This window comes from Rhodomicrobium lacus, assembly GCF_003992725.1.
Lineage (GTDB): Bacteria > Pseudomonadota > Alphaproteobacteria > Rhizobiales > Rhodomicrobiaceae > Rhodomicrobium > Rhodomicrobium lacus.
Genome location: NZ_RZNF01000002.1, coordinates 735,835 through 793,505, shown reverse-complemented (window position 1 = coordinate 793,505; position 57,671 = coordinate 735,835). Strand labels below are relative to the sequence as shown.

Annotated in this window: 48 protein-coding genes, 1 tRNA gene and 1 CRISPR repeat array (2 of these 50 only partly in view); of the genes, 17 read left to right on the top strand and 32 right to left on the bottom strand. The window is 64.0% G+C overall.

Going from position 1 to position 57,671, the window contains the following annotated elements; genetic code table 11:
• The 14 genes from EK416_RS04445 to EK416_RS04380 form a co-directional block, all read right to left on the bottom strand.
• Positions 1–669, bottom strand: the 5' end (the start) of a protein-coding gene (locus EK416_RS04445; RefSeq protein WP_164729854.1) for a hypothetical protein. 1,764 nt of this gene lie to the left of the window's left edge; 669 of the gene's 2,433 nt are visible here — the first part of the coding sequence; it begins with the start codon at positions 667–669; its stop codon lies off the left edge, out of view.
• 139 nt (positions 670–808) lie between these two features.
• Complete coding sequence (locus EK416_RS04440) at positions 809–2,125, bottom strand: lipopolysaccharide biosynthesis protein (RefSeq protein ID WP_127076261.1); 1,317 nt, start codon at positions 2,123–2,125, stop codon at positions 809–811.
• A gap of 13 nt (positions 2,126–2,138) precedes the next feature.
• Entirely contained in the window at positions 2,139–2,918 is a 780-nt protein-coding gene (locus EK416_RS04435) for a class I SAM-dependent methyltransferase (protein ID WP_127076260.1), read from the bottom strand.
• 42 nt (positions 2,919–2,960) lie between these two features.
• A complete protein-coding gene (locus EK416_RS04430; protein ID WP_127076259.1) occupies positions 2,961–3,605 on the bottom strand; it encodes a class I SAM-dependent methyltransferase in 645 nt (214 codons plus the stop codon).
• Positions 3,595–4,908: a glycosyltransferase gene (locus EK416_RS04425; protein WP_127076258.1), complete on the bottom strand. Its 1,314-nt coding sequence runs from the start codon at positions 4,906–4,908 to the stop codon at positions 3,595–3,597. Before EK416_RS04425 ends, EK416_RS04430 begins: the two co-directional genes overlap by 11 nt.
• An 8-nt stretch (positions 4,909–4,916) precedes the next feature.
• Entirely contained in the window at positions 4,917–6,827 is a 1,911-nt protein-coding gene (gene asnB / locus EK416_RS04420) for an asparagine synthase (glutamine-hydrolyzing) (protein WP_127076257.1), read from the bottom strand.
• An 8-nt stretch (positions 6,828–6,835) separates the two neighbouring features.
• Positions 6,836–7,606 (bottom strand): class I SAM-dependent methyltransferase, encoded by a 771-nt coding sequence (locus EK416_RS04415; RefSeq protein WP_164729853.1) that lies wholly within the window; start codon positions 7,604–7,606, stop codon positions 6,836–6,838.
• Between the two features lie 277 nt (positions 7,607–7,883).
• Positions 7,884–9,905, bottom strand: a complete 2,022-nt coding sequence (locus tag EK416_RS04410; RefSeq protein WP_127076255.1) for a glycosyltransferase — start codon at positions 9,903–9,905, stop codon at positions 7,884–7,886.
• Positions 9,906–10,082: 177 nt separating this feature from the next.
• Positions 10,083–10,646, bottom strand: a complete 564-nt coding sequence (locus EK416_RS04405) for a putative colanic acid biosynthesis acetyltransferase (protein WP_127076254.1) — start codon at positions 10,644–10,646, stop codon at positions 10,083–10,085.
• The gene (locus EK416_RS04400) at positions 10,643–12,214 is read right to left on the bottom strand and encodes a hypothetical protein (RefSeq protein ID WP_127076253.1); all 1,572 of its coding nucleotides are present in this window, start codon (positions 12,212–12,214) and stop codon (positions 10,643–10,645) included. The genes EK416_RS04405 and EK416_RS04400 overlap by 4 nt, the downstream gene beginning before the upstream one ends.
• 275 nt (positions 12,215–12,489) lie before the next feature.
• The gene (locus EK416_RS04395; protein ID WP_164729852.1) at positions 12,490–13,218 is read right to left on the bottom strand and encodes a class I SAM-dependent methyltransferase; all 729 of its coding nucleotides are present in this window, start codon (positions 13,216–13,218) and stop codon (positions 12,490–12,492) included.
• 68 nt (positions 13,219–13,286) lie between these two features.
• Positions 13,287–14,663 (bottom strand): NAD(P)/FAD-dependent oxidoreductase, encoded by a 1,377-nt coding sequence (locus EK416_RS04390; RefSeq protein WP_127076251.1) that lies wholly within the window; start codon positions 14,661–14,663, stop codon positions 13,287–13,289.
• Complete coding sequence (locus EK416_RS04385; RefSeq protein ID WP_127076250.1) at positions 14,660–15,781, bottom strand: DegT/DnrJ/EryC1/StrS family aminotransferase; 1,122 nt, start codon at positions 15,779–15,781, stop codon at positions 14,660–14,662. The genes EK416_RS04390 and EK416_RS04385 overlap by 4 nt, the downstream gene beginning before the upstream one ends.
• Positions 15,782–15,810: 29 nt before the next feature.
• A complete protein-coding gene (locus EK416_RS04380) occupies positions 15,811–16,686 on the bottom strand; it encodes a glycosyltransferase family 2 protein (RefSeq protein ID WP_127076249.1) in 876 nt (291 codons plus the stop codon).
• An 807-nt stretch (positions 16,687–17,493) separates the two neighbouring features.
• Between EK416_RS04380 and cas3 the strand changes: the two genes are divergently transcribed.
• The 9 genes from cas3 to cas2e all read left to right on the top strand — a co-directional run bounded on the left by cas3 (position 17,494) and on the right by cas2e (position 27,331).
• A complete protein-coding gene (gene cas3 / locus EK416_RS04375) occupies positions 17,494–20,196 on the top strand; it encodes a CRISPR-associated helicase Cas3' (protein ID WP_127076248.1) in 2,703 nt (900 codons plus the stop codon).
• Positions 20,197–20,651: 455 nt separating this feature from the next.
• The gene (locus EK416_RS04370; protein WP_127076247.1) at positions 20,652–20,963 is read left to right on the top strand and encodes a helix-turn-helix domain-containing protein; all 312 of its coding nucleotides are present in this window, start codon (positions 20,652–20,654) and stop codon (positions 20,961–20,963) included.
• 113 nt (positions 20,964–21,076) lie between these two features.
• Positions 21,077–22,732, top strand: coding sequence for a type I-E CRISPR-associated protein Cse1/CasA (gene casA, locus EK416_RS04365; RefSeq protein ID WP_127076246.1), 1,656 nt, complete (start codon positions 21,077–21,079; stop codon positions 22,730–22,732).
• Positions 22,729–23,358 (top strand): type I-E CRISPR-associated protein Cse2/CasB, encoded by a 630-nt coding sequence (casB, locus tag EK416_RS04360; RefSeq protein WP_127076245.1) that lies wholly within the window; start codon positions 22,729–22,731, stop codon positions 23,356–23,358. Before casA ends, casB begins: the two co-directional genes overlap by 4 nt.
• Before the next feature lie 27 nt (positions 23,359–23,385).
• A complete protein-coding gene (cas7e, locus tag EK416_RS04355; RefSeq protein ID WP_127076244.1) occupies positions 23,386–24,492 on the top strand; it encodes a type I-E CRISPR-associated protein Cas7/Cse4/CasC in 1,107 nt (368 codons plus the stop codon).
• Between the two features lie 4 nt (positions 24,493–24,496).
• Positions 24,497–25,264 carry a type I-E CRISPR-associated protein Cas5/CasD gene (gene cas5e, locus EK416_RS04350; RefSeq protein ID WP_164729851.1) on the top strand — a complete coding sequence of 256 codons (768 nt, stop codon included), beginning with the start codon at positions 24,497–24,499 and terminating at the stop codon, positions 25,262–25,264.
• The gene (cas6e, locus tag EK416_RS04345; protein WP_164729850.1) at positions 25,261–26,085 is read left to right on the top strand and encodes a type I-E CRISPR-associated protein Cas6/Cse3/CasE; all 825 of its coding nucleotides are present in this window, start codon (positions 25,261–25,263) and stop codon (positions 26,083–26,085) included. The genes cas5e and cas6e overlap by 4 nt, the downstream gene beginning before the upstream one ends.
• 3 nt (positions 26,086–26,088) lie before the next feature.
• Entirely contained in the window at positions 26,089–27,039 is a 951-nt protein-coding gene (gene cas1e, locus EK416_RS04340) for a type I-E CRISPR-associated endonuclease Cas1e (RefSeq protein ID WP_127076241.1), read from the top strand.
• Entirely contained in the window at positions 27,020–27,331 is a 312-nt protein-coding gene (gene cas2e, locus EK416_RS04335) for a type I-E CRISPR-associated endoribonuclease Cas2e (RefSeq protein ID WP_127076240.1), read from the top strand. The genes cas1e and cas2e overlap by 20 nt, the downstream gene beginning before the upstream one ends.
• Before the next feature lie 81 nt (positions 27,332–27,412).
• Positions 27,413–30,309: direct repeats of the CRISPR family, unit length 29 nt; unit sequence GTGTTCCCCGCCCACGCGGGGATGAACCG.
• 439 nt (positions 30,310–30,748) lie between these two features.
• On the opposite strand, the gene EK416_RS04330 is transcribed toward cas2e, so the two are convergent.
• From EK416_RS04330 to EK416_RS04315, 4 genes are all read right to left on the bottom strand, one after another.
• A tRNA-Ser gene (locus EK416_RS04330) sits at positions 30,749–30,838 on the bottom strand.
• Between the two features lie 536 nt (positions 30,839–31,374).
• The gene (locus EK416_RS04325; protein WP_245433929.1) at positions 31,375–32,214 is read right to left on the bottom strand and encodes an alpha/beta fold hydrolase; all 840 of its coding nucleotides are present in this window, start codon (positions 32,212–32,214) and stop codon (positions 31,375–31,377) included.
• Between the two features lie 317 nt (positions 32,215–32,531).
• Entirely contained in the window at positions 32,532–32,723 is a 192-nt protein-coding gene (locus tag EK416_RS04320) for a hypothetical protein (protein WP_127076238.1), read from the bottom strand.
• 111 nt (positions 32,724–32,834) lie between these two features.
• Positions 32,835–33,470, bottom strand: coding sequence for a DsbA family protein (locus EK416_RS04315; RefSeq protein ID WP_127076237.1), 636 nt, complete (start codon positions 33,468–33,470; stop codon positions 32,835–32,837).
• A gap of 192 nt (positions 33,471–33,662) precedes the next feature.
• On the opposite strand from EK416_RS04315, the gene EK416_RS04310 reads away from it, so the two are divergent.
• The 3 genes from EK416_RS04310 (at position 33,663) to EK416_RS04300 (ending at position 38,468) form a co-directional block, all read left to right on the top strand.
• Positions 33,663–35,768 carry a S9 family peptidase gene (locus EK416_RS04310; RefSeq protein ID WP_127076236.1) on the top strand — a complete coding sequence of 702 codons (2,106 nt, stop codon included), beginning with the start codon at positions 33,663–33,665 and terminating at the stop codon, positions 35,766–35,768.
• 137 nt (positions 35,769–35,905) lie between these two features.
• On the top strand, positions 35,906–37,240 hold the full coding sequence (locus EK416_RS04305; protein WP_127076235.1) for a formylglycine-generating enzyme family protein: 1,335 nt from the start codon (positions 35,906–35,908) through the stop codon (positions 37,238–37,240).
• Positions 37,241–37,454: 214 nt separating this feature from the next.
• Complete coding sequence (locus EK416_RS04300; protein WP_127076234.1) at positions 37,455–38,468, top strand: formylglycine-generating enzyme family protein; 1,014 nt, start codon at positions 37,455–37,457, stop codon at positions 38,466–38,468.
• A gap of 75 nt (positions 38,469–38,543) precedes the next feature.
• Here the strand turns inward: EK416_RS04300 and EK416_RS04295 are convergent, their stop codons facing one another.
• From EK416_RS04295 to EK416_RS04280, 4 genes are all read right to left on the bottom strand, one after another.
• Positions 38,544–39,059, bottom strand: a complete 516-nt coding sequence (locus EK416_RS04295) for a hypothetical protein (protein ID WP_127076233.1) — start codon at positions 39,057–39,059, stop codon at positions 38,544–38,546.
• Between the two features lie 46 nt (positions 39,060–39,105).
• Positions 39,106–41,526, bottom strand: a complete 2,421-nt coding sequence (gene pheT, locus EK416_RS04290) for a phenylalanine--tRNA ligase subunit beta (RefSeq protein WP_127076232.1) — start codon at positions 41,524–41,526, stop codon at positions 39,106–39,108.
• A 107-nt stretch (positions 41,527–41,633) separates the two neighbouring features.
• On the bottom strand, positions 41,634–43,280 hold the full coding sequence (locus EK416_RS04285; protein ID WP_127076231.1) for a Na/Pi cotransporter family protein: 1,647 nt from the start codon (positions 43,278–43,280) through the stop codon (positions 41,634–41,636).
• Positions 43,281–43,497: 217 nt separating this feature from the next.
• A complete protein-coding gene (locus EK416_RS04280) occupies positions 43,498–43,944 on the bottom strand; it encodes an iron-sulfur cluster assembly scaffold protein (RefSeq protein WP_127076230.1) in 447 nt (148 codons plus the stop codon).
• Between the two features lie 192 nt (positions 43,945–44,136).
• On the opposite strand from EK416_RS04280, the gene folE reads away from it, so the two are divergent.
• The 3 genes from folE (at position 44,137) to EK416_RS04265 (ending at position 46,372) form a co-directional block, all read left to right on the top strand.
• Positions 44,137–44,799: a GTP cyclohydrolase I FolE gene (gene folE / locus EK416_RS04275; protein WP_127076229.1), complete on the top strand. Its 663-nt coding sequence runs from the start codon at positions 44,137–44,139 to the stop codon at positions 44,797–44,799.
• A gap of 8 nt (positions 44,800–44,807) precedes the next feature.
• Positions 44,808–45,230 carry a phosphoribosyl-AMP cyclohydrolase gene (hisI, locus tag EK416_RS04270; RefSeq protein WP_127076228.1) on the top strand — a complete coding sequence of 141 codons (423 nt, stop codon included), beginning with the start codon at positions 44,808–44,810 and terminating at the stop codon, positions 45,228–45,230.
• Positions 45,231–45,421: 191 nt separating this feature from the next.
• Positions 45,422–46,372, top strand: coding sequence for a patatin-like phospholipase family protein (locus EK416_RS04265; RefSeq protein WP_127076227.1), 951 nt, complete (start codon positions 45,422–45,424; stop codon positions 46,370–46,372).
• An 83-nt stretch (positions 46,373–46,455) separates the two neighbouring features.
• Here the strand turns inward: EK416_RS04265 and EK416_RS04260 are convergent, their stop codons facing one another.
• From EK416_RS04260 to EK416_RS04240, 5 genes are all read right to left on the bottom strand, one after another.
• A complete protein-coding gene (locus EK416_RS04260; protein WP_127076226.1) occupies positions 46,456–46,887 on the bottom strand; it encodes a CBS domain-containing protein in 432 nt (143 codons plus the stop codon).
• A gap of 418 nt (positions 46,888–47,305) precedes the next feature.
• A complete protein-coding gene (locus EK416_RS04255) occupies positions 47,306–47,839 on the bottom strand; it encodes a gamma carbonic anhydrase family protein (RefSeq protein ID WP_127076225.1) in 534 nt (177 codons plus the stop codon).
• 11 nt (positions 47,840–47,850) lie between these two features.
• Complete coding sequence (locus tag EK416_RS04250) at positions 47,851–48,063, bottom strand: DUF3126 family protein (RefSeq protein WP_127076224.1); 213 nt, start codon at positions 48,061–48,063, stop codon at positions 47,851–47,853.
• Positions 48,060–48,926, bottom strand: coding sequence for a serine O-acetyltransferase (cysE, locus tag EK416_RS04245; protein ID WP_415189174.1), 867 nt, complete (start codon positions 48,924–48,926; stop codon positions 48,060–48,062). Before cysE ends, EK416_RS04250 begins: the two co-directional genes overlap by 4 nt.
• Positions 48,927–49,021: 95 nt before the next feature.
• A complete protein-coding gene (locus EK416_RS04240) occupies positions 49,022–49,774 on the bottom strand; it encodes an alpha/beta fold hydrolase (protein ID WP_127076222.1) in 753 nt (250 codons plus the stop codon).
• Positions 49,775–50,009: 235 nt separating this feature from the next.
• Here EK416_RS04240 and EK416_RS04235 point away from each other — a divergent pair, with 235 nt between their 5' ends.
• Positions 50,010–50,960, top strand: a complete 951-nt coding sequence (locus EK416_RS04235; RefSeq protein WP_127076221.1) for a cation diffusion facilitator family transporter — start codon at positions 50,010–50,012, stop codon at positions 50,958–50,960.
• 95 nt (positions 50,961–51,055) lie between these two features.
• Here EK416_RS04235 and yiaY read toward each other — a convergent pair whose 3' ends face one another.
• Positions 51,056–52,207 carry an L-threonine dehydrogenase gene (gene yiaY / locus EK416_RS04230; RefSeq protein ID WP_127076220.1) on the bottom strand — a complete coding sequence of 384 codons (1,152 nt, stop codon included), beginning with the start codon at positions 52,205–52,207 and terminating at the stop codon, positions 51,056–51,058.
• Positions 52,208–52,537: 330 nt separating this feature from the next.
• Between yiaY and EK416_RS04225 the strand changes: the two genes are divergently transcribed.
• On the top strand, positions 52,538–54,490 hold the full coding sequence (locus EK416_RS04225; RefSeq protein WP_245433928.1) for a sigma-54-dependent Fis family transcriptional regulator: 1,953 nt from the start codon (positions 52,538–52,540) through the stop codon (positions 54,488–54,490).
• A 38-nt stretch (positions 54,491–54,528) separates the two neighbouring features.
• On the opposite strand, the gene EK416_RS04220 is transcribed toward EK416_RS04225, so the two are convergent.
• From EK416_RS04220 to EK416_RS04205, 4 genes are all read right to left on the bottom strand, one after another.
• Positions 54,529–55,443, bottom strand: coding sequence for a hypothetical protein (locus EK416_RS04220; RefSeq protein WP_164729849.1), 915 nt, complete (start codon positions 55,441–55,443; stop codon positions 54,529–54,531).
• Positions 55,444–55,579: 136 nt separating this feature from the next.
• A complete protein-coding gene (locus EK416_RS04215; protein WP_127076217.1) occupies positions 55,580–56,659 on the bottom strand; it encodes a FecCD family ABC transporter permease in 1,080 nt (359 codons plus the stop codon).
• Positions 56,656–57,531 (bottom strand): heme/hemin ABC transporter substrate-binding protein, encoded by an 876-nt coding sequence (locus EK416_RS04210; protein WP_164729848.1) that lies wholly within the window; start codon positions 57,529–57,531, stop codon positions 56,656–56,658. The genes EK416_RS04215 and EK416_RS04210 overlap by 4 nt, the downstream gene beginning before the upstream one ends.
• 10 nt (positions 57,532–57,541) lie before the next feature.
• Positions 57,542–57,671, bottom strand: the 3' end of a protein-coding gene (locus EK416_RS04205) for a ChuX/HutX family heme-like substrate-binding protein (protein WP_127076215.1). Its footprint extends 827 nt past the window's final position; only the last 130 of its 957 coding nucleotides appear in the window; the start codon falls outside the window, past its right edge — the gene reads right to left on this strand; its stop codon occupies positions 57,542–57,544.

The window sequence follows — 57,671 nt, the reverse complement described above, 5'->3', positions numbered from 1 at the left end:
GCCATAGCTGCCGGCTATGCTGATCCCCATGCCCTCGGTGAAGTCGCAAAGGAGGGTGGTGCCCGATGGATGTTCGAGATAGGTCTGGCTGGGGTTGTTGCCGCGATAGTTCCAGTGCCCGAACAGCCGGCACTGGCTCGACGCCGTGCCGTAGTGCGCGTGCAGCGGCGCGGTGATACGGAAGCTCCGGTTCGGGAAATGGCAGGCGTCCGCCAGGCCGAAGTGACAATGCGCCGAGATGGCGTTCTGGATTGCGCGCGTGTCGTCCGTGCCGCCGAGAATCCGCAGCGCGCCCGCATCGAAGCGTCCGTCGCCGATGGCGCCCGCCATCCGTACGTCGAGGCGCGTGTCCGACCATTCCCAGAAGGCACCATCGGCGCTGCGGAACCATAGCGCGTGCGCGGGCGCTCTGGCCACGCGCCGGTACAGCGCCCCGCCCCCGTCGCCTGGAGCATGATAGCCGACGAGCCGCAAGAGAGTGCGATCAGCTGGTATGCGGGCGGAGCGGGCGGCGGCGATCGTTGCGCAAGAGAGGACGTCGCCGAGGTCTCGCTGCGCATCCGGCCCTGACACCTGCGCGCTTGCCGAAGGCGCGGCGGCGACCGCTGCGGAAGCCGCGAGCGCTGTTGTCAGCAGCGAGCGCCGGGCAAGGCTTGCGGGCTCGTTCATCGGCTCAATGCCGCTCTCGAACCGCCCGCTAGGCGCACTGCGCGGCCTCGTCATGACGCAACGCGTTAGTTCCGTTGGAACACCACATAAAAGGTTCGGGACGCCCTCTGGCCGATTTTGCCTTCCTCGGTATGGCCGATCAGCTCCGCAACCGGCGCAAGACGGCCAGGAGCCGCGAGTGCGACGGATGGCGCAGCGGGACGAGCGCCGAGGCCGGGCATTCGAGATGAAGCGCGGCCGCCAGCATCACCGCCGCGAGACCCGCGGCCTGAGCCGCGATCACCGCAAGCGCAAGTCCCGTCAAGCCGCCAAAACGCGCCCCCACGATCCCGGCGAGGACGAGCACGACGAGCGCCACGGCCTCGCCGGTCATCCCGCTGCGGGTGTTGCCGTCCGCCCGCAGCGCGCGGTCGATGACAAGGCGAAGGCCCTTCAGGGTGCCGGCGACGAGCAGCAGCATGGCTACCGGCACCACAGGCCCGAACTCTGATCCGAACACCAGCGGCAGCCAGACCGGCATCAGCACCGCCGCCGGACCATTCGAGAGTGCGAGCAGCAGCGCCCCGTCGTTGATGGTCGACTGAACCACGCGGAGCCGCTTCTCGGGCGTGGCAGCGGCAGCCATTTCGGACGTGACCGTGACGCCCAGGCTCTGGATGATGAAATTGGTTCCAAGCGTACTGATCGCCAGTGCCACGCTGTAGTAGCCGATCTCGCGAAGGTTGAGCAGCCCGAGCACGATCAGCTTGTCTGCCTCGTTGGCGGCATATACGAGCAGGTTGGCGACATGAAACGCCGCGCCCGTCGCCGCGATTTCGCGCATCCTCGCCCACGCGGCCCGGAAGGGATTGGACCAGGCTGTGACGAGGCCCGTCACGGCGCTCACAAAGGTTGATGCCAGCATGGCCGCCAGCACGGTGTCGACGGAGAAGCGGCCAAGCGCCCACAGTGCGATCAGCGACACCGTGTAGAGGACGGGCTGCACCAGCCGCAGGACGTTGAGCGCGTCGATCCGTCCGCGCCCCTGCAGCACCGCCTTGGCGTGCAGATCCAGGAACATCGCGGGGATGTAGGCGGTGGTGTAGGCGAGCACGAGCCTGAGGCTGTCGCGCTGATCGGCGAGCAGGAACGGCAGCAGCAGCAGGGTGATCGGGGTCACGAGCGAGATCGCCATCGACTGCAGGACGAGCCCCGAGGCAGCGAGCGTCTGCCCCTCCTCGGGTGTAGCGCCTTTGTCCCCGGCGGCAGCTCTCGCCACGTGCAGCGCGGTCGCCTCGTTCAGGCTGAGATACAGGCTCGCGGCGACAAAATAGGGCCAGAACATCAGCGCCAGCAGAAGCCCCCTCGCCTCGGGTCCGAGGAAGCGAGCGAACATCACGCTCGATGCCAGCGACAACGCGATCAGGAGGCCGGTCGCGCCATAAGAGCGGATCAGGACCGCATTGCCGATTGTCATGCGATGATGCCGTTCAGCGCTTTTCGCCGAGGAGATAGATGTCGGAGCAGAGCGACGGAAAGGTCCGCAGCATGCGGTCCGCAACGCCAGCGACTGGGCCGAGGCCGCGAAGCTGGTGGAGGCCGATCCAGTTCCCGCCGAAGACCTCGGCCTTGAGATCGAGATCCCGCGCGATCACTCGCAGGTCGGCCACCACGGGCTCGCGAACGTGACCGGCGAAGCTTTGTGTGTAGTACCAGTCGTCCATGGTCGAAAACACGTTGCGCCCCATGAGAACGCGCAGCCGCTTCGAGATGTTCGCGGCGTTCGGAACACCGATGAAGAGCATTCCACCATGCGGTAGCTTCTCGACGAGATGCTTGAACAGGGCCCGTGGGGAGTTTTGCCAATGCTCCATCGAATCGAATGACATGACGACGTCGACCTGCGGCAGGTTTGTCCGCCAGCCGAGCACGTCCTGATTGACGAACTCTACCCCGATCTTCCGTCCGGTCTCCACCGCGGCATCCCACTGCTCCTTGAAGCCTTGGTGCATGTAGTCGCCATCGGCCGCGAGCACGCGATATGCGTCGACATTGTAGGCCTTCATTCCAAGCCCGACGCAGATAGCCGAGCGCAATCCGTCGCCACCGCCGAGATCGACGACGGTTCCACCGCTTTTGTAGATGAGGCTGATCTCCTTCGCAAACTGCGGAATTCGATGCCCCTGCACCTTCTGCCACTCCGGTGGATACTTGGCCAAGACCTCCCGGGCGACCTTAACCGTCCTGGCATATTCGATACGTGGGCGCATCGGTTTGCCCTCCTGAAAAATGGATGGTGCCGCTGCAATCGCTCACGTTCGTCTGGCCCGCAGCCAGAAGGTGGTGCCCGCAAGCCAGTTGCCCGTGCTCCAGGGCAGGGGCGCCGTGAAGGGCACGAGCTTCTCGACCGCGAAGCCGTTTTGCCGGAATCTGTCGGCGTAGGCGAAAGGGCTGAACAGGCGCGCAGGGTTGCTGCGGCGGTCGGCAAAGCGCCGCCACACCGACAGCGGGCAGAAGTAGTTGGCATCCATGCTGAAGAAATGGCCGCCGGGCTTCAGCACCTTTGCGAACCTGGCGATGAACTCGTCGTGCATGGGCACGAGAAACATCATCGTGAGGCCCGCGAACACGATGTCGACCGGCTCCGGCACCTCGATGTCGCGGAAGTCGCCCGGCAGCGCCACGAAGCGCGGGTCGTCGATGCGCACGGCTTCGATGCGCTCTGGCACGATGTCGTTGGCGAAGTAGCGCTTGCAGCCGCGGTCGAGAAAATAGGCGCTGTATTGCGAGCAGCCCGCGCCGATCTCGAGAATGGTTTTGTCGGCTATGTCGTCGGGCGACATCACCTTCGACAGGTAGCGGGCGACAAGGACGTCATACGGCATTTGGCTGAAGGTGACATTGGCACGGTCGGCATAGCGGTCGAGAATGATCTGGCTATGGGCATCAACGTTCACTTGGCCCTCCTTCCGAGAGTTCTATGTAAAGATCCCGCATCTCGGCAGCTATCACCGTGAGATCGTAGCGCCCGGCGAGTGCGCGTGCCTGGGTGCGGAGCGAAGCGGGATCCCGCGCCAGCAGCTCCTCGGCCGCCCGCGCGAATGCTTCCGGCGTGTTATCCACCCAAAATCCGGCTCCCGAGGTCTCAAGCTCCTGCCACGGCGCGTTGCGGCTCGACACCACCGGCGTGCCCGCTTCCAGCGCCTCAAGGCAGCTCATGCCGAAGTTCTCGTTGTGGGTGGGAAACAGGAACAGGTCCGCGCCCTTGAGGAAGGCGATCTTATCGTCGCCCTTGATTTCACCGACGAAGATGACGCGAGCCGCAAGGCCGAGTTCGGAGACCAGCGCTTCCAGGTCATTTCGCGCGCCGTCGTCGCCGCCTGCGATCAGCAGGACGTCGCCCGGATGCCCCTTTCCCCCATCGCTCGGCCGCATGAGCGCGAAGGCGCGGATAGCGATGTCGAAGCACTTCTTGTTGTGCAGGCGCCCGAGACAGGCCAGCACGCGCGCGCCCGGCTCCAGCACCAGCCCTTCCGGCAGGAACCGGCGAGCATACTCGGCGCGGTCCGGGCGCGGTCGCGCGTCGTAGGCGCTGCAATCCATGCCGTTCGGGATCACGCGGACCCGCGCGCCGGGCGCAACCGCCAGCGTCTCGTCTCGCTCGGCCGCCGATGTCGCATGCCAGGCGACGCGCCGCCGGTCGCGCATGAGAGGCAGGAAAAGGAGCTTGAGCCAGAGCCGCTTGACCGAGGCCCGCTTCGCCGTCAACGCCCAGACCGAGAGCGAACCCCTGGGCGACATGAGCACCGGTTTGCGGGCGAGCCACGCCGCCGCCAGCGTCAGCGCGGCATAGGTCGAGTAGATGTCCTGCAGATGCACCACATCGGCAGCGCGAACGTGCTTCCAGATGTTGCGGGTAAAGGCCCAGGAGAAGCGTCCGATGATGGTGTCGTCGTAGTAGGATACCGAATAGTTCGGGGCGAACGGCACCGGCTGATCGGTCCGCACGGCGAGCCGGGTCGCGCCGTTGGCGTTGGTGGTGGCCACCGAAACCGCAAGCCCGAGCCTCGCCACCGCCTCCGACAGGTAATGGATCGAGAAGATCGGGCCGCCGTAGACGAAGGCCGGATAATAGGATGGAACCGACTGCAGCACGCGCAACGTGGCGGCGGCGCCGGTTCGCACGCGCCGTGCATCCCCTTCCCCTGAAGGGCCGGATCGCGCCTCCGTTCCGGGCAACTTCGCGGCCACCGTGCTCATGGTCTCGGTTACGGCTTCCAATGCTCTGTCCAGCGCCCCAGTGCGTGGAGCAGCCAAAGCCGGTTGACGCCTTGCGGGCTGCCCGCGAAGGCTGTGACGGCTCCGTCGAGCTGGACCGCGCGGAGCATTGGCAGGCGCTCGCGCAGCACCGTGATGCTGTCGGCGACGTCGCCCTTGGCCAGGAGGTCGCGCATCCAGTCGGCGATCGGCACGGCGAAGCCCTGCTTGGGCCGGTCGACGAGCGGGCGTGGCACGTGCCGGTAGAGGATGCTGCGCAGGATGTGCTTGTTGCCGAGCGGGCCATTGCGCGACCGCAGAGGCAACCGGAACGCGAATTCGACGATGCGGTGGTCGAGCAGCGGCTCGCGTCCCTCAAGGCCGACGGCCATCGTCGCGCGATCGACCTTGACCAGCACATCGTCGGGCAAGTATTCGCCGAGGTCCGTCGCCATCAGCCGTTCCATGGGCTTGCCGGGCCATTCGCCCGCTCCCGCGCGGGGATCGGCATAAGGTACGGCCATCATCGCGGCGATCTCGCGCGGCTGGAAGAACGAGCGGAACGGCCGGATGGCGTCGGACGGCGAAGCGGCCGCGAGATAGCCGCTCAGCTTGAGCACGCGGTCGTGCACGAGACCGTGCCCGAGCGCGGACTTGACACGGGCGCCGACAGGGCCGTTGCCCATCGGTACGCCTGCGACCATCTCGTCCATCATCCGCCCGGCGCTCCGGGCGAGCGCGGGAAGCCCTTCGAAGCGTTGCATGCGACTGCCGACCAGGGGATAGCCGCCATAGCCGCAGAACAGCTCGTCGCCGCCATCGGCGGACAGTGCAACCTTGACCCGTTCTCGCGCGAGCCTGGCGACGAGATAGGTCGGAATGCCGGAGTGGTCGCCGAACGGCTCGTCGTAGAAGGTCGGCCATTGATCGAGAATGGCTCCCGCCTCCCGCGACGAGATCCTCGCCATGTGATGTTCGAGGCCGAGCGCGTCGGCGACCTTGCGCGCGGCGGCGGACTCGTCGTGACGGTCGCTCTCGAAGCCGATGGTGAAGGCCTGCGGGGTGAAACCGCAGCGCTTGAGAACGCCGGCAACGAGGCTTGAATCGAGCCCTCCCGACAGGAACAGCGCGACCGGCACGTCGGCGACCATGCGGTAGCGGAAGGCGCTCTCGACCAGAGCTTCGAGTTCTTCTTCGAGCACGGCGTCGCTTTCGATCCGCTCGCCCTTGGCCAGCACATCGGCGAGCCGCCAGTATGGCCGTACCGTCGGCCCGTCCTCGCGGCCGAGGTTCAGCCAGTGGCCGGGCATGAGCTTGTGGACGCCTTGATAGATCGTACGCGGGGCGGCGATGTAGGCGTATTGCAGAAACTCCCCCACGGCGACCGCGTTGATTTCGGGTTGCCAATGCGGCAGGGCACGAAGGGCCTTAAGCTCCGAGCCGAAACAGAGCGTGCGCCCGTCCCAGCCCCAGTAAAGCGGTTTCACGCCGATGCGGTCGCGAAACAGCCGGAGACAGCCTTGCGGGCCGTCCCAGATCGCGAAGGCGAACATGCCGATGAAGCGGTCGACGCAGGCGGGGCCCCATTCGCGATAGGCGGCGAGGACGACCTCCGTGTCGCTGCTCGATGTGAAGGTGTGCCCCTTCGTGGCAAGCTCGGCGGCGATCTCGCGGTAATTGTAGATCTCGCCGTTGAACGTCACCACGATCTCGGCGTCGTGGCACGCCATCGGCTGGGCGCCGGCGCTCGACAGGTCGATGATGGAGAGACGCGTATGACCGAGCCCGACGCCGTGGCCATCGAACCAGGTGCCGCTGCCATCGGGACCGCGCCGCGCCAGCGCCTTGACTGCATCGCCCAGACCGCGGCGCTGGCGCTCGTCGTCGCCGCCACGCTGCCAATAGCCGACAATTCCGCACATGGCTCAGCTCACGCAGGACGGCAGACGAAAATGGTTTCGCCGCGTTGCAGGCCATATCTGAGGACGAGGCCCGGCGATCCGGTCCACTCCTCGATCTCGAAGCCGGCCGCCCTGACACGGTTCCGGACATCGCGGCCGTAGTAGCGAACATGGTCGAACTGCCCATAGTGCATCGTGCGGTCCTCCGGCGTGACGACCAATGGATTTTCGTAGGTTTTCGCCCACCCCTCGATGACGGGGATCATCAGCAGGAGGTGCCCATCGGGTTTCAGCACGCGGCGCATCTCGGCTAAGGCCGCCGTGTCGTCGACATGCTCAAGGACGTGGCTGCAGATGATGGTATCGAATGCGGCATCCGCAAATTCGAGACGCTCGATATCGAGCTTGGCGTCTCCGGGCAGCGGATTGAGGTCGCCCTTGACGTATGTTGCCGGACCGAACAGCTCGACGAGAGCGACGATCGACACCTCCGGCGCAAAATGCAGGATCGCCCGGCCGGTGATCATGTCCCGCTGGTCGAGAAAGCAGGCCAGCAGGCGGTGGCGTTCGAGGCTATTGCAGGACGGACAGCGGGAATCGATCCTGGGCGGCATGCCGCAGGCATGGAAGTAACCTGCAAATCCGCATAAGGGGCATTCCCTCGGATAGACCCCGAATGCCACCCGCGTATAGCGCCAAACGCTCAGCAGCGAGGAGAGGGTGACGCGCAGCCCCTGCGGCTTGACCCGAACTTTCGGGCGCGCGGCGACGCCCGCTCCCGCAATGGACGTTTCGCTCATGATGGTCCTCCCCGGATGGTTATCCTCCCTGGTCGCAGCCGCGATTGCCGAGGCGTGTGGCCCCAAGTCCACTCCGAGCCTGCCGAAGATCTTTCGATGCGAGGTTCGCATTCAACCGGGCCATGCACGAATTCCGACCCGCCGCCCCACATCGAGCGACCGGATGGGACTGCGCATGAGCGCGGCGATCACTGCGACGCCCGGCTGCAATCGAAGGCGACATCGGTATGTGGCCACGGCGCCGGAGCTTGATGCGGGCTGCTACGTCGTTTGGTCCTCACGCGTGGGTGCCGAACACTTCGGCGGAGGGCACCCGGGTTCGCCCTGCCGTCGCGCTGATCGCCGCGATGGCATCGAGCACGAGCCGCTCGTAAGCGGCGACGGCACCCGGCAGCTCGTGAGCCTTGGCGTAGATCCTTGCCGCCTGCGAGAGCTGCTGGCGCTGCTGCGGGTCGGTCAGGAGGCGCGTCAGATGCGCTGCCAAGGCCGCGTCGTCGCCGATCGCAAACCCGAGCGCGGCCCCCTTCTCGACCATGTCGGCCGCGTCGGACGTGCAAAGGGACGTGACCACCGGCACGCCGAGCATCATCGCCTCCAGGACCGAGTTCGAGAAGCCTTCGTACTCCGAGCAGAGGACGCTGGCGCTGGCCCGCGCGACCAATGGATGGGGGTTGGCGAGCCAGCCATGGAACACGACCCGCCCAGCAAGGCCGAGCCGCCCGGCGCGTTGTTCGAGGGCCTCGCGGCTGCCGCCGTCGCCCACGATATCGATCTGCCAGTCGATGTCCTTCGGCAGTCGCGCAGCAGCTTCCAGGAGCGTGTCAACCCGCTTGCGCGGCCAAAGACGGGACACGAGGCAGATCGACGGCACGCCCTTGCTGGAATGGGGCGCGGGCTCCTGGGCAAGGCGGTGCAGTTCGGCGGGATCGGCCAGGTTCGGCAAGCGGCGGGTACGCCCGGCGTCCACGCCGTAATATGTCACCGCGTCGACGATGCCGTCGATCGAGTTGGCTGCGAAGAAATCCGCCGAGCGATAGACCCGATGGCGGAGCCATTCCAGGGCGCGTCCGCGCGGGGAGGTGGGGTCTTCGAGATACTCGCGCCGCGGCGAATTGATTTCCGACAGGATCATCACCGGGCCGCGGCGCTGCCCCAGCAGGGCGGCCCAGACCACAATGTTGGGATAGATGCCGAAGCCGAGCACGGCATCATAACGTCCGTTCGCGATGTGCCGTCGCAAGGCCGCGATGACGCGCGGATAGCTTGCGACGCCCGTGCGGCCGAGATCAAGCACCGGGAGGCCGGACATCGCCTCGCTTCCCCCGTTCAGCACCGCTGCCGCGACGCGGCCGCCGAACATGTGCTGCGCCGCGAGGCGGAACCGGTTCTGGGCACCGCCGCCGGCAAGCTGCGGGCCGACGAGCAACACCCGCGGATCGCGACGCAGCGGCGCCGAGGCGGGTGCGGCTACGGTGCCGGGCACCTCGATGCGGGCCGTTTCGGCTGCCGTTTCAAACGCGCTCGAGGCCGTAACCGTGGGGCGCAGCACGAAGACGTGGCACGAGCCGCCTGCGATGCGGCTCAGCCGCGATCGCGCCGCGATGGAAAGCCTCGAACCGAGCAGATATTTGGCCGTATAGAAGAGATGGTTCGATTCGCGGCTCTCAACCCGCCAGCCATTGCGCTCGAACAGCTGCCGCCAGCGCCAGCGGCTGAAATGCCAGATCTCTGTCAGCGCATTGCCGACCTCGCCATCGCGGGCGGGGAATAGAATCTGCTCCCAGCGACGCGCGCCGCCGCTGTCGCCCGGACGTCCGGCGGAGTCTTGAGGTGCGGGGGCGTCCGCGCCGGGGCGCCTCCTTGCGATGGCGGCCGCCCGCTTCAGGATATAGGGGTAATGCAACAGGTTGGAGTGGAGCCGCCAGCTTCCGCTCGGCACCACGTGCACGACCACGCCGCTCGGCTTCAGGACGCGGCGGATCTCGCGCTGGAAGGCGTCGGCGTGGGCGATATGCTCAAGTACGTTCGACGAGTAGATGGCGTCGAACGTGGCGTCCCCGGCGGGGATGCGATGGCCGTCATACTCGACGATGGGAAACACCCGATCATGCAGGTAGACGCTGCTTGGCATATCGATGGCCGTGACATCGTAGCCGGCATCGGCGAAATGACGGGCCTGCCAGCCGGTCCCCGCGCCGATATCCAGAAGGCGCGCGCCCTTCGGCGTCGTCCGCTCGACGATCGCCGCGATCTGGGCAAGTTCGAAGCGCCGGATCTTCTCGAGTTGAGCAAGGCTCATTGTGGCAACACTACCCTTGTACCGAGCTACCGGCTGACGCGCGGGCCAACATCTGAAAGGAATGGGATCCGCCGGTGTGTTTCTCGTAATTGCCGACCAAATCGCCGCTCGTTCCACGGCCGCGATAATGTGGCTCCGCTCGCGTCGCGATGTGCTGCGCGTCGTGTCCCGATCCGGTCAAGCGGCGATCCGCCTTTCCCTGATCCTGACCGCAGGCACGCCGAGATAGACCCCCCACGGTTCGAGGTCGGTCGCGGCGATACTGCCGATCGCCAGCACCGCGCCTTGTCCGACCGTTACGCCTGGCGCCACCGTTGCGCGAGCCGCCACCCAGGCTCCATCGTCGATGCGGATCGGCCTCGTCAGGAGATCGAAGCGAGAGGCGGTCCAGTCGTGGCTGCCGGTGCACAGATAAGCACCCTGCGACAGGCAGCAATTGGCGCCTATGGTCACCTCGTCCAGATTGTCGATCCATACGTCCTCGCCGATCCAGCTATGGTCACCGATTTCGAGTTTCCAGGGGAACTTGACGCGCACGCCCGGCTTGATGGCAACGCCTCGGCCGATGCGGGCGCCGAACAGGCGCAAAACCGCACGGCGATGGGCGTAGCCCGGCAACCAGGATGAGACGAAAAGCGCCGCAACAGCAATCCACAACACCTCGACCAATGCCGGTCGGCCGCGGGCGAAATGCGGGTTGCTGAATTGCGACAGCTGCGGAGTGATCGGCCTGGGGCTCATGGCGTGCGCGAGCGCTCGCGGTCGGGCATGTGATACCGCTGGATTGGAGCCCGGGCGATTGGTCCGCCAGCGGCGGCAAGCGGCTGCGGACGCCGCCCGGCGACGATCTTGCCGAGCGCCCATTTGAGCAGGGAAACGAGAATGAACACCCGCGCCGCCGGGATCACGATCATCTGGAAGGTGACGCCGACGTCGAGCAGCGCCAGCACCGCGGAAATCGCCACGGTCCGGTAAAGCAGCGCCGTCGAATCCCATCCCTGACCGCGCACCCACATCCAGGCGATCAGCCACCCGAGCACGGCCATGCCGACGAGGATGCCGGCGTACCCCCACGCCCAGAAGAAGCTGCCGGGTAGAGCGATGGACAGTCCCCCGTGTGACCATCCGTACAAGCGGGCAAAATCGGCAGAGTCGAAAAAGTGAACCTTGTCGGGAATGAGCGCGCTTGGAATTACAGCGAAGACAGGCGCCACGGCCGAAGCAAGGGCATTCTCGTAGGCCGACTGGAAGCCGATGAATTCCATGAAGAGCGCGAACGAGGAGAGGTGAGCGAAGCGGTCCAGAATGAATGAGCTGTCATAGCCGTCGGCATAGTAACCCTTGATCTGCTCGCCGCTGAGGATGGTGGCAACCGCCGCCCGGGCAACGTCGAGCTGCAATGCGACCATCTCGACGATCGATGCATTGTTCGGGATGACGCGCGAGATCAACTCGCCACGGTAGGCCGCGACGAAGTAGGATACGCAGAGGATCCCGGCGACAGCTCCGGCGCCGATCAGCGCTTCCTTCACGAGCCCCAGCCGCGACGGCGCGCTGGCGGCGCCCAGAACCCAGGCCGCCATCATGATCATCATGCCGTACTTGCTCGCCGAGCCGACGGCGATGACGACTTGCACAGCGAGGTTGAGCCAGAAGATGATCCGGTCCGTAGTCTCCAGCGGTTCGCGGCCGCGCTGGTAGAAGTAGAGGAAGATGTAGGCGTAGCCCAGCTCCTTCAGCAGAAAGAGGATCTGCATCCCGGTCGAGTCGGCGATGGCGATTTCTTCGGTCAGCTGCGAGGTTTGGCCACCGCGGACGACGAGGAACAGGACCGCGCCCACGATGCCGAGGCCGCCGATCCATCGCCGCATCAGCGCCTGCAGGCGGATGTCCCGCCAATCCGGCGGCCGCGCGCGCGGCGGTCGTGACAGGGCGCGGCAAAGCCAGTAGGCTACGCACATCGCTGCCCAGCCGCGATACATCCAGCGCGCCGCCTCGTCGAGCGAGGTCGGCAGCAGCTCGTGCCATATGCGGTCCTTGTAGAGGTGCGGTAGCGCCACTGGAAGTGTGACAGCCAGTATCCAGGCGGCGCCGAGCACGACGATCGGATCGTTGACCAGAAGCTGCCGTCGAGCCGTCCAGATGGCGACCAGCGGGCCGAGCGTCAACGCCGCCACTCCCGCAGCGCACCATTCGCGCGGGAGCTCGGCAATCGACAGGACACCGATCAGGGCCGACCAGCCGAGCGCCAGCTTGCTGATGTCGCCTCGGCGAGGCCCTGCGGCTCTGGCGGGGGGCGCTTGCATCATGTGGCGCACGGAAGGGGGCAACAGTTCAGCAGGGGGCAAGTGGCGACAGCACAGAAGAAAATATGGCCCTCAGAGTTGTCGACCCTGCTGGTTGCGAAGGTCCGCGAGACGGCTCGAATGGACCGCCAGCGTGTCATAGGTGCATTCGGCGAGCGGTGCGTCGGCGAGGCCGACGCGCGGATCGAACAGTCGATACCCGTGGCGACGGCTGCAAACGGTCCACTCATCTTGTGCTGCCGCGTGTGAAGTGGATTCCCATGCGGAAGGTATCCGGCCTACCTCACCAGAACGGCGACGATGTTGGCCCGCAGACTTCCGAGGCTTTGAGAGCTGTTGACCAATCGCTCGTAGGCCATGCCGGCCAGGAAGGGGACCGAGTTGAACATCAGGTAGGCGGGGAAACCTTCGAGCATTTCAATGTCGACACGACTGAAGCCGCACGACACGGCCAGGCGGTGGACCTCTCCACGGGTGTTCATGCGATAGTAGGTCGGAAACGGCTCGTAGGCTTCTGCCGCGAGGCCGCGCATCCGGTTGGCGACCAGCTTATGGAACCAGTGCGGGGTCGCCCGCGCGACGAGCGCGACGTAGTGGTACTGGTTGGGCGTTCGGAACACATAGGCGCCGCCGGGCTTCAACACCCGGTAGACCTCGCGCAGGAATACCGCCGGTCGCTCGACGTGTTCGACGACGTAGTCGCTGAACGCAAGATCGAATGTCTGGTCGTCGAATGGCAGCGTGTCGCCACTCAGGAGGATGGCGCGGTCGACATCCTTGTTCTCCATCACCGCCGCGTCGACGTCGGCGCCGACCAGTTCCGTCGCCTCGCCTCGCCTGATGCCCCACGGAGTTCCGTCACCGCTGCCTGCGCCGAGGTTCAGGACGCGCGACCCGGGCGTCAGATACCGGCGCACGAGCGTATAGAACTTCAGCGTGAGTTCGTACTTCGGATCGCCGTAATACTTCTGAAAGATTGGATCGCCCGATTTGATCATTCGGCCCATTGACCTTTCGCTACGTGCCTGCTTCGCCGGAATTCGCGGCATCCAGCTTCCGTCAACCGCGGAGGATATCAGGCCGCGACCGGCGCCGCGGCGACTGGCTCCGGCGCGACGAAAGCTGCGTGGCGCGCGATGCCGACATAGGGTTGCGCTGCTTCGGCGTTCGCCAGCTTCACCTCCCGTGGCAAGGTCTTTCCGGTGAGCCGCCGGACCGTGTTGACCGCGAGGCTGAAAGCGAGCGAGAACTTGCCGGGGACCACCACGTGAATTCCGTCGCCGACCTGCCGGATGAAATACTGGTAATTGCGCTCGCCCGAATGGGCGACGATCTCCGTCTTGTAGCCTTGGTAGGTTTCGATGATGCGGGCGTCCGCGAGGGCCGGGAAAACGCGCCGCGCCATCTCGACGAGCTTCTCGGTGGCGTGGGCAACGGCGGCTTCGTCTTTCGGGTTGGCAAAATATCCCCCACCGATCACGGAATAGCGCCGCCCGCCGATCTCGTGGTGCAGATGATTGACGCTGCGGTCGACGAAAGGCGTCATGCGCACGAAATGGTGGTCTGCCACCGCCGGCCAGGCGACCAGCAATGGCGAGGCGACGACCTTCACGTCTTCCTGCCGGGAGAGGAATCGGCCCAGCCACTTGCCTGCAGCAAAGACGACGTTTGCCGCCTCGATCCGCCGCCCGCCAGCGGTTGTCAGCCGCGCTCCCTGACCAAGCCGCTCGACATGCTCGATTTCCGCGCCCACCTCGATCGTCCCGCCGGCGCCGATGAAGCTGCGCACGAGGTCGGTCACGATCGCTGCGGAACGCATCGGCCGGTCATAGCCGACGATGCGGAAGTGCGTATTGATGTCGAGGTTGATGCCGGGGTGGTCCGGCTTGGTGATGACTTCGCGCGAGTAGTCGGCGAAGCCGGCGCGGGGAATCCACTGCGAAGCCGCCACGCCGCCGGACCAGTCGTGCTTGTGGAAGCGCTGATGGCGGCTGATGAACTGCTTGATCGCCAGTTCCCAGGTCATGAGGAAGAAGACCTTGCGGGCGTAGGCGCTGACGCTTTCGAAGGAGCGCATGTCGAAGTCGGGATCGTTGCGGGCCGAGACGATGTATTCGATGGGTTCGTCTCGGAACCAGGCGCCCTTCGTCTGCGGGAAGGCGAGCCGCCCTTCCGGCGTGATGGCGATGTTCAAGCCCGGAAAACCCGCATAGTGATCGAGCAGATCCTCGACGCCGCCGACCATGGTGCGCAGGAACTGGTTCTGCGGAAAGATCGAATAGAGCGAGCCGAAATGGAACCAGCCGTGGTGGCTGGCGCTTGCCTCCTGGCACAGCTTTTCGTTGCGCTCGACCAGCAGCACGTCGAAACCCGAGCGCGCCAGAGCCTCGGCGATCGCGAGCCCGGCGATCCCGCCGCCGACGATGGCATAGTCGTGGCGCGAGCCGCTCATCCCAGCGCCTCGACCATTGCGGTGGCGATCCGGTCGGCATCTGCCGGCGTGGTGCCGGATGTGATGGGTGGGCAGATCTGACGAGGGCACCAGATCTCGGTCGCTTTGAGGTCGGCCCGGTCGCAGGGGATATCCGCGAAAACCGGCTGCAGGTGGCACGGCACTTCATAGACGCCGCCGCCGCAGATGATGCCGCGCTCGGCGAGCTTCTTCTTGACGGCGTCGGCGCTGACCCCGTCCGGCAGGCGGACGATCAGCTTGTAGGTGCTGGCCTGGTCCATGTGCGAGGTCTCGCAGAAATCGACCCCGATCTGGCGCAGCCGGTTCGAGACGATGCGGGCGGCGTCGGTACGGGTCTTGACCATGCGATCGAGCTTGGCGAGCTGCACGAGCCCCATGTATGCGGCGATCTCGCTGATGCGCCAGCTGTTGCCGTGGTCGTAATGCAGGCCGCCATAGGCTGCATGACGCTTGCCCTGATTGCGGAAGGAGCGCGCGAGATCGGCATCCTCCTTGCTGTCGGTTACTATCATGCCGCCTTCCATGGTGGTCATGACCTTGGTCGGGAAGAACGAGAACGCCCCGCCGTCGCCGAACGACCCCGCGCTCTTGCCGCCGAGGAAGCTGCCGTGAGCGTGCGCGCAGTCCTCGATCAGAAACAGATTCCGGCTCCTGCAATAGGCGGCAACTTCCGCGAAGTCGGGAGTGATGATGCCGCCGATATGGACCCACATGACCCCGCTGACGCCATGCTTCTCCACGGTGTACTTCAGTAGGTCGAGATTGGGCGCGTAGAACTCGGGCGTCATGTCCATGAACACCGGCTGGCCGCCCGCGCGCACGATGACCTCGACCGAGGCGAAATTGGTATTGGAGGGCACCGCGACCCTCTTGCCCCTCGCCCCCTTCAGCACGCAAAGCACTTCAAGCGCGGACGTCGCCGTGTTGTACGTCACCGCGTGTCTGGTGCCCACGTAGCTCGCGAACTCGGCCTCGAAAGCCTCGGTGTGCTTTGAGAGGATGAGCTGGCCCGAACGCAGGATATTGCCCATCTCCGCCTGAATGCCGCCGATTTCGCTGCCGTCGAGATCGAGGAAGAAGGGCTTGATCTGGCTCATGCTTCGTCCCTGACGTGGTTTCTTGTGACCTAGATCTTGCGGTAGTCTACGGGCTTGCCCGGATTGGTCTTTAGCCGCGCCTCGTAGACCTTGGAGTCGATGTAGAAGCGATACCAGAAGCCCTGAAGGACGTGCCAGATGAGCCCGGGGCGCCCGTCGAGGAAACCCAGGCATATGACGTAGCGGTAGAGGAAATAGAGAAACGGCCGCGCGAAGAGGGGCACCCGGGAATAGAGACGCTCCTTGAGCCAGCGGGTGCGCTCGACCTTGGTACCGAAGAGGCGCGGCCTGACCGCGATCGCGTCGGTGGTGCTGTCGACCTTGCGCAGGATCTCGCCGAGTTCTCCCCCGGCCGTGGCGATGTGCTTCTCCGTGAAGTAGTCGAGATGGTTCTTCTTGTTGTCCTCTAGGAAGTCGTTCTTCATCCGGCTCGTCTCGCCGTCGACGACGAGATGTTCCTCGGTGCGCTCCTCGTAGCGGGCCTTGCCCTTGCGGAAGAGGCGCACGATGAAATGCGGATACATGCGGCCCCAGCGCAGCCACCGCCCCATCCAGTAGACGCGGCGGTTGAGGGCGTAGGCGGCTACGCCTGGCTCGCGGCCGACGCGTGCCAGGATCTCCGCCTTGAGCTTGTCGGGAATGATCTCGTCCGAATCGAGCCGCAGGATCCAATCGTGCTTGATCGGCAAATTGTCCAAGGCCCAGTTGAACTGAACGGCCTGGTTGACGAACGGGTTCTGATGGACGGTGGCACCGTGGCTGCGGCAAATCTCGACGGTGCGATCGGAGCTGAAGGAATCGACGACGATGATGTCGTCGGACAGGTCCGCGATCGAGGCCAGAGTGTTCGCGATCTGGCACTCGTCATTGTAGGTCAGCAGGATGATCGAAATCATGTATTTCATGCGTGCTCCCGACCGCGGGGAGCATCGGGACTCCGATTCCGCGAACGGTGCTTCGGCGACTGGGATTTCTACCAAGAAGGAGGCGCTCCCCTGTGTCCGACTGAGTGCAGCGAGGGCCGCTTTCGCGAGAGGCCACCGAACTCATCGGCGAGATTAATTGAAAGTACTCTCGATGTTTTGTCTAATAGAAATGCACTTTCATCAAAGCATTGTGTGCAATGAAGTTCTGGCTATCATATTTATAAGCTACCGCACTTCGGGTGAAACGCGGCACCCGAAGCAACAAACTATAGTGACAACAACGCCAATATACAAAATTTTAAAAAACTATCTATATCGATATGATAACGTGCAAAGTCATATTGACTGAGCGCAATAAGCGCCGCATGTGAAAATTGCGGTTGCAATTATTTCAGATATCGTAGGCGAATGACTTCTTCACATCGGCTCAATGCTAAGACAACCTAGGTTAAACATTGCGTGCATTCCCTTCCTAATCTTCAATGAGTTCTATGCAATTTTTGAGAAAATGCAACATCTATTCGTGAGAGATCAACGGCTGATGCACAATGTCGTTCACGCCGGGTCTTATCGAGAAGCGACGCGTCGGGCCCGCAATTTTTGAGCGGCCGCGAGGGGCGAAAAAGCCGGCGTTCCGGGAAGGGACGAGCGGACTCGCAACCGGAGCGTGTTTGCGTCCGCCTAGGGTCGAGAGCGCTGATCGCCCGCTCCGACGAACCTCATCGTCTCGGCGTAGCCAAGGTTCATGAGTGCTGTTATACGCGTCGTTTTTTAGGAAGATAATCGATGGATATGTTTTCTTTCTGGGCGAAGTCCCAAACCGGTGCTGGCGGATCGCTTCAATTGCACGCGCTGCCATGCCATCTGCTCGATGTGGCGGCCGTCGCCGACGTTCTTCTTGAGCGCTTCCCGAGACGTCTCGAACGGCTTGCGGCGCTTCTCGACGCGGACCCTCAAGCGCTTCGCGGCCTCATCGTGCGGCTTGCCGCGCTCCATGATCTCGGCAAGTTTCATCCCGATTTTCAATCGAAGCTTCCCGATCTTTGCCCGGAGGAATTGCGCCGCTTCACGGGCACGGGGGAGGCGCCGCTCCATCACACCGAACTCGGTTTCGGAATCGCTCAGAAGCTCAAACTTGCGTCTTTGTTCAAAGCACAACTGCCGGAAATCCGCGCTAGCGGTATTTTGCAGCTATTGACCGCGGTCATGTCGCATCACGGGCGCCCGAGGGAAATACCGTCCAACTCGACCCACTGGAGCCGGAGCGTCGAAACGATAACGCCCCCGATCAACGATTTCATCGACCGCGCTTTCGCGCTGATCCCCTGCGCTGGCCCCGTGCTTCGCGGAAAGCCCTCAGCGAGCCAGCTCGCGGCGTTCTCCTGGGCGCTTGCTGGCCTCGTGGTTCTTGCCGACTGGATCGGCTCGAATGAGGAATGCTTTGCGTATCGCGAGACGGTCGGCGATCTGTCCGCCTACTGGCGCCACGCGCGCGCTCAGGCGGTCGAGGCGGTGGAAAGGGCTGGAATCCTGCCCGCTTCTGCGCGCGAGGCTTTCGATCCTTCGGATCTGCTTCCCAGAGGCAGCGGACGTCCCGAACTGAGCCCGCTTCAAAAGTCTTCCGCAGCCATCCCGATCAGCGACGGGCCGAATCTGTTCATCATCGAGGATATGACGGGCGCGGGAAAGACAGAGGCCGCGCTGATCCTTGCCGAGCGCCTGCTCGCCGCCGACGCCGCAAGCGGCATTTATTTCGCGCTGCCGACCATGGCGACATCGAACGCCATGTATGGCCGGTTGGCTGGCGTTTATCGCAAGCTGTTCGCTGACGGCGCAGCGCCATCCCTGGTTCTCGCGCATGGCCGCCGAAATCTCGACGACCGTTTCACGGGCTCGATATTTGACCCCGGTGTTTCCAAACCCGCGCGCTTTCCGGCTCATGACGACGCCAACGAGACGGCGCAGCACGCTTGCGCGAGCTGGATCGCGGACGACCGGCGCAAGGCATTCTTCGCCCATGTCGGCGTGGGCACGGTCGATCAGGCGCTTCTCGCGGTCTTGCCGCGCAAATATCAGGCGCTTCGCCTCTGGGCGCTCGCCGACCGCGTGCTGATCGTGGACGAGGCGCACAGCTACGACGCTTACGTTTCGCGCGAGCTTGAGCGTTTGATCGAGTTTCACGCGGCGCTCGGCGGGTCGACCATCATCCTGTCGGCCACTCTCGCGGAGGAGACGCGAAACAGGCTGGTTGGGGCATGGAGCAGGGGGGCCAGCGCAGAGGGTCGCGTCGTTTCTAACCACGGTTACCCGCTGATAACCGCTGTTTCGCCTGGTGCAGTCCATGAGAAACGGGTCGAAGCGCGCGCGGATCTGTGCCGAAGCGTTCCGGTCCGTCGCGTAGCCACGTTCGATGAGGCCGTCGCGCATGTGGCCGCCTTCGCCAGGGACGGCGCGCCGGTCGCTTGGATCAGAAATGCGGTGGACGACGCCATCGAAGCCTGCGAGGCGCTGGAGAAGGCGGGGCTTGAGCCGCTCCTTTTGCACGCGCGCTTCGCGATGGGGGATCGCATCGACCGCGAGGCGAAAATCCAGACGCTGCTGGGGCGCGAGAGCACGTCGGAACAGCGTCGGGGCTTCGTGCTCGTCGGCACGCAGATTCTCGAACAGTCCCTCGATTATGATGTCGACGCGATGGTGAGCGACCTCGCCCCGGTCGATCTCATCATCCAGCGCGCGGGCAGGCTGTGGCGGCATCCCGGCCGCAAAGGACGCCTCGCGCCGCGCGAACTGCTGATCTTCTCGCCGCACCCTGATGGCGCAATCGACGCCGATTGGTATCGCGGCATGAGCAAGCGCGCCGCAGCGGTCTACAAGGATCACGCCATCGTATGGCGCTCGGCAAAGGCGCTGTTCGACGCAGGCGAGATCCGCGCACCCGAGGCGCTGCGCGACCTTATCGCGAAGGTCTACGGGCCGGATGAACGGACTTTTCCCGATGCGCTTCAACGGTCGGTAATCGATGCGGACGGAGCAGCGATGGCTTCGTTCAGCGTCGCCGAAATCAACCTCCTTTCGCTCAAGGACGGCTACGGCGGCGACAATGCAGCGTGGTCGGCGGACGTGGATGTTTCTACGCGCCTCGAAGACGGGCCGTCGGTGACGTTCAGGCTCGCGCGGCTGGAAGGCGGCGCGGTGGTTCCGTATCGCACTCTTGAGGGCGAAGGTGCGGAGGCGCGTCGGCGCACATGGGCGCTATCCGAGGTGCGCGTGCAGGAGCGGCTTGCGAAGGGTGTGCCGAAGCCGGAAGGCGAACTCGCCCGCGCCATCGACGTCGCGAAGAAGGACTGGGGCAGGTGGGAGCAGGAAATCCCGCTGTTGCTTCTGGCGCGAGGCGGCGAGGGCGAACCGTGGCGCGGTTCGGTGGAGCGTGAGAAGGGGGCGGCTACGGCGGTTTACGATGACCGGCTGGGGCTGCGGTTCGAGGCGTGAGCGGACGGGGCTGCGGATGGAGGTTCTGCGCTCCGCCTGCTTGAAGCCGCCACGCGGAGCAGAGTTCGTTGAACGTGCCGGGCGATGTCCGGATAATCGCATTGCCGCGCGCCTCGTGGCATTCTGTCGACGCCATGCGGGCCACTTTCGACCGATGTCGGCGCCCGCCCGTTTGACAGTCTCGCTCTAACGATTTAGCGTCCGGCTTGTCCCCGCCGACGCGGGGATGAACCGTCCCTCGTGCTACGGCTCGTAAGTTCCCCGCCGACGCGGGGATAAAATGTAAGTCCCTAGTGCTTCGCGCGCGGGCCTTGACATGCTCTGGTGATCCGTTTACGAATGATCCTGAGGAAGCGGGCATCTACGAAAAAAGCCGGACATGGGACTGCCATCCCATTCCGGCTTGCGACCTCAAATTGATTGCACAGCGAGCACATTTCAAAAGGAGGTGTCTTTTGAATACCGTCATCGACGACGAACCGCAACGCAATTTTGCGGAAAACATCATTTTGTCTGAAGAACAGGTCGCGGAAATCAAGGCGCGACATGATCGGCGTGAGACTCCGGCTCAGATCGCCAAGGCCATGCGGCTGACGACGGAGGACGTGATTTTCGCCCTGACCGATCCGCGCTATGTATATATCCGGGCAATGGATCCCGGTCGTTTGCCCCAACCCGATGTGCAGTTTTCCGACCCGAACCTGGTTCAATTTCGCGAGTCGTTCCGACTGATGAACGAAGCGGCGCGGCGGCTCTGCCTCATCTGACGATGCACCCTTAATATACCAGTCGACAAGCCTGATCCGAGGCTTTCCGGTGAGCGCGACTCAGCGCTCACTGATTGAATATTCGTGTCCATTTTACAAAAGCGAGTTTCGTTATGACCGAGCCTTATTCGCTCGCGGCGGAGCCTTGGCTGCCCGTCGCCACGGTCGAGGGGGAGCGCGAATTCATTCGACTCCGCGATATCGGCCGCACTGATTTGCTGCGCATCGACACCGGCCGCGCCGACTGCGATATCAGCGTGACCGAATTCATGATTGGTCTCATCGCTATCAGCATGGGGCCAACGGACAATTACGACTGGCCGGACCGCTTCGAGACGCCGCCCACGCCCGATGAAATCGATGCTGCCATCGCGCCCTTCGTCCACGCGTTGGTGCTCGACGGAGACGGCCCGCGCTTCTTCCAGGATTTCGAGAATCTGGAATTACTGAACGACGCCGCGCGCGAGCCCATCGCTTCTCTATTCATGGAAACGCCCGCTGGCCACTTCGTCAAGGAAGGAACGATTTCGGCGCTGTCGCGGCGCGGCGCGGCTCTCGCGCTCATCGCTCTGCAGACGAGCGCGCCCACGGGTGGGCGTGGACATTTCACGTCCCTGAGAGGGGGAGGAGGGGCTTCCACACTGGTCGTTCCACGCCCTGACAACAAGTCGCCGACACTTTGGCAACTGATCTGGGCGAATGTGCCTGACGGCTATCGGATCGGTGTGGACGACGTCGAAAAGGTTTTGCCGTGGCTCGTACCGACGCGTTGCGCCGACAAGGCCGGCGGGACGACGCCCGAGCATGTGCATCAGGCGCAGGCGTTTTTTGGGATGCCGCGGCGCATTCGGCTTACGTTCTCCCCAGGTAACGGCGAGCGCTGCGCCATTACCGGCGATACAGACGGTGTTGTGGTCGCGTCTTATGTAACTCGCCCCAACGGAACGAAATATCTGACCCACACGTGGCGGCATCCGCTCAGCCCCTATTACAAGACGAAAGACAAAGAGCTTGGCGAAATCTGGTTGCCTTTGCATTTCAAGGCGGCGGGCGTCGGTTACAGGGATTGGATCGGGCTGACGCTCAAGAGCAAGGCCGACAAAAAAGAAGAGACGTCGCTTCCGGCGGATGTCGTCTCCACCTTCCTGCATTCTCGTGCGGTCGATATCGACCTTGACGTTAGGCAGCCTAACAGCGTCGGCCTTCTCGCGGCAGGCTACGCGATGGACAACATGAAGCCGCTCGACTTTACCGAAGCGGGGCTGCCGTTGATCTCCACCGGCAACACAGAGCGCGACTATCACCTTGCGGGTTGTGCGACGGCGATGGTGCAGGCGGCGGAAGCGGCCTCGCAGCTCCTTCTCAGCGCCTTGAAGACGGCTCTCTACACCGACAACAAGAAAGCCCAGCCGGAAAGCAGCAAGGCGCCGCTCGCCGCCGCCCGCGCGCGCTTCTGGGCCGATACGGAGAACACCTTCTACGATACGCTTCGCGCTCTCGCGCTGAAAGCCCCGGACGACGACGACGCGAAGGTTTACGTAGAGGCAAAAGAGGCGTGGCGCGAGGCGATCCGCACCGCCGCGCTTGCCATTTTCGATGATCTCGCACCCATCGACGCCCCTGACAGCCCCGACCTCAAGAACATCGTTAACGCGCGCAGCATGCTGTTCTTCGGCCTGAGCGGGCCGATAATCTGGAAGGCGCTCGGCGTCGAGCAGCCGGAAAAAGCAGAGAAGAAGGCGAAGGGAACCCGGAGGAAAGCGGCATGAGCGAAGCATCGGCGAATACGGCGGGCGCGCAAATCGGTACAGCCGCACCTAAAAGCGGCGCAGCGAAAAAGAACGAGATTGGAGACGAAGCCCGCAAGTGGTGGCAATCGCTCCAGCCCGCAAAAAGCGGCGAAGTCGCCAACGCCAACGGAGGCGGCAACCGGGCCGCGCTCGCGAAGCTTCGGCGTTCTTCGACTTGGGTCGAGGCCGCGGCCGAGCGCGAAACGGCGCTGCTGTTCCGGCGCGTCGGCAGCGGCAACGAACAGAGGCTTCGACGCGTGGGGGTGCTGGCGGCTGTGCTCGCCCATGTTCGCGAAAACGAAACGGTGAAAATTGCGTCATCGGTCGGTCCGAACAAGGGCGACGACACTACGGCGCAACTCAGTCAGCTTCGTCTGCGCCGGCTTCTCTCCACCAGCGGCGACGACGAGATGCTGACCGCATTTCGCCGTCTCGTCGCGCTCAAGGGCGGCACGGCAAATGTTGCCGATCTCGCGGATCTGATCATGAACTGGCACAGCGAGAATACGCGCATGCGCTTCGCCTTCGACTACTGGCAGGCAGGTGAAGCGGCCCCTCGCGACAATCCGAAAGAAGAAACGTCCACCGAAAAGCCCACAGCCTGATTCCACTCATTTTCAAAGGAAATCATCATGACGAAATTCATTCAGCTTCACGCCCTTACTGTTTACGCGCCCTCGAACCTCAACCGCGACGACACCGGACGCCCCAAGACGGCGAAGTTCGGCGGTGCGGAACGCTTGCGCATTTCGAGCCAGGCGCTGAAGCGTGCCATCCGCACGTCGGCCAACTTCAGGGAGCGGCTCGCGGGCAATCTCGGCGAGCGCACGCAGCGGCTTGGCGATGCCATCTTGAGGCATCTGAGGGGGAACGGCGTCGATGACGCCAAAGCGCTCGAAATCACGCGCATCGTGGCGGGCATCTTCGGCAAGATCGAAGATGCCAAGGACAAGCCTCAAACCAATATCAAGCAGCTCGCGTTCATTTCGCCGGAAGAAAAGGTCGCCGCGTTCGAGCTTGCCGACAGGCTGGTTAAAGACGGTATCGACGCTTTCAAAGATAATAAGCAGGCGGGACTGGCCGCCGGACTTCTCCGCCGCGCCGATACGGCCGCCGATATCGCGATGTTCGGGCGCATGCTCGCCGACAACCCGGATTATAACCGCGAAGCGGCGGTGCAGGTCGCGCACGCCATCACCACGCACAAGGTCGTGGTCGAGGACGACTTCTATACCGCCGTGGACGATCTGAAGACGAGCGCGGAAGACGCGGGCGCGGGCTTCATCGGTGAACTGGGCTTCGGCTCGGGCGTCTTCTATCTCTATGCGAGCATCGACCGCGAGTTGTTGCTGAAAAACCTCGGCGGCGATCCGGCGCTGGCGCGGAAGGCGATCGAGGCGTTTGTGGAAGGCTTCGCGAAGGCGCGCCCCTCCGGCAAGCAGAACAGTTTCGCCGCGCACGCCCTCGCGAATTATCTGCGCGTCGAGAAGGGCAGCCAGCAGCCGCGCAGTCTCGCGGCGGCGTTCTTCAAGCCTGTTTGGGGCGACGATCTCCTTGCGAAGTCGGTCGAAGCGCTCGAAGGCGACGACCGCAAGGGCGGTCTGATCGCGCAGATGAACGGCGTCTATGGCGCCTTGTTCGACGATGCGCGCACGCTGCGCGCAATACCGGGGCGCCCCTGGGATCCGAGCCACGACAGCACGCTCGAACAGATCGTCGCCTTCTCGGCGAGCGAGTGACGCCATGCGCAACTATCTCGTCTTCACCATCGCCGCGCCGATGGCGTCCTTCGGCATGAAATACGATCCGGGGGAGTGGCGGAACTCGTCCAATCGGCCCTCGAAATCGGGCGTTCTCGGGCTCGTCGCGGCGGCGCTCGGCATCGAGCGCGAGGAACAGCATCGTATCGATGCGCTGAGTCTCTTGAACTTCGCGGTGCGTGTCGATCAGCCGGGGCAGCCCGCATACGACTATCACACCGCGCAGGTGCCACCGCATAAGCACAAACGCCGTTTCGCCACGCGGGCGGACGAACTCGCCGTAGCGAAACATGAACTCAAGACGACGCTCTCCACGCGCGAATACCGCACGAACGCATTCTCAACGGCTGCGTTGTGGTTCAGGACGGGCGTCATCGAGGCGCCGTTCTCGCTGTGGAGCATCGCCGAAGCGTTGAAGGCTCCGCGTTTCAACCTTTACGCCGGTCGGAAATCGCATCCGCTGATGCTTCCTTGCGCGCCGGAGGTTGTTCAGACGGAGGACGTGCTCGCCGCGTTCACGGCGTATGACGTCGCGACCGCAGGGCTTGCGGGGTTGCAGGAGTGCTATTTCGGGCGCGAAAGCGATCCGAAGAAGCGGCCTTCCGCGACCGTCTATTGCGACGTCGAAGACCCTGCGGCGGCTTCGAGCACGCGTATCGAACAGCGCCGCGACGTGCCGGAAAGCCGGACCAAATGGCGGTTCGGCGTGCGGCAAGAGGCGGTGATCGCGCCGCGAGGAGGGCAGACATGAGCGCTCTCTACTTCTCTCGGGCGCGGCTTCGGGCCGGGCGCGGCGAGGCGCTTGCGCCGCTCGCCCATGCTCTTCTGGGCGTTGCCAGAGGCGACGCCCTCGCGCAGGCGCATCGCATCGTGTGGATGCTGTTCAACGACGGCAGCGAGCGTCCCATCGTGGATGCGAGCGGCAAGGAGCGGTTGTTTCTCTGGCGCGAGAAGTCGCCCGGCGAATATTACATCCTGTCGCGCGAGGCCCCCGACAACCGCCACGGCCTCTTCGATCTCGACACGCAGGAGTTCGCGCCGAAGCTCAACGAGGGCGACACCTTGCGTTTCTCGCTTCGCGCCAACCCGGTCGTCAGCCTCAAGCGCGCATGGGAGGCGGGAGAGGAGAAGCGCGACGGCAAGGGACGCGTTCGCGGCCAACGCTGCGATATCGTGATGGCCGCGTTGGAACCCCTGGAAGGCAAGCGGACGCGCGACAAGCGAACGGAACCGACCGACAAGGAAAGGCTGAAGCCGACCGAGCGGGCGGAAAAACGCGAGGCCGAGACCGCGAGGGTTGCGCGCGCGTGGCTCGAAGGGCAGGGGCGCAAGGCCGGCTTCGCGCTTGTTCCGAACCCCGACGCGGAGGGCGACAAGGTTTTCCTCAGCGCCTCGAATTACGAAACCGTCCGTATCCCGCGCATTCGCGGCGACGGGGCAATCTTCGGCGTGCTCGATTTCGAGGGGCTGATCGAAGTGACCGATCCGGCGCTGTTCCTTGCGCGCTTGCCCGACGGCTTCGGCAAGGCGAAAGCCTTCGGCTGCGGGCTCATGCTCATCCGCCGGGGGTGAGCCATGGCCGAAGCCGCGCCAGCACCGTTCATACCGCTGCGCCCGATCCCCATGCGGGACCGGGCCAGCATCGTGTTCCTGCAATATGGCGAACTCGACGTGCTCGACAGCGCGTTCGTGCTCGTCGACCAGAACGGCGTGCGCGTGCAGATCCCGGTCGGCGGGCTTGCCTGTCTCATGCTCGAACCCGGCACGCGCGTCAGTCACGCCGCCGTCGTGCTCGCCGCGCGCGTCGGCTGCCTGCTCGTCTGGGTGGGTGAAGGGGGCGTGCGCCTCTACGCGTCCGGCCAGCCGGGCGGGGCGCGCGCCGACAAGCTCCTCTATCAGGCGAAAAACGCGCTCGATGAAACGGCGCGGATCAACGTGGTGCGCAAGATGTACGAGCTGCGCTTCGGCGAACCCGCGCCCGAGCGACGCTCGATCGATCAGCTTCGCGGCATCGAGGGCGTGCGCGTCCGCGAGATGTACAAGCTGCTCGCGCGCCGCTACGGCGTCGAATGGAAGGCGCGCAACTACGATGTGAAGGACTGGGACAAGGGCGACCTTCCGAACCAGTGCCTTTCGGCGGCGACGGCGTGCCTTTACGGGCTTTCCGAAGCGGCCATTCTCGCGGCGGGATACGCGCCCGCCATCGGCTTTCTGCATCGCGGCAAGCCGCAGAGCTTCGTCTACGACATCGCCGACATCGTGAAGTTCGAGACCGTGGTGCCGACCGCGTTCGAGGTGGCGGCGCGCGTCGCCAAGGGGAAGGGTGACGGCACGCCAGCCGAGCGGCAGGTGCGCGTGGCCTGCCGCGACAGCTTCCGCCGCGCGAAGATCCTCGACCGCATCATTCCGATGATCGAGGACGTGCTCAGGGCTGGCGGCCTGGAGCCTCCCGAAGAGGCCCCCGAGGCCACAGATGCGGCCATCCCGCGCGAGGAGGCATCCGGCGATGATGGTCATCGTAACTGAGAACGTGCCGCCACGCCTGCGCGGGCGGCTCTCGCTCTGGCTGCTTGAGGTGCGCGCGGGCGTTTATGTGGGCAATTACTCCCGGCGCGCGCGAGAGCGCATGTGGGGCGAGGTTTGCGCGATGATCGGCGAGGGCAACGCCGTGATCGCGTGGACGGCGGTGAACGAGGCCGGGTTCGACTTTCTCACCGCAGGCGCGAACCGGCGGGAGCAGGCCGATTTCGACGGATTTCTGCTGGTGAAATTCAAGCCCGCGCCGCCTGCCGAGGACCCGCTGAAGCCGCCGTTTTGAGCCTGCGGAACGAAGCGGGAACTTCGGTGGCGTTCTTTGACATCGTGATTCTTTCGTGCGATCAATTCGTTACGCGGAAGAGTGTTCCCCGCCCACGCGGGGATGAACCGCCAGCCCCGATCATTTGCCAGTCGTGTGGCTGGTGTTCCCCGCCCACGCGGGGATGAACCGACAGAGGCCGCCGCCATCGTGAGTAGGCGGCGGTGTTCCCCGCCCACGCGGGGATGAACCGCTCAAAGGCGCTGACGCCGCCGAACAGATCGGGTGTTCCCCGCCCACGCGGGGATGAACCGGCATATCGTCGCCGTCGCCGCTCTCGCCGCCGGTGTTCCCCGCCCACGCGGGGATGAACCGGCTCTCGTTACACTGAGTATCTGCGCTACCTCGTGTTCCCCGCCCACGCGGGGATGAACCGGTGATCGACGACGGCGGCGACAAGGACAAGACGTGTTCCCCGCCCACGCGGGGATGAACCGAGCATCCAGACAGCGGCCACATCACAATTCGAGTGTTCCCCGCCCACGCGGGGATGAACCGGTCGTGGTCAGGATTGAACCGGACATTGGCTAGTGTTCCCCGCCCACGCGGGGATGAACCGACGATGAATTGCGGGCGATCTATCGCGCGAATGTGTTCCCCGCCCACGCGGGGATGAACCGGCGATTTCGATAGAGCCGTCGCGACGTTGGCGGTGTTCCCCGCCCACGCGGGGATGAACCGCATTCGGATGCGTGGCAGCAGCCTTCGCCGTTGTGTTCCCCGCCCACGCGGGGATGAACCGGCGCGGTGGAGCTTGCAGCCGCAGGTTCGCAGGTGTTCCCCGCCCACGCGGGGATGAACCGCATTCATCGCCGTTGGTGCGGTGTAGGCGACAGTGTTCCCCGCCCACGCGGGGATGAACCGGCTGTGCAATCTCTCGCTGTTCGGATATTCGAGTGTTCCCCGCCCACGCGGGGATGAACCGGGTGTTCCCCGTTTTGGTTTCAGATGACGCAAGTGTTCCCCGCCCACGCGGGGATGAACCGCTGATTCCGCCTGTCCGAGGATCGGCATAAAAGTGTTCCCCGCCCACGCGGGGATGAACCGTCGGCTACCAGAACGTCGGCATCACCTTTCGCGTGTTCCCCGCCCACGCGGGGATGAACCGGTGTAACCCGCTACCAGTTGAGTGCTTATGCGGTGTTCCCCGCCCACGCGGGGATGAACCGATACAGCGCGGCAATACGACCACGACTTCAACGTGTTCCCCGCCCACGCGGGGATGAACCGCCATTTTGCTCGTTTCGATGGAATATTGCGGCGTGTTCCCCGCCCACGCGGGGATGAACCGTCCCGGACGCAGCACCTCCAACATAGCGCGCAGTGTTCCCCGCCCACGCGGGGATGAACCGTTGATGGAGTTCGCGGTCAATTCCATGCCGCAGTGTTCCCCGCCCACGCGGGGATGAACCGGATCGCGTAACCCGCTTGTTTGCGATGGCCTTGTGTTCCCCGCCCACGCGGGGATGAACCCCGGCTACTAAGCGTGGGAGGGCTTCGGCCCTCGTGTTCCCCGCCCACGCGGGGATGAACCGCAGGCCGCGCCGCGCACCATGGTCGTGGCTGAGTGTTCCCCGCCCACGCGGGGATGAACCGATGGGCCGTTCGAGCGTGCACAGCGCCAATTTGTGTTCCCCGCCCACGCGGGGATGAACCGACCAAGCCCTCCCGCAGCTACGGTGTTCGATGGTGTTCCCCGCCCACGCGGGGATGAACCGAACCGCTATCGCCGAACAGCAGGCGGAATTGAGTGTTCCCCGCCCACGCGGGGATGAACCCTCTGACGGCCGCCGCGATCACGCCCGGCGATCGTGTTCCCCGCCCACGCGGGGATGAACCGCTGTTTCGCGGCGAATTGTTCGTTGTGACGGCGTGTTCCCCGCCCACGCGGGGATGAACCGCGGATTTGCGCAAACAGTTGTTGAACAAAGCTGTGTTCCCCGCCCACGCGGGGATGAACCGGCCGGGCTGTCCACGTCGGCAAGGCCCGATACGTGTTCCCCGCCCACGCGGGGATGAACCGGCGTGACCGATACGCATCTGGTCGGCACCGACGTGTTCCCCGCCCACGCGGGGATGAACCGTGCTTCGTCAGGAGGTTCTTGATTTCGTCCCGGTGTTCCCCGCCCACGCGGGGATGAACCGCCTACAAGATCGGCAAGGACCGCAAGCGCGGGGTGTTCCCCGCCCACGCGGGGATGAACCGCCCAGATCGAAACCCTGTCTTCGTCGTCGTCCGTGTTCCCCGCCCACGCGGGGATGAACCGTTCACCAACTGGATTCGTACCCTCAGCGGTCTGTGTTCCCCGCCCACGCGGGGATGAACCGACGATTGACAGTAACAGCCGAAGCGTTGGTCAGTGTTCCCCGCCCACGCGGGGATGAACCGGCAATATGGTTGCGTGAGCTTCTTGCGCGCGAGTGTTCCCCGCCCACGCGGGGATGAACCGATCTCTAATATAGATAGACCGCATGTGTAGGCGTGTTCCCCGCCCACGCGGGGATGAACCGGCCGACGTTCACGGATCAGTTCACGAGCTTTCAGTGTTCCCCGCCCACGCGGGGATGAACCGGCACTAAACTTGGCGACGTCGGCGATTGGGATGTGTTCCCCGCCCACGCGGGGATGAACCGGTCGCGGCTGACCAAATGACGGCGGCGGCCCTGTGTTCCCCGCCCACGCGGGGATGAACCGCCACGATCTTCGACGTGGTCGCAGAGGATTACGTGTTCCCCGCCCACGCGGGGATGAACCGGAAAGGGTCAACAAGTGACGCCCTGCAAAAATGTGTTCCCCGCCCACGCGGGGATGAACCGTCTTGGCTACGAGCCGGGAGCAATTGTCATATGTGTTCCCCGCCCACGCGGGGATGAACCGGGCTTGAACCTCGGCGTCGTACTCGCGGATGGGTGTTCCCCGCCCACGCGGGGATGAACCGGTGCTCGGGTTCCAGAGGCGGTCTTCAATCACGTGTTCCCCGCCCACGCGGGATGAACCGACATCCGTTGGTCCTGGTCAGCTGTTCGATCTCGTCTTTCGAATGAAACTTTTTTGTTCCGCCGAGGAAGGTATGCTTTCCCCAGTCGCGAGGCGGCGGCGTTTCAGGATGAAACTTCGTTTTTGTCATCGGCCTCGCTTGGACGACAGGTCAATGGCTTATCCGAAGTTTTGAATAAAACATTTTTGTCATAGAACACGGATTTCACTTTTCATCGCGCAACTGCGGTCATCTTGCGAGCGCGATTTACGCCCTTCAAGAAGCGCAGAAGGGCGATGGAGCGTCGCAAAAGCGAAAACCCGGATTGGCTAACAGGCTCGCAACCGTTAGCCAGAGTTCGACTTTAGGGCCTGATTTTGCGAAGGAAAAAAACACGGATTGGCGGAGAGGGTGGGATTCGAACCCACGGTACGGTTGCCCGTACTCCGGTTTTCGAGACCGGCCTATTCAACCACTCTAGCACCTCTCCGTAGCGGGAAACGCGGACACACGAAGAACAACGGCCGACCCGAAGGTCGATTTCGCATGCCGCCTGTCGCGCGCGCATCCTCATATCAAGAGTTCGGGAGCTAGGCAACATATGATCGCCCTCTTACGTCGCCGCGATTGAAAGAAGTTGCGTGCGAGGCGTTCATGCGCCGACAGCCGAAATTTGCGCGCGCTGGCCCGGTATCCAGGCGAGCTTTTCGCGTCCGCCAAGACCAGTCCAAAGGCTGCGCAATCCCGGTTGTTGTTGTCGGCGCTCGGGCTTGGAAGGCCGATTCGCGCGGGCGAGATGGTGCTGCGCCGCGCAAGCGAGTTCCGAAAAATCCGATAAGAGCGCGACAAAACAGAAGTATCGGCGCCGCTTTTGATTTGATGAAGGCGGGTTATCCGCAGCCTCATCGGTTTCTATCGTTTGGGCAGCGCTGCAATAATCGGTTTGATACGCCCGGACCGAATCCGGGCGTCAAATCCGCCTGCGCCAAACCTGACCCGATCTGACCCAGGTAAGCTGACCGACAATCAGGAACCACAGCGTCGTGCCGCGTCCGATTGAGCGCACGATGGTGGCGCCGGAACGTGGCGGGCGAGGAAGATTCGAACCCGATCCCTTATGACATCCAGGTGCGTGAACAGACTTAGATGTTCGCCGTTCTCGATTGCCATGAGTTCGGAGCGTTCCATCCTGTTCGCGACCTCCAGCGCATGCGAAAAGGGCACCACGCGGTCGCCGGTGCCATGCACGACAAGAACCGGCGGGGGGATATTCTCCAGCGGGTAAACGTTCGCCGCCTTCAGTTGCGCCATGTCGTTCATGACGCCGGGAAGACGCTCCGGCAGTCTTTCCAGCACACTCAGCGAAAGCGCGAGCATCAGCGGGCCCGCGTCGGGATGGGCGAGGGTGCTCTGCCGCAAGTCAGCCGCTGCGATGGAGCGGCGCGCTGACGCTTCGGGCGTGAGCCTCATGCGCCATCGCACCAGGGCTGTCGCGAAGGGAATGCGCGACAGCAGCCTCATCGCGGCAAGACGCCCGGGAACCTCGGGCGGCGCGTCGAGATGGCCTGTCGCGGCGGAGACCAGCACCAATCCCCAGCACCGTTCCGGATGGCGCAGGGCGAATTGAAGCGCGGGGAGCCCTCCGGCCGAGACGGCTATGATTGCGGCCTTCTCGATTTCGAGCGCGTCGAGCAGGGCTTTGCAAAGGTCCGCCTGCTCTTCAGGCGTCTGCCCGGCATTCAAAGGCGTTCCGAGATAGCCGGGACGCGATATGGCCAGTATTTGATACCCCGGCGCCGAGACGGCAGCCCGCGCCAGAAGCAGGCTCTGGTCGAAGCCGCCCAATCCGCCGTGCAAGGCGATCATGGCCGGACCTTCGCCGTAAGAGGCGCACTCGACAGGGCCAAGGGCCGTCTTAATGATGGTTGGAGATGCATGCGCGCAGGTGCCAGCGCGTTGGCGTAGGTGTGACATGGCTTACCCCTCGACATTGCGCCGATCCATGCCTGGATTGTCGGGGTTGCCGTCTTGCGACCTGGCGCGGGATAAGAGTCCGTGACACCGATAGAGGGCAGGTTTAGCTCCCCTTGTCGGGGCGGCAACGCCTTGGTGAACTGCCAACCGACCCGGTGACTAGCAACTCCGTATGCGGATGTCAACGCAGCGCGCTTGCGCAGGCCGCATCAGCGCGGCGGCTTCGTCGGCTGGCGATTGCCGGGATAAAGCCACACGAGCGCTAGAAACACCACGCTCAGGCCGAGGCCGACGATATGCCACGCGGAATAGTCGGTGGTCCAGGCTTGCACCCAGGAATAGAAAACCGCTGCAGCCGTGAGGAGGGCCAGCACGATCCAGACAGGGCGGAGCGACTTCATGCGAGAGCCCTTTCATCATACAGCGGCGGCACCGGACTTCCCACTGGTCTCTGATTATGACGGCCCTGCGCTAACCGCTTCTTGATCGGCTCGTTACAAATGCGCGCTCGACTACTGCGCCGCCTGGCGCGCCCTCGCGTCGGCAACGGCGCGCTTGAAGCCCGCGTAATCGAGTGTCGAGGAGACGAGCGGCCCGATGAGATAGGTGGGCGCGCCCTGAAAGCCGACGATGTCGCCCTGCGCGTCGTTGCGCGCGAGCGCCCGGTCGATGTCCTTTCCATGCGCGGCGAGATCGGCCTCGAGCTGCGTCGTGTCGATGCCGGCGTTGCCGAGCGCCTTCACGAGCTGTGCCCTGGTCGACGAGTGATTGACCGCGCGCATGAGAGCTTCGTGCGCGGCTTCGTATTTGCCCTGATAATTGGCCGCAAGCGCGAGCCTTGAGGCGAGTTTCGACGCGTTCCCAAGGATCGGCCATTCCTTGTAGATCAGGCGAATTTTGCCATCGTCCTTGACAATGCGCTTGAGGTCGCCGACCGACTTCTTGCAATAGGGGCAGTTGTAGTCGAGAAACGCGACGATGGTGACGTCGCCCTTCGGGTTGCCGCTCACCGGCGCGTCGGGGTCTTCGTACATGGCTTCGCGCGATAGCGGATCGTCCTTCGCGACCGCGCTGTGAGGCGCCAGGGGAAGGGCTGTCGCTGCGGCGAACGCCAATGCGGCGGCGAGGCGGCGCGGGCTGTTCATCATGCGTCTTTCATACCTGAAGTTGTTTTCCTGCCCTTCGTTCTAGCATCTCTGTTCGCACTCGTTGATGAACATGCGGTCAGATTTTCGCGAGATCGCGCGAGGCCTCTCGTTCTTTCCGCCATGTCGCCGTTGAGAAGAGAGCCCGCAGCGCTTAATAACAACGGACCGATCCCAATCAAGAAAGGGCAGGCCATGGCCAACGACGCGCACGAGACAACCTCCCGCCCGCCTGTTGCCGACAAGCGGCCAGCCCGCGACATCCACCACGGCATCGAGCGTGTCGACGATTACGCATGGCTGCGCGTCGACAACTGGCAGGAGGTGATGCGCAATCCCTCAGCGCTGTCGGCTGACGTGCGCGCCTATCTCGACGCCGAAAACGCCTACACCAAGGCGGCCATGGAGGACACCGAAGCGCTTCAGAAAACGCTCTTCGCGGAGATGAAGGGGCGCATCAAGGAGGACGACTCCTCCGTGCCGGCACCGGATGGCCCCTTCGCCTATTTCACCGATTTCGTCGTGGGCGGGCAGCATCCGCGCCTCATCCGCGAGCCGCGCGGCGGCGGCGCTGCTCAGGTGCTGCTCGATGGCGATGCGCTCGCCAGGGGCAAGCCGTATTTCTCGCTCGGCGCGATCGACTGGAGCCCGGATCACAGGAAGCTCGCCTATGCCTATGACGACAAGGGCTCGGAGTTTTACGCGTTTCGTGTGCGCGACCTCGAAACGGGCGAGGACACCGCCGATTTCGTGCCCGACTCGGAAGGCGGCGCGGTGTGGACGCCGGACGCGAGCGCCTTCTATTACATCCGCGTGGACGAGCATCGCCGCCCGCTTCAGGTGATGCGCCACAAGCTCGGCACGCCCGCGAGCGAGGATGAACTCGTCTATCGCGAAAAGGATTCCGGCTTCTTCACGCGCGTGGGCGAAAGCCTCGACAAGCGTTTCGTCTTCATCAGCGCGGGCGATCACGAGACGGCGGAAGTGCATTTTCTCGACCTTGCCGCGCCGGATCAGGGGCTTCGCGACGTCGCGCCGCGCGAGGTGAACCACGATTACAGCGTGGATCATCACGAAGGCCGCTTCATCATCCTGACGAACGAAGGCGGCGCGGAAGACTACAAGATCGTGGAGACGCCGGTCGATGCACCGGCGCGCGCAAACTGGCGGGAACTCGTGCCGCACAAGCCGGGACGCCTTATCCTCGACGTGACCTGTTTCAGGAACTGGATCGTGCGGCTCGAACGCGAGGACGGGCTGCCGCGCATCGTGATACGCAACGCCTCGGACGGCAGCGAGCATGCCATCGCTTTCGACGAGGAGGCCTATTCGCTCGGGTTCGGCGGGGGCTACGAATACGACACCGATACGCTGCGCTTCGTCTATTCCTCGATGACGACGCCGCGTCAGGTGTTCGACTACGACATGCGCACCCGGGAGCGCACCTTGCGCAAGACGCAGGAAGTGCCGAGCGGTCATAACGCGGCGGATTACGTGACGCGGCGCGTCCATGCGCCCGCATGGGACGGCGAAACGGTGCCCGTCTCGCTCCTCTATCGCAAGGACACCCCGCTCGACGGCACCGCGCCGTGCCTCCTCTACGGCTACGGCTCATACGGCATGTCGATCCCGGCGGGCTTCTCGACCACGCGCCTCAGCCTCGTCGATCGCGGCTTCGTCTACGCCATCGCCCATATCCGCGGCGGCAAGGACAAGGGCTATCGCTGGTACAAGGACGGTAAGCTCGCGAAGAAGACGAACACCTTCAAGGACTTCATCGCCGCCGGGCGCTATCTCGCGGCCGAGCGCTTCACGGGCGAGGGCCGCATCGTGGCGCATGGCGGCTCGGCGGGCGGCATGCTCATGGGCGCGGTCGCGAACATGGCGCCGGAGCTGTTCGCGGGCGTCGTGGCGGACGTGCCCTTCGTGGACGTGCTCTCCACCATGCTCGACGACACGCTGCCGCTCACCCCGCCCGAGTGGCCCGAATGGGGCAACCCCATCGCGAGTGTCGAGGATTACCGCACCATCGCGGCCTACAGCCCTTACGACAACGTGCGCGCGCAAAATTACCCGCCGCTCCTCATCACGGGCGGGCTCACCGATCCGCGCGTGACCTATTGGGAGCCCGCGAAATGGGCGGCGAAGCTCCGCGCGACGAAGACGGACGGCAATCTCTTGCTGCTCAAGATCAACATGGACGCGGGCCACGGCGGCGCGTCGGGCCGCTTCGAGCAGTTGAAGGAGGACGCGCTGGCCTATGCCTTCGCGGTGAAGGTGACGGACGGCGCGGGGCATTAGCTCCTCATTTACTGAAAAGAAGCTTAACAGGGCGGCCGCGAGCCCCTATCTTGCGCCGAGGCACAGCTTCGCGCGCGATATTCAGGTTTCAATTCTGGCGGGCCGCCGTCGCGCATGACGGCGGATCGGGGACAGGCATGAGCGGATCATTCAGTTCGAACGAAATTTTCACCGCGGCGGTTACGCTTGCCGTGGCGGTGGCGGCCCCAATTCTCGTTTTCTATATTCGCCGCATTCTCAAGGTTCCGCCGGAGCAGCCTGTTATCGTGCTGCAGACGTCTGCCGTGCCGCATGCGGCTCCGCCTCTGCCCGCGAGGGAGACTGCGCCAGCCGCCGTCTCCCAGGCGGAGGCCGAGCTTTGGGCGGAGGTGCAGGCGAGCGGCGCGCGCCGCTATTATGTCTTCTACCTGAATAAATATCCGAAGGGGTTTTACGCCGTCGAGGCGGAGAACCATCTCCTGAACGCGGCGCAAGAAGAAAATACGGTCCCGGCCTACGAGGCTTTTCTGGCGGATGTGCCGCATGGGGAGCGGCGCGCGGTCGCGGAACTGAAGCTCATCAAGGCGCGCGTGGCGCGCTACAAGGCGGAAGAGCGGATCGAGATCGGCGCGCCGTTCGTCACGAACGCACAAGGCCGGTGGTTTCTGCCGGGGGCGGGCAAGACGGAGTGGTTCAAGGACATCGAAAACGGCCCGGAGATGGTTGTCGTGCCATCGGGGCGGTTCCAGATGGGCTCGCCGAAGGACGAGCCGCAGCGCTACGTCGCCGAAAGCCCGCAGCACGAGGTAACGATCCCCAAGGCGTTCGCCATCGGGCGGTACGCGGTAACGCGGGGTGAGTTCGCGGCGTTTGTCGCGGCCACCGGGCATAAAATCGAAGACGGAGCCCTTGTCGGGACCGGCACGGAATGGAAGGACGACCCGACAAAGTCGTGGCGCGATCCCGGTTTCGCGCAGGATGACAGCCACCCTGTTGTCGGCGTGAATTGGGACGAAGCCCAAGCCTATGTCGCATGGCTGTCGAAGGCGTCCGGCGCGGCTTACCATCTGCCATCAGAGGCGCAATGGGAATATGCGTGCCGTGCGGGCACGACGACGCCGTTCTGGTGGGGATCGTCGATCACGCCGGAATTGGCGAATTACGATGGCACCTATGCTTACGCTGGCGGCCAGAAGGGCGAATACCGCGGCAGGACGTTGCCCGTCAAATCGTTCGAGCCCAGCCCCTGGGGGCTGTACCAAGTCCACGGGAACGTATGGGAGTGGACAGAAGATTGCTGGAACCGGAACTACGACGGCGCACCGGCAGACCATAAAGCCTGGAAAACCGGAGACTGCAAGCGGCGTGTTGTTCGCGGCGGCTCGTGGGAAAACGTTCCTCGGCACCTCCGCGCGGCCAACCGCGACAGCAGCAGCTCGGATGGCCGTTTCGTCAGCATCGGTTTCCGGGTTGCCAGGACGATTACCCCCTAAATCTTTACCTCTTTACCCCTTCAGGCCACCGAGGTTGTTCCTCGCGCACGAGCCAAAGATATCCCGCCGATGGCCGGGCCGCGTTGACGCTGTGGCCGCCTTCGTCTTGCGCTCACGCGCGGCTTGTCGTACCCGATGGGCAGGATACGATTTTCAGCGGCTCCGCCCTTCGGCGTTGAACGGGCGGGCCTAAGAAGCGGGCAAGGAGGCGGGGATGGGCCGTTCAATTCTCTCGATCATCTTCGGATCGCAGTCTGCGGCTGCCGGCGACCTTCCGGCATTGGCATCGCCGGTTGCGGCTCCGGTTGCTCCCGTCCGCATCGAAACCGAGGAGGAGCGCGCCGAGCGCGAGCGCCTCGAAGCGATCTGGCGCGAGGAAGGCCGGATCGAGGTCGACACGCCGCATCCCGCGAACGAGCACGGGCGCTGGTTCCTGCCGGGCGCGGGCAAGACCGAATGGTTCAAGGACATCGAGGCGGGGCCGGAACTGGTTGTCGTGCCGTCGGGCCGCTTTTTGCAGGGCGCGCCGAACGACGAGCCGCAGCGCGAGGCGTGGGAGGTCGGCGCGGAAAGCCCGCAGCACGAGACGACGATCCCGAAGCCGTTCGCCATCGGGCGCGGGGCGGTGACGCGCGGAGAGTTCAAAGCGTTCGTCGCGGCGACCGGCCACGACGCGGGCACGCTTCGCAGCCACGGTTTCGCACAGGACGACAGCCACCCCGTCATCGGCGTGAGCTGGAAAGACGCCTCGGCCTATGTGGAATGGCTCGGCAAGACAACGGGCAAGCCATACCGGCTGCCGTCCGAGGCGGAATGGGAATATGCGGCCCGCGCGGGCACGGCGACGCCGTTCTGGTGGGGCTCCTCGATCACGCCGGAGCAGGCGAATTACGACGGTACGCATGTCTACGAAGGCGGCGGCGAGGCGGACGTGCATCGCAAGGGGACGGTGCCGGTGCTCGACTTCGAGGCCAACCCGTGGGGCCTGTATCAGGTCCACGGCAATGTCTGGGAATGGTGCGCCGACAAGTGGCACCGTGGCTACTGGGACAAGAAAGACCACCTGAAGGCGAGCGGCGGCGCACAGGTGAACGGCAATTCCGGCCATGTCCTGCGCGGCGGTTCGTGGAACGACGGCCCGCAATTCCTGCGCGCGGCGAGCCGCAGCCGCCTCTACGCGGACATCCGGCTCGGCTATTACGGCTTCCGCGTCGCGCGCACGCTTTAATCAGTGATTCTCACGGCTGCGGAGCGACCCGGAACGAGAAACACGAGCAGCCGGTTTTTAAGGCGTGTTTGGCGTCTATCTCATCACCTTCAATCGGAAGAAAAGCCAGCGAATGACGAAGGCTGTCGGGAGCGTGAGCGGCAGTGCTATTGAAACGAGCTTCCAAGCCGCTGGAAGTAGTCCAGCATAGCATTCAATCGTTGCTCCACATCTTATGAGAGCCAATTGCAAACCAAGCACACCGATGGCGAGAAAGGATAATAAGACAGTTTCCAAGATGCTGAATCGACCGCGTTTGATGATTATTGAATTTGTGACAACGGCGACGACTAGAGAAGGAATAAAAGTAAAAAAATAACCAATTATTGCGAAAAAAAACCAAACAAAAATAAAAGACGATATGGAATCGGCGGTGCTGTAATCCATTGGATGTATTGCACCCCCGTATACTCCGCTTCCTTCAATAAATGGCCCAATATAAACATAGGTAAATATAAAAATAGAGCCTATAAACGGAGTCAGGCCTACCATAATGAATAGTAAGACTGCCGGTTTTTCGGTTGCATTTTCTGGTGGCCGGTCGTTGCTCACTCGCGCCTCCAAAACTTGGGCCATCAAATACCAGTGGGCCGAGCGACTATCCCCTAAGCTCAGCTCCCGTCGCCTTCTGCACCTGCGCGACGACTTTTTGCGATACAGCCTCGATTTCGGCCTCCGTCAGCGTGCGGTCGGGCGGCGTGAGCGTCACCTCGATGGCGAGCGACTTCTTGCCCTCCGGCACGCCCTTGCCCTCGAACACGTCGAACACGGCAACGCGGCTGATGAGCGCCTTTTCCGCTCCTTCGGCGGCGCGCAGCACGGCGGCGGCCTCCACGTCCTTGTCGACGAGGAAGGCGAAGTCGCGCTGCACGGGCTGGAAGCCGGAGAGGATCAGCGCGCCCTTGGCGGTGCCCTTCCTGCGCGGCGCGGGCACGGCGTCGAGGAAGATCTCGAACACGGCGACGGAGCCGGAGATGTCGAGCACCTTCAGCGTCTCGGGGTGAAGCTCGCCGAAATGGCCGAGCACGGTCTTCGGACCGAGTTTCAGCGCGCCGGAGCGGCCGGGGTGATACCATGCGGGCGCCTCGCGCGTGACCTGCACGCGGGCGGGATCGAGGCCCAGCGCCTCCAGCACGGCGAGCGCATCGGCCTTGGCGTCGAACACGTCGACCGCCTTGCCCGCGCCGTCCCAATGGCGGCCAGCGCCGCCAAGCCGCGCCGTGCCGGTGCGGACGCCGCTCGCCGCGTTCGCCTGATCCTCCGGCTTCGCGCCCTTGAAGATCTGGCCGATCTCGAACAGCGCAACGTCCTCGAAGCCGCGATTGGCATTCGCGCGCGCGGCTTCGAGAAGGCCGGGCAACAGGCTCGGCCGCATGTCGGTCATTTCGCTGGAAATCGGGTTGGCAAGCTTCAGCGCCGCCGCGCCGCCGCCGAAATGGCGCGCCTCGGCTTCGGAGATGAAGGACCATGTAACGGCTTCGACGAGGCCGCGCGTGGCGAGCGTGCGGCGCGCCGCGAGCACGCGCTTCTGGCTCTGCGTGAGCACGGCGCGCGCGATGCCGGGATCGCGCGGCAGCGGCGTGGACGGGATGCGCTCGGCGCCGGAGAGCCTCACCACCTCTTCCACGAGGTCGGCCGCGCCCTTGATGTCGGGCCGCCACGATGGCGGGGTCACGGTGAAAACCGGGCCGGTGCCGGAGATGGTGAAGCCGAGATGCTTCAGCGCCGCAGCGATCTCCGCGCCGGAGAAGCGCGCGCCGGACAGCTTCTGCACGAGCGCCGGGTCGAACGCCACGGCGGGTTTGCCGGCAGGCGCCGCGCCAGCGGAAACGACTTCGCTCGCCTCGCCGCCGCAGAAGTCGAGGATCAGCTTCGTCGCGAGGTTCAAGCCCTCGATCTGGCTTTGCGGATCGATGCCGCGTTCGAAACGGAAGCGCGCGTCCGAATTGATACCGGTCTTGCGGCCCGTCGCCGCCGTCCGCGCGGGATCGAAATACGCGCTTTCGATGAAGATGGAGGTCGTCGCTTCTGTCGTGCCGGATGCCTCGCCGCCCATGACGCCGCCGAGCCCCAGCACGCGCGCCGCATCGGCGATCACGCACATGGTGCCGTCCACCTCATACGTCTTGCCGTCGAGCGCGACGAAGCTCTCGCCCGCGCGGCCAAGACGCGCCGCGATGGGGCCTTCGAGCCTGTCGGCGTCGTAGACATGGAGCGGGCGCGCGCGGTCGTAGGAGACGTAGTTCGTCACGTCCACCGCCGCGTTGATCGGGCGCAGGCCGATGGCCTTGAGGCGGCGCTGGAGCCATTCGGGCGAGGGGCCGACCTTCACACCGCGCACGAGGCGGCCGACGAAATGCGGGCAGGCGTTTTCCGCGCCTTCCGGCAGCGGCAATTCGATGGTGATGGGGGAGGGGAACGCGCCGCCCTCGAAGCCCTCCGGCGCGGGCTTCAGCGTGCCGAGGCCCGCCGCCGCGAGGTCGCGCGCCACGCCGCGCACGCCGAGGCAGTCGGGCCGGTTCGGCGTAATGGCAATCTCGATCACCGGATCGTCGAGCCCGGCGAAATCCACGAAGCGCTTGCCGACATGCTCCGCCGCCGCCTCGGGCAGCTCGATGATGCCGTTATGCTCGGCGGAAAGCAGAAGCTCGCGCTCGGAACACATCATGCCGAGCGATTCGACGCCGCGGATGCTCGCCTTGCCGAGTGTCACGTCGAGGCCGGGAACGTAGGTGCCGGGTTGAGCGAACACGCCGAGAAGCCCCGCGCGCGCGTTCGGCGCCCCGCAGACGACCTGCAACAGCTCAGTGCCGTTGTCGACCTTCAGCACGCGCAGCTTGTCGGCGTTCGGATGCGGCTCCGCCTCGACGACGCGCGCGATGATGAAGCTTTCGAGCTTCGCGGCCTTGTTCTCGATGCCTTCGACTTCGAGGCCGATGAGCGTGAGCTTCGCCGCGATCTCGTCGAGCGTGGCGTTGGTGTCGAGATGGTCCTTGAGCCAGGAAAGCGTGAATTTCATGGGGAGCGTGCCTGGAAGTGCGTGCCGTTGGATCTGCGCGGGAATTTTGCGAAAGCTTTCCCACGTTCCAGCCGCGCATGCAACAGGGCAGGCGCTTCGTACACTGCCTAGCTGATGAGCCTTGTGCGCAGCAGCGCCCCCTTTTCCTCAAGGATCGGGTAGGCGACCGACACGAAATGCGACGCGATGCGCTTCAGATCGCGCGCGATGTCGAGGTGCAGGGCTGAGGTTTCGAGGCTTTCCGCCCGCCCGATCTGCAAGCGTTTCAGGTGGCTTTCGATCAGGCGGCGCTCGAAGTCGCGCAGATAGACCTTTTCATCGACCAGTTCGCGCGCGCGGCGCTCGTCGCCGTTCATGAATACGCCGAGCGCAAGGCGAAGGTCGGCGATCACCCTGTCCAGCATTTCATCGATCTCGGCCTGCCCCTCCTCGGAGAAGCTGAGGCGGTGCTTGATCTTCTTCGCCGCGATCTCGCGCAGGCTCTTGTCGAGAATATCGCCCGCATGTTCGAGATTGATCACGAAGTCGAGGATCTCCCAGCAGCGGCGCCGGTCCTCGTCCGCAAGCCCCTCCTCGTTGCCGATCTCGATGAGATAGAGCTTGATGGCGTTGTGAAGCGCATCGACGGTGTCGTCGAGCGTCTCGATCTCGGCCAGAAGCTTGCGGTCGTTCATGCCGATCGCAAGCTTGAGATTGCGCAACATCAGTTCGACCGTATCTGCCATGCGGAGCGTTTCGCGCGCGGCGTCGGCCAGCGCGATGCTCGACAGGGCGGGCGGGGTGGACAGCGAGATGTAAAGCGGCGCGCCCGCCTTTTTCGCGGGCACCTTGGGAGAAAGCCGTTTGCAGAGAGCCGCGAGAGGGGTTGTCAGCGGAAGAAACAGGATTGCGACAGCCACGTTGAAGAGCATGTGGAAAGCCGCAACTTCCTCGGCCGGGACGCCGAGATTGCCATCGAGCCAAACCGCGATGCCGGGAAGAAAGGGCAGGGCGGCAACGCAGCCGAGGCTCCGCACGAGGACATTTCCGAGCGCGAGCTGTCGCGAGGCCGGATCGCCCGACGTTGCAATAAGCTGCGGGATCGTGTTGCCGAAATTCGCGCCGAGCACGAAGGCAAGGGCGGCGGACATGGGCAGCACGGATGTTGCGGCAAGGGACATCACGAACAGTACGCTGGCTACACTTGAGTGCGCAGCCCATGTCAATGCGGCGCCGATCAGGAACGTAAGCACGGGATCGCTCGCGAGCGACGAGAACAGGACGCGCAGCGGTTCCGCTTGCTCGACAGGGTGAAGCGCCTCCGCGATGAGCCGCAGCGAAAGCAGCATGAGCCCGAGGCCGATCGCTATCCGCCCCATGTCGCGTGTTCGCGACAGGCCGGCGCGCTTGAAGGCGACGAGGCCGCCGAGCAACAGCACGGGAATGACCGCCGAAATGTCGAAAGTGAGAAGCTGCACGATCAGCGTCGTGCCGACATTCGCGCCGAGGATCGCGGCCAGCGCGAGGGGCAGATCGACGTAACCGGCGCTGAGAAAGCCGGCCAGCATGAAGGCGGTTGCCGTGCTGCTTTGCAGAAGAGCCGTAACGGCTGTGCCGCAGAGGAACGCCTTCCACCTTGTATCGAGCGCTGTTCTCAGAAGGTGGCGAAGCGTCCCGCCGAAGCCGCGCGAGACGCCGGTTTGCACCATATGCAGACCCCAGAGGAGCATGGCGACATAACCGCCAAGCATAAGGAGCAGCTTCGTTCCGGCCACCGCAATCAAGCCTCCCGCAAATGGATCTCTCGCCTGGAGAGGACAATAGAGTTCGTCAGAAGACGCCCGAACACAAGTATTGTTTCACGGGTTCACGGTGCCGTTTTTGATGCGATAACTTTTGATGCCATGACGTGCGGATGGGTGCGGAAATTTTCGCGGCGAACGACGCGCGCCTGAAAAATATAAGTGGGTCGACCCTCGAATTTAAAACGTCTCAAACCTTGCCGCGCTTTGCCTCGACCGCGGCGATAGCGTCTTCCACCGCGTCGAACACGAGCAGCGTGGACGCGTGGCGCGCCTTGTAATCGCGCACCATTTCGAGGATGGCGAGGTCCGCCCAGCGCCCTGATGGCGGTTCGCCGCCTTGTCTCAGCATGCGCCGCATCTGCGCTCCCACCGCGCGAAGCTCCGCTGCCGTCGAGCCGACGATGTTCGCGCCCATGACCGCGGCCGAGGTTTGGCCGAGAAGGCAGGCGCGCACGTCCTGCGCGTAATCCGTCACGCGGTCGCCGTCCATCGTGAGGTCGACCGTGATGCGCGAGCCGCAGAGTTTCGAGTGCGCCGATGCCGTGGCATCGGGGTGTTCGAGACGCCCGGCGCGCGGCATGTTCGCCGAAAGCTCAAGCACTTTTCCGGTGTAGATGTCTTCCAGATTGGTCATCGGTATCCTGAAAATGGCATGCCCGCGCGCCTGAAGCGCGGCCTTGCGGGCTTGCCGCCCTCTCCGTTACGATTATATGCTGTTTTGACGCGACGTATGCAATCGCCGCCGCCGTGAGTGGTTCTTCGTCCGTTTTCATCGATCATGCGGGGCCGCGTTTTCACGTGCGCGCCCCGCGCAGAGGTTCGCTTCATGGAAAGAAATGCGTCAGCGCCGGTACCGCCAACGCGGGAACCGCAAAGCGGCTCGCGTGCGGCGGGTGGCGCAAATCGGCCGTCGCGCGAGGAAGCCGAAGCCGCCGTTCGCACGCTCCTCGCATGGACGGGCGACGATCCGTCCCGAGAAGGGCTGCTGGATACGCCGAAGCGCGTGGTCGATTCCTATGCCGAATATTTCTGGGGCTATGACGGCGACCCGGTGGGTGAGCTGTCGCGCACCTTCGAGGACGTGCAGGGCTACGACGATATCGTCATGCTGCGCGACATCGATTTTGCGTCCCATTGCGAGCATCACATGGTGCCGATCATCGGCGTTGCGCATGTCGCCTACATTCCCGACCGGCGCATCGTCGGCATTTCGAAGCTGGCGCGTGTGGTCGACCTGTATGCAAAGCGTCTTCAAACGCAGGAAACGATGACGGCGCAGATCGCCGATTGCATTCAGGAGACGTTGAAGCCGAAGGGCGTCGCCGTGATGATGGACGCGCTGCATCAATGCATGACGATGCGCGGCGTTCACAAGAAGGGCACGACGACCATCACAACGCGGTTCACGGGCATTTTCAGTGAAGACAAGGCCGAGCGCGAACGCTTCCTGCAGCTTGTGAACGGCGCGCGCGTATTGACCGGCAGGTGAGAAGAAAAATGAGCCCCGACAGCAATCTTTCATTCGCCGCCCCCTCTGCCAGCAAGGCTGAGCTTGAGGAAGGCACCGCCTTCACGCCGCGTTTCGACGAGCACGGCCTGATCGGGGCCATAGTGACCGACGCGGAAAGCGGCGGCGTTCTCATGTTCGCCTTCATGAACGCGGAGGCGCTGCGGCTCACCATCGAGACCGGCGAGGCGCATTTCTACAGCCGCTCGCGAAAGTCGCTCTGGAAAAAGGGCGAGACGAGCGGAAACGTGCTTCGCGTCCGCGAGCTTCTGACCGACTGCGACCAGGATGTGCTTTGGGTGAAGGTCGAGCTTCAGGGCGAAGCCGCGTGTCATACGGGCCGCCACTCGTGCTTTTATCGGCGCGTCGAGGCTGACGCCGACCGTGTCGCTCTCGAATTCGTTACAAGATAAGCCGCTGCGAAAAAAAGGTTTAACCCGTTTCTATCGCAGGATCGGTTACAGTGCGGAGACACCGGTCGAAATGAAGGACCAATGTCGAGCCACCGACCAGCGAACCACACGACTGTCGTCAGAACGTCGCACTTGCTCCTTAAATCCCGTTCCTCATCCCTAGAGGTGGCGATTCACAAGCGGGACAGGGCATGAGAAAGGCGCAGGTCGGACTTGCTCTCGGAGGTGGCGCGGCGCGCGGGCTTGCCCATATCGGCGTGCTCGATGTGCTGATCGAAGCCGGGTTCGAGCCGGACATTGTTGCGGGCACATCCATCGGCGCGGTCGCGGGAGGGTATTACGCGGCGGGACAGCTCGCCGACCTGAAAAGTTTCGCGCGCGAGATGACGATGCGCAAGCTGATCCGCTATCTCGACGTCAATCTCGCGGGTTCGAGCCTCGTGTCCGGCAAGCGGCTGGAAAAGACGCTCGCTTCGCATATCGGCGATCTTCACATCGAGGAGCTGCCGAAGAAATTCGCCGCCATCGCAACCGAACTCGGCACAGGGCAGGAAGTGTGGCTCACGAAGGGGTCGCTCGCGGCGGCGCTTCGCGCGTCCTACGCGCTGCCGGGCATCTTCAAGCCTGTTCGCATCGGCGGGCGCTGGCTCATGGACGGCGCGCTCGTCAATCCGGTCCCCGTGACGGCGGCGCGCGCGATGGGCGCAAACTTCGTGATCGCGGTGACGCTTCATTCCGGCCATTATGTCCGCAACACGCTTTTCCCGATCGAGGCGGAGGCGTCTTTCGACCAGCGGGCGGAACGCACCGACGTCGATGAGCGCGTGAAGAAAAGTCGTTTCGCGCTTGTGCGGCGGCAGGTGTGGGGCGGGGGCGGGCGAAAGCGCGACCGTGACCGCGACGCTTCGCCCGGCATTCCGCGCGTCGTGCTCGAAGCGTTCAACATCACGCAGAACCGCATTGCGCGCTCAAGGCTGGCTGGCGATCCGCCCGACGCCACCATTCAGGTTCATCTCGACGGGATCGGGCTGTTCGACTTTCACAAGGCGGAACTTGCCATCGAGCAGGGGCGTCTCGCGGCGCAGCGCTATCTCGCGTCGCTCCGGCGTGAGGGCGTGGATCGACCGAGCCTCAGCGCCTGAGGCTTTCCAGGCGTCGCCAAAGGCGCTCGCCTTTGGCGTCCCAGATGCCCGCGCCCTTAGCTTCCGTCGTCTTGGCTCGTTGCTCAACTGGCGGCAAAATACTGCCGCATCTGCGCCGCCTCTGCTTCCGCCACCTCAAGCTTCGCCTTCACCACGTCGCCGATGGAGACGATGCCGACGAGCCGCTCCTTCTCCGTGACGGGGACATGCCGGAAGCGATGCTGTGTCATCTCCTCCATCACCCAGTCGATGCTGTGATGCTCGGAGCAGGTGGAGACGGGGCGCGTCATGTGATCGGCCACCGTTTCATCGAGCGAGGCCGGTCCGCGCTCCGCGAGAATGCGCACGATGTCCCGTTCCGACACGATGCCGAGCACGCGATGCTGTTCGTCAACCACGACGACGGCGCCGATCCGGTTGGCGTGAAGCAGACGAACGACCTCGAAAACCGTTCGATTCGGCAGCACGCTGAGGACGGTGCGGCCCTTGCCTTTGAGAATTCCTGCAACGCTCATGGTATTCCTCCCAGAATACGGTCGCGGCGAGTTTGATGCCGCGGTGCCCGCCGCATTTTTGCGTTTCGGGCAACTCTCATGATGCGCGCGAAGCGGGAAACGCGCAAGCAGATGCCGACCGCGCACTCGTTTCAAAGGGTTTTCGAGGGCTTTGCCGCGCAAAATCTCGCCCCAGCGGAGCCGGTCGCAATGACGAGCTTCCCGCATTCGAGCGCCGGGCGCGAATTATCTCGAATGTGACCGGAACCCTGAAGCCGCGCGCGGGTTATTCACGCGAACCGATGACGACGGCATCCTTGCCCCCCAGGTCCCGTCCCCGCCGTCGTCAAAGGAAAAGGCCGGTGTCTTAACGCCAAGGCACCGGCCTATTTTTTTACTTTGGGTCGGCGCTGCGCCACCGCTCTGGCGATCTCGACGATCAAACGCTGGTCGACACGAGCCCCGCGCGAAAGCGGCGCGCATTGGCCCTATACCCGGCAGCCGACCGTTGAAACCCCTCGATCTCCGATGCTGTGACCTCCCGGGCGATCTTGCCGGGAGCCCCGAGCACGACGGAGCCCGCCGGAATCTGCTTGCCCTCTGTGATGAGCGCGCCGGCGCCTATAAGGCAGTTGTCGCCGATCACGGCGTGATTGAGGATTGTCGCGCCCATACCGATGAGGCAGTTGTCGCCGACCGTACAACCATGAAGCGTAACACGGTGACCGATGGTGCAGCCCCGGCCGACACGCACGGGCGCGCCGAGATCCGTGTGGATCATCGTCATGTCCTGAATATTCGTGCCGTCGCCGATCTCGATGGGATCGTTGTCGCCGCGCAGAACAGATCCGAACCACACCGAAGCCTCGCGGCCAAGGAGAACCCTGCCGACAAGCACGGCTGTCGGCGCGATCCAGAAATCGCCCTCGGGCGGCAACTCGGGAGAAATACCGTCGAGGGCGTAGATCGCCATGGCGCGCCTTCCTACTCTTTCAGATCGTCTTCGAGGATCGCCATCTGGAATTGATAGCTGACTTCATCGTCTTCATCGTCCTTGTAGATGACGCCGATGAACTCCTCCTTCACGAACACTTCGACGGAATCCTGCTTCTTCTGGCGTTTCTTGACCTCGATGGCCTCCAGACCGAAAGTCTTCCTGAGGTATTTTTCGAGGGCCTTGATTTCTGCGGGCGTCATGGTGTGCCTGTCTGTTCGGCGCTTTCATCGAAGCAGCCGCAATCTCCGTTCAGCGCTTGATCCATCATTCTGGATGGCTGCGCGCAGCCCGCTTCGCCTACCACTCTCGCAGGCACTCCCGCAACAGTCGTTTTCGGCGGCACGTCCTTGAGCACGACGCTGCCGGCCGCGATGCGCGCGCAGTCGCCGACATGAATGTTGCCAAGGATCTTCGAGCCCGCGCCGATCATCACGCCGCGCCCGATCTTCGGATGTCGATCGCCCGTTTCCTTGCCGCTGCCGCCAAGTGTCACCGCATGCAGAAGCGAGGTATTGTCGCCGACCTCCGCGGTTTCGCCGATGACTATTCCGGTCCCGTGGTCGAACATGATGCCACGCCCGATTTTCGCGGCTGGGTGGATGTCGATGCCGAAAGTGCGCGACGACTGGCTTTGCAGATACATCGCGAAGTCTACGCGCCCCTGATGCCACAGGATGTGCGCGAAGCGTTGCGTCTGGAGCGCATGAAAGCCCTTGAAGTAAAGCAGCGGGTCGATGAGGCGGTTGCAAGCGGGATCGCGGTCGAAGACGGCTGCGAGGTCCGCGCGAAAGGCCGCCAGAAGTTCGGGACGATTCTCGACCACGCCCGTGAAGGTCTGCCGGATGAGGTCGGCGTCGACGTCCTCGTGGCCGAGACGCTGCGCCAGTCTCTGACACACGGCCTGTTCGAGGGAACGCTGATTGAGAACGTTCGAATAGATGAACGCGGTCAATTCCGGTTCCCGGCGCGTGATGTCATGCGCTTCGGCGCGGATCTGTTCCCAGATTGGATCGCATGCAGCTACGCCCGCGACCGTGCTCTGGCGATGCGTCTTCAACATGATGCGGTATGCCCCTTAGCGGACGTTTGGCGCGAGTTTAACCGATAGCGCGAAGCTGTGCAAAGTTTTGCCAGCCATGCACATTGCTCGGAAAATAATCATGGCTTCTCCCGCAGGAAGGCCAGCACACCGTCCTTGAACACGCGGTCGCCGACAGCCTTCATATGATCTCGGCCCGGAATATCGAGCGCACGCGCGCCGGGGATCGCCTCCGCGAGCGGTTGCGCCGGTCCTGCGATGGCGTCCACGGTGCCGACCGCGACGAGGACCGGCATTGTCAGCCTCGCCAGGTCTTCGCCGGGGATGCGGTCGCGCGAAGCCTTGATGCAAGCGGCGAGCGCGCGCCGGTCGCTTTTCGTGTTGTCCGCAAAGCTGCGGAAGCCGCGCGCGTTCGCGTCGTCCACGGCCGCCGGATCGTCGGCCAACAGCGCTTCCGCGATGGGTTCGGGATCGCCGACGCCGTGGATCATGTTCGCGCCGAGCCCCGCGAAGATCGCTCGCCTCACACGTTCGGGATGAGCCAGGGCGAGGAAAGCCGCTATCCGCGCGCCCATCGAATAGCCCATCACGTCGGCGCGCGCGATGCCGAGGTGATCGAGCAGCCGTCGCGCATCTTCCGCCATCACCGGGCCCGTGTAAGCGTCGGGCTCGTAAAGCTTGGCGCTTGCGCCATGGCCGCGATTGTCGAGCGAGATCACGCGAAAGCCGTTGCCGGTCAGCCACCGCACCCAGCCCGTGTCCTTCCAGTTGGTCGCGGCGTTCGACGCGAAGCCGTGGATGAGCAGGATCGGGTCGCCTTCGCCGTCGACGGTATAGGCTATGTCAACGCCATCGGATGAAAATACGCGCATCAAGGTCTCCAACCCGGTTCCGCGACATTTCGGCGATGGCCGCGAAAAAGTAAAGCAGCCGTTGAGCAAGATCGAACCGAAGCGCTACACGGGGAGGAAGTCATCGCCAGCATATCGTATCTTTTTGCACCGTTCACCGCCCGCGTATCGGGTCCTTCAGGGCGGAATTACCGGTTTCCATCAACATTGCCGCAAGCTACGGTATCGTCGAGGCAAGCAGGAGCAAGCGGGTCACATGCACGGGCACGATCACGGTAGCGGTCACGGTCATTCGCACGCTCACGGCCATGCGCACGGCCACACCCATGCCCCGCAGAACTTCCAGTCGGCCTTTGCCATCAGCGTGACCCTGAACATCGCGCTCGTCGTGGCACAGGCCGTCTACGGGGTGATCGCGAACTCCGTGGCGCTCATCGCCGACGCCGGACATAACCTCTCCGACGTGTTCGGCCTGCTCCTTGCCTGGGGTGCCGCCACGGCGGCGAAAAAGGCGCCGACCGAGCGCTTCACCTATGGCTATCGCTCGACGTCGATCCTCGCCGCGCTTGCCAACGCCATCATTCTCCTGATCGCCGTCGGTGCCATCGCACTGGAGGCAGTGCGGCGGTTTTTCTACCCCGAGCCGGTCGCGGCGGGTGGCGTGATGATCGCCTCCGCCATCGGTGTGGTGATAAACGGCGGCACGGCGCTTTTGTTCATGCGAGGGCGGCACGGCGATATCAACATCCGCGGCGCCTATCTGCATCTTGCGGCGGACGCGGGCGTTTCAGTGGGTGTGCTGCTGTCGGCCTTCGTGATCTGGCAGACGGGCTGGATGTGGATCGACCCGGCGGTGAGCCTTGCCATCGCGGGCGTCATCGTGGCGGGCACCTGGGGGCTGTTGCGCGATTCGGTGAACATGGCGTTGCAAGGCGTGCCGCCCGGTATCGATCCGGGCGCGGTGCGACGCCACCTCGAAGCGCTGCCCGGCGTTGCCTGCATTCACGATCTCCACATCTGGGCGATGAGCACCACCGAAAGCGCGCTGACCTGTCATCTCGTGATGCCAGGAGGGCATCCGGGCGACGCGTTCATCGCGCGCGCGGGCCAAGACTTGCACGCCGGTTTCGGCATTCAGCATGTCACGCTGCAGATCGAGTACGGCGATGCCGAGTCCTGCGCGCTCGCGCCGGATGATGTCGTTTGAGGCGGCCGCTAGGCCAAAGAAAAGAGGCTCGGAGCCAACGCCAGACCCCGAGCCAATCCGTCCTTTTGGGAGGGGCGGACGGAAACCGTTGCGAACTATGCCGCCGCGCGGAAGATCGCCTCGATCTCGGCCTGGGTTGCCTGTTTCGGATTGGTGAAGCCGCAGGCATCCTTCAGTGCGTTGGTGGCGAGTATTGGCACATCCTCGTCCTTCATGCCGAGTTCGGTGAGGCTCGCCGGGATGCCGATATCCGTTGAAAGCCGCTGGATCGCATGGATGCACGCATCCGCGCCCTTCTCGTCCGACATGCCCGTGGTATCGACGCCCAGGGCGTGTCCCACATCCTTGAGCCGCGTTGCAGCGACCTGCGCATTGTACCTCTGAACATGCGGCAGCAGGATTGCGTTGCAGACGCCGTGCGGCAGGTCGTAGAAGCCGCCGAGCTGATGCGCCATCGCATGCACATAGCCGAGCGATGCATTGTTGAACGCCATGCCCGCCATGAAGCCCGCGTAGGACATCGCCTCGCGCGCGGCGAGGTTCTGCCCGTCGGCGACCGCGTCGCGAAGGTTGTTCGAGATGATAGACACGGCTTTCAGCGCGCAGGCGTCCGTGATGGGCGTGGCGGCGATGGAAACGTAGGCCTCGATGGCGTGGGTCAGCGCGTCCATGCCGGTGGCGGCGGTCAGCGGCGCGGGCTTGCCGAGCATCAGCACGGGATCGTTGACCGAGAGGATCGGCGTCGTGTGCCGATCCACGATGGCCATCTTCACGTGACGGTCCTCGTCGGTGATGATGCAGAAGCGCGTCATTTCGCTCGCCGTGCCCGCCGTGGTGTTGATCGCGATCAGCGGGAGCTGCGGCTTGGGCGATTTGTCGACACCCTCGTAATCCTTGATGCTGCCGCCGTTGGTGGCTGTCAGCGCAATGCCTTTCGCGCAATCATGCGCGGAGCCGCCACCGAGCGAGATCACCACATCGCAGTCTTCCTGCCGGAGCTGCGCAAGGCCGTCCTCGACGTTCTTCACGGTCGGATTTGGCTGGGCGCCGGGGAAGATCGCGCTCGACACGCCGCGCTCGGTCAGGAGGGAGGCGACTTTCTCCGCCGCGCCGAGCTTGTACATGCCCATGTCCGTAACAATCAGCGCACGCCTGAAGCCCTTGGCCTTCGCGTGATCGGCAGCCCCCGAAAGGCAGCCCGCGCCGAAGAGATTGAGCGAGGGGATGAAAAAAGTGGTTTCCGCCATGATGCGTTTCCTTCCATGAGAGCTTTTTATCCGGCGCACGCTGGTGCGCCGCGCGGCTTCTCCCGTTCTTCAAGGGGCGGGACGGTCGAGCGCCCTGCTGCGGGACCACAAAGCAGGGACCGTGCCATAGTGCTAAGTATCTGAAATAATGTGAAAGTTCTGCGTGTGAACTGTTTCGCCGCGCTGTGGTATTTCGTGACACTGTGCCAGAACGAGACAGGCGCATTTATAAGACTTATGTTTTTCTTGCGCGTTGGCCGCCTTTTCGGTGACAATGTTACCAAATTCAAAGGATGCCCTCGAAGCGCATCCTGACAGGGAGACATGCCGATGGAGAACGCCGCAAAGGGCGCGTCGTCGTTGGATCGCGCCCGCAAGATGCTGGATCGCGGGGAAATTCCGCCCGCCGCCCTCGTTGGCGCGACCGTCTCGCGAAGCTGGGAACGATGTCTCGGCGCGGGGCTTGTTCCGCGGTTCAATGCGGAAGACCGGATTTCCACCTCGCGCCTGAAGGAAACGCTGGAGCGCCGGCGCGAGCTTCTGACGCGCGCGCGTCCCGTCATGGACTATCTCTATGCGCAGGTCCGGGGCTCCGGCAGCATGGTCGTCCTTGCCGACGAGCAGGGCGTGCTGATCGAGGCGCTGGGCGACGCCGACTTCGTGGAGCGTGCCTCGCGCGTTGCGCTCAAGCCGGGTGCGTCGTGGCATGAAACGAGCCGGGGCACCAATGCCATCGGAACCGCCATCGTCGAAGGCGCGGCGGTGCTTGTGCATGGGGCCGAGCATTTTCTTGAGCACAACCGCTTTCTGACGTGCGCCGCCGCGCCCGTGACGGGTTCGGACGGGCGCATTCTCGGTGTCATCGATGTGTCGGGCCATCATCGCGTACGGCATCCGCACACGTCGGGTCTTGTCAGCGCGGCGAGCCATATGATCGAGAATCGGCTTTTCGAACTTCACCACGAGAGCCACATGCGGCTTCGGCTTCATCCGCAGGCGGAAGGCATCGGCACGCTCGCCGAAGGGCTTGTCGCGCTCGCCGAGGACGGCCGCATCGCTGGTGCGAACCATGCTGCGCGCGTGCTTCTCGACCTCCGAGCCGAAGACATCGGAAGCGCCGCGATCGGCGCTGTCCTGTCGCTCGACATGGCGCGCCTTTGCGATCTCGCGCGCCGCCAGACGGGCCGCGTCGAACCCACCGTCAGCCGTGCGGGGCGGCCTCTGTATCTTCGCATCGAACCTGGCAGCCGGATCGCTCCGCCGCGCCGGCGGGAGACGCCGCTTGCCCTGCCGCTTCGGGATCCGCTCGCCGACCTCGACACGGGCGACGAGACGATGAAGCTCGTGATCGACCGGGCCCGCAAGGTGGCGGGCAAGCCGATCCCGATCCTGCTTCAGGGCGAGTCGGGCGCGGGCAAGGAGCGCGTTTCCGCCGCTATCCATGCTTCCGGGCCGCGCAAGGATGCGCCGTTCGTCGCGGTGAACTGCGCGGCGTTGCCGGAACACCTGATCGAATCGGAGCTGTTCGGATATGCGCCGGGCGCCTTCACCGGCGCTCGCCGCGAGGGATCGCCCGGCCGCATCCGCGAGGCGAACGGCGGCACGCTGTTTCTCGACGAGATCGGCGACATGCCTCTTTCGCTGCAATCGCGCCTTTTGCGCGTGCTTCAGGAGCGCGAGGTGGTTCCGCTCGGCGGCGGCAAGCCCGCGAAGGTGGATTTCGCCCTGATCGCGGCGAGCCACAAGCCGCTCAAGGCCGAGGTAGAGGCCGGACGCTTCCGCGCCGATCTTTATTATCGGCTGAACGGCCTTACACTGAAGCTTCCGGCGCTCCGCGAGCGCACCGATTTCGCGGCCATCGTCGCGCGCATGCTCTCGGCGTTCGAGCCCGGCAGGTCGCTGATGCTGGCGCCGGACGTGGCCGCCGCGTTTGCCCGCTATCGCTGGCCGGGCAATCTGCGCCAGCTTTCGAATGCGCTGCTTTTTGCATGCGCCGTGGTCGACGAGGGTGAGGTCATGATCGGCTGGCGGCACCTGCCGGACGACCTGATCGAGGATCTTCAGAACCTCGACACCCCGTCCAGAATGGCGGATGACGCCTGCGCAGCCGACTCGCTTCGCGCCAGCTCCGACATCATGATCGAGCGAGCCGTGCTCGCAAGCGAAGGCAACATGTCGGAGGCGGCGCGCCGTCTCGGCATCAGCCGCAACACGCTCTACCGCAGGCTCAAGGCGTGCCCGCGACCGCGCCCGAAGACGCCGCGCGAAGCCCCGCTACAGTAAGCTCGCGATAATCCAGATAGCCTCAATCATGTCGTCACTTATTCCACAAGGCGCGTGTCATAGGAACGATAGCTCTTGAAGAGAGCCTTTGTGTCGTGAAAATATTGATAAAGCTTAACGCGATATGGATTTATTGCTATACAAGGGCGCGTTGCATCAATCTTGCCGTCATTCCTTCGTAAAAGCTGTTTTATCTGGGAATGCATGTAGCGTTTTTTGCTTCGATTGAAGTAATGATTTATCCAGGGGGCGATGGGCTCCGCAGCAAGGCCATGCAACCCGATTGCATCCGCCAAAGCAGACTGTTCCAGTGTACGCTGCCAATCGCGCGTGGGAAGAATATCATCAATGATGTGAAGTGTGTCTTCGATGAGCGCTTCACCCCAACCTGAACGAACGCCGATCACGCCGCTATTGCATTCAAAGCAGGTCCGATTTCCCGTATGGCGGTCCTGATGCGGAAACGGCTTCGTCACCCGCTGCGCATAGGCAGGTGCCGTGGCATTGCTTATTTCGTGCACGATGGGCCCGTTGCCTATCCTGTCGCGGATAGCGCGCACGAAGCCAGGCAAAATGAACGTGTCCGTATCCAGAAAAACACAGATGCCGCCAAATTGTTTCATGGCATGAAGCATTATCCATGGCTTCGCTCGGAAGACATAGGAATGCGGCCCCATCATTTCAGCCATGACCGCACTGACATCTTCTACCTGAACAGGGATGTTCTTATAATCTGCAGGAACATTCGTGTAAACGACAATCGAAGAATTATCATCGAGGTCGGCTCGAAGGGTAGAGATACTATACAAAGCTTCCAGATACAGGACGCGCGGCTCTGACGTCGAAAGCCCGCCCTGCTTCGCAAGATCCAGATATAAAAATGTGAGCTTATCGCTATTCATCTCATCACAGCCTCTTGCCTGATCACTAGGGTTTATGGGGGAAGCATTCATCGTGCAATCGAAAAGCCGTGAGCACGCAGGCCTTGAGATCGGGGCCAGAGCCAGACTCTTTGACACGCAGGAAACTGGCGGCGCGCGCAGGGCGGCCCGCTTTTGTTGCGGTAAGTCGGAGGCGGCGCGTCAGCCGCTACAATAGCTCGCGGCGGTAACGGCTCAGCAGCCACAGGAAGAACGGCCCGCCGAGCGCGCTCGTGAGGATGCCGACCGGCAGTTCCGCGGGCGCCACGGCGGTGCGCGCGATGAGATCGGCCGAGACGAGCAAGAGCGCGCCAAGAAGCGCAGATCCCGGCAACACGACGCGATGATCTGCGCCCGCAAACAGGCGCACGATGTGCGGCGCGGCAAGGCCGACAAAGCCGATGATGCCCGAGACGGCGACGGCCGCGCCTGCGCCGAGCGCCGACAGCAGGATGACCTGATTTTTGAGGCGCCCGGCGTTCACGCCGAGATGCTCCGCCTCGCGCTCGCCAAGCAGATAGACGTTCAGAACCGGTGCCAGCCGCAGCAGGAGGACGGATGCCGCGATCATGGCGACGGCGGCGGGGATGAGGCTCGCCCAGTTCGTGCGTCCGAGGCTGCCCAGCGTCCAGAACGTCACCTGACGAAGCTGTTCGTCCGTGCTCGCGAAGGAAAGATAGCCGAGCGCCGCGCCCGCTATCGCATTGATCGCGATGCCCGCGAGGATCAGCGACGAGCCGGACAGCGCTCCCGCCCGCCTAGACAGCGCGTAAACGCCGAGAAGCGCAGCCATGCCGCCGCCGAACGCGGCAACGGGAAGCGCGAACGGTCCCGCGATGGCAAGCGCTCCCGGCATCACCGCGTTGCCCAGCACGATCACGAAAGCGACTCCGAGCGCCGCCCCGCTCGATACGCCGATGATACCGGGATCGGCCAGCGGATTACGGAAAAGCCCTTGCAGCGCCGCGCCCGACAGGCCCAGCACCGCGCCCACGCACAGCCCCAGAAAGAGCCGGGGCAGGCGGATGGACTGGACGATTTCGCCATAGGGCCCCTGCGCCTCGTGGAAGGGCGAGAGTGCGCCGAAAACATCGCCGAGCGGGATCGGCACGGCCCCGACGACGAGCCCCGCGAGGGAAGCGACGCACAGCCCCGCCGCGAGGCATACGAGAAAAAGCCGCCTCGTCCTGATCTGCGCCGCGCGCATGTCGCGGATGCGGGCACTCACTTCTATGGCTGCGCTTGTCACAACGCTTTCTTCTCCGCCGCTTTCTCGCGGATGGCGTGGGCGAAATCGGACAGCGCCTGCGGCAGGCGCGGGCCGAAGCTCAGGAGATAGCTGCCTTCGCGGCCGAAGATGCGCTTCTCCTTCGCGGCGGGGGTGAGCCGGAGCGCCGCATTGCTCGCCACCGCGTCGACGCCGCCCATCTGTTGCAGCGTCTGATCCATCAGTCCGATGGCATCGGGAGAGGCTGCCGCTGCCGCTTCGAGCGAAATCGGCTTGTAGCCGGTGTGCGCGGCGAAGACATTCTCACCGCCCGCGAGCCGGATCAGCGAGTCGGCTGCGGTGCCCGTACCGGCGGCCATCGGCGGCCCGCTGCCAGCGGTGATGATGAAGAGAACGCGCGGGTGGCCGGGCAGGTCCGCGATCTCGGCTTTGACCTTCGTCAGGTCTTGTACAAGCCTTGTCGTGAGTGTCGCCCCCGCCGCTTTCGCGTTCAGCGCGTCCGCGATGGTCGTCACCTTCTGGATCAGGCCCTCGGCGCTGTGCGGATCGGGGACGCGTACCACGCGCACGCCCGCGGATTCGATCTGTTTCAGCACCTCGGCGGGGCCTGCCCCGGCGGCAGCGATCACGATATCGGGCTTCAGCGACAGCACGCCTTCCGCGCCGAGCTGGCGCATGTAGCCGACATCGGGCAGGGCGCCGGCCTCGGCTGGATATGTGGAGGTGGTGTCGCGGCCGACGACGCTGCTTCCTTCGCCGAGCGCAAACACGATTTCTGTGACGTCGCCGCCGACTGTGATGACACGCTTGCCGCCGTCGGCCGCCCGGACCGGGGAAAGCGCGGTCGCCAAAAGAGCGGCCATAAGCAAAAGGAGCCGCGATACAGGCTTCATTCGAACCTCTCTACGCTGCATCGAAAAGGGGAAGGCTGGCGGCTATTTCGAGCCACGCCGGGGACTGGAACTGGTCGGAGCTTTGTGCGCCGAAGACCCGCGCGATGCGAAGCCCTCGGGCGTCGAAAAGGTCGAGCGAG

Coding starts and splice junctions, on each gene's coding strand:
- EK416_RS04225 (WP_245433928.1), top strand. CDS start 52,538: ATGGAGAACGCCGCAAAGGGCGCGTCGTCGTTGGATCGCGCCCGCAAG.
- yiaY (WP_127076220.1), bottom strand. CDS start 52,207: ATGGCGGAAACCACTTTTTTCATCCCCTCGCTCAATCTCTTCGGCGCG.
- cas1e (WP_127076241.1), top strand. CDS start 26,089: ATGGCCGAAGCCGCGCCAGCACCGTTCATACCGCTGCGCCCGATCCCC.
- cas3 (WP_127076248.1), top strand. CDS start 17,494: ATGGATATGTTTTCTTTCTGGGCGAAGTCCCAAACCGGTGCTGGCGGA.
- EK416_RS04385 (WP_127076250.1), bottom strand. CDS start 15,781: ATGAGCCAGATCAAGCCCTTCTTCCTCGATCTCGACGGCAGCGAAATC.
- casB (WP_127076245.1), top strand. CDS start 22,729: ATGAGCGAAGCATCGGCGAATACGGCGGGCGCGCAAATCGGTACAGCC.
- pheT (WP_127076232.1), bottom strand. CDS start 41,526: ATGAAATTCACGCTTTCCTGGCTCAAGGACCATCTCGACACCAACGCC.
- hisI (WP_127076228.1), top strand. CDS start 44,808: ATGAGCCCCGACAGCAATCTTTCATTCGCCGCCCCCTCTGCCAGCAAG.
- EK416_RS04250 (WP_127076224.1), bottom strand. CDS start 48,063: ATGACGCCCGCAGAAATCAAGGCCCTCGAAAAATACCTCAGGAAGACT.
- EK416_RS04210 (WP_164729848.1), bottom strand. CDS start 57,531: ATGAAGCCTGTATCGCGGCTCCTTTTGCTTATGGCCGCTCTTTTGGCG.
- EK416_RS04435 (WP_127076260.1), bottom strand. CDS start 2,918: ATGCGCCCACGTATCGAATATGCCAGGACGGTTAAGGTCGCCCGGGAG.
- EK416_RS04410 (WP_127076255.1), bottom strand. CDS start 9,905: ATGAGCCTTGCTCAACTCGAGAAGATCCGGCGCTTCGAACTTGCCCAG.
- EK416_RS04380 (WP_127076249.1), bottom strand. CDS start 16,686: ATGAAATACATGATTTCGATCATCCTGCTGACCTACAATGACGAGTGC.
- EK416_RS04265 (WP_127076227.1), top strand. CDS start 45,422: ATGAGAAAGGCGCAGGTCGGACTTGCTCTCGGAGGTGGCGCGGCGCGC.
- folE (WP_127076229.1), top strand. CDS start 44,137: ATGGAAAGAAATGCGTCAGCGCCGGTACCGCCAACGCGGGAACCGCAA.
- EK416_RS04415 (WP_164729853.1), bottom strand. CDS start 7,606: ATGAGCGAAACGTCCATTGCGGGAGCGGGCGTCGCCGCGCGCCCGAAA.
- EK416_RS04220 (WP_164729849.1), bottom strand. CDS start 55,443: ATGAATGCTTCCCCCATAAACCCTAGTGATCAGGCAAGAGGCTGTGAT.
- EK416_RS04425 (WP_127076258.1), bottom strand. CDS start 4,908: ATGAGCACGGTGGCCGCGAAGTTGCCCGGAACGGAGGCGCGATCCGGC.
- EK416_RS04310 (WP_127076236.1), top strand. CDS start 33,663: ATGGCCAACGACGCGCACGAGACAACCTCCCGCCCGCCTGTTGCCGAC.
- cas5e (WP_164729851.1), top strand. CDS start 24,497: ATGCGCAACTATCTCGTCTTCACCATCGCCGCGCCGATGGCGTCCTTC.
- EK416_RS04405 (WP_127076254.1), bottom strand. CDS start 10,646: ATGAGCCCCAGGCCGATCACTCCGCAGCTGTCGCAATTCAGCAACCCG.
- EK416_RS04320 (WP_127076238.1), bottom strand. CDS start 32,723: ATGAAGTCGCTCCGCCCTGTCTGGATCGTGCTGGCCCTCCTCACGGCT.
- EK416_RS04300 (WP_127076234.1), top strand. CDS start 37,455: ATGGGCCGTTCAATTCTCTCGATCATCTTCGGATCGCAGTCTGCGGCT.
- EK416_RS04390 (WP_127076251.1), bottom strand. CDS start 14,663: ATGAGCGGCTCGCGCCACGACTATGCCATCGTCGGCGGCGGGATCGCC.
- EK416_RS04315 (WP_127076237.1), bottom strand. CDS start 33,470: ATGATGAACAGCCCGCGCCGCCTCGCCGCCGCATTGGCGTTCGCCGCA.
- EK416_RS04235 (WP_127076221.1), top strand. CDS start 50,010: ATGCACGGGCACGATCACGGTAGCGGTCACGGTCATTCGCACGCTCAC.
- EK416_RS04240 (WP_127076222.1), bottom strand. CDS start 49,774: ATGCGCGTATTTTCATCCGATGGCGTTGACATAGCCTATACCGTCGAC.
- casA (WP_127076246.1), top strand. CDS start 21,077: ATGACCGAGCCTTATTCGCTCGCGGCGGAGCCTTGGCTGCCCGTCGCC.
- EK416_RS04280 (WP_127076230.1), bottom strand. CDS start 43,944: ATGACCAATCTGGAAGACATCTACACCGGAAAAGTGCTTGAGCTTTCG.
- EK416_RS04395 (WP_164729852.1), bottom strand. CDS start 13,218: ATGGGCCGAATGATCAAATCGGGCGATCCAATCTTTCAGAAGTATTAC.
- EK416_RS04260 (WP_127076226.1), bottom strand. CDS start 46,887: ATGAGCGTTGCAGGAATTCTCAAAGGCAAGGGCCGCACCGTCCTCAGC.
- EK416_RS04440 (WP_127076261.1), bottom strand. CDS start 2,125: ATGACAATCGGCAATGCGGTCCTGATCCGCTCTTATGGCGCGACCGGC.
- asnB (WP_127076257.1), bottom strand. CDS start 6,827: ATGTGCGGAATTGTCGGCTATTGGCAGCGTGGCGGCGACGACGAGCGC.
- EK416_RS04400 (WP_127076253.1), bottom strand. CDS start 12,214: ATGATGCAAGCGCCCCCCGCCAGAGCCGCAGGGCCTCGCCGAGGCGAC.
- cas7e (WP_127076244.1), top strand. CDS start 23,386: ATGACGAAATTCATTCAGCTTCACGCCCTTACTGTTTACGCGCCCTCG.
- cas6e (WP_164729850.1), top strand. CDS start 25,261: ATGAGCGCTCTCTACTTCTCTCGGGCGCGGCTTCGGGCCGGGCGCGGC.
- EK416_RS04255 (WP_127076225.1), bottom strand. CDS start 47,839: ATGGCGATCTACGCCCTCGACGGTATTTCTCCCGAGTTGCCGCCCGAG.
- EK416_RS04305 (WP_127076235.1), top strand. CDS start 35,906: ATGAGCGGATCATTCAGTTCGAACGAAATTTTCACCGCGGCGGTTACG.
- cas2e (WP_127076240.1), top strand. CDS start 27,020: ATGATGGTCATCGTAACTGAGAACGTGCCGCCACGCCTGCGCGGGCGG.
- EK416_RS04325 (WP_245433929.1), bottom strand. CDS start 32,214: ATGATCGCCTTGCACGGCGGATTGGGCGGCTTCGACCAGAGCCTGCTT.